Origin of the sequence: Massilicoli timonensis, assembly GCF_900199515.1 — a bacterium.
Classification (GTDB): Bacteria; Bacillota_I; Bacilli_A; order Erysipelotrichales; family Erysipelotrichaceae; genus Massilicoli; species Massilicoli timonensis.
Genome location: NZ_LT963434.1, coordinates 312,413 through 370,083, shown reverse-complemented (window position 1 = coordinate 370,083; position 57,671 = coordinate 312,413). Strand labels below are relative to the sequence as shown.

Genomic DNA, 57,671 nt, shown 5'->3' with positions numbered 1-57,671 from the left:
CAGCAGCTCGTTGATTTCCTGATTCAGCTCGCTGCGTTCCGGCAGACGTACATAAGTACCTTTTTTCGCATCCTTATCAACGGTTACGAAAGCCGGTGTATTCAATGTTGCTTCTAATGCTTCATTGATGGCGGTCATGTTCTTTGACTTTTCTTTCACTTCGATCACAGAACCTAATTTGATCTGTGCGGAAGGGATGTCCACCTTCTTGCCGTTTACCAGAATATGTCCGTGATTGACCAGCTGACGAGCAGCGCGGCGTGTGCGGGCAAATCCCATGCGGTAAACTAAGTTATCCAAACGAGATTCCAGCATGAATAAGAAATTGTGGCCGGTAACACCTTCCTTTTTAGATGCTTTCTTGAAAGTGTTGTAGAACTGGCGTTCATTTACCTGGTACATGTTGCGGATTCTCTGTTTTTCACGTAACTGTAAACCATAGTTTGTTAATTTTACACGTTTTGTAGGTCCGTGCTGACCTGGTGCGTACTGGCGTCTTTGCAGTTCTTCACCGGTTTCCAAGATCGAGAATCCCAGACGGCGAGAAACTTTCCAGACAGGTCCGTTCATTCTTGACATAATGTGTCCTCCTTATTGTTTATTTTGACGATAAACAATAACAGGTGTAAATCATCCATGCAGGGTGTTGCTCCATACGACATCCTCGCTCTTACAGCAAAGTTACCCGATGCCCCACAAATCACTGTGTGAACAACGCGAAACTGCACGACTTTACATGCTGCTATCATTTGACGCTTCATTATCTTAACAAATGCCTGACGGAAAGTCAAATAAAATATCGATGAAATGCAGAAAAAAACAGGCAAAGACAGCGCATCTTTGGATCGTTTTGAGAAAAATGTAGTCCTTTTGACAGTGCAGGCGTAAAGCATTCTGGAAAGAACGCCGTGCATTGTCGTCTTTCCTGTGGTATAATCAGTAACAAAAGACGAGGAAGTGATGAAGTGAAAATCGGTGAATTTGAGGAAGAGGCAGTTTTGATCAGTGCCCGGCAGCAGTTTCCTGATCAGGTGCCGGTCTATGTCAAAAGCGATCTATATTTGCATGGAGTGGAAAGCGGCGCTTATAAAAGCGATCTGTACGATGATACGATCTATGTGAGTACGGAATACGGCTATCATCACGTCATGGTGCAGGGCAATTTGACAAGCGTTAAGATCGGCATTGCCTGTATTTTGCTGAAGGATGAGGAATACCAGGTCATCTATGACAGCAAGGATCGCTATTATGTGGCAGTAGCGGAAAAAGACGGCTATCAGTTTATCGAATATGACGCTTTTTTGAAACAGGTGGTTGCCACGCTGAAAAAATTAACGGAAAACGGCGATGAGTAGTAGTGCAGGCGCCGTTTTTATGGTACAATTAGAACAGTGAGGTGTCGTTATGAACAGTTTTATCGGGAAAGTAAAGCAGCTGGTATCAGCAGATGCGTTTTTATATATCGGGATCGGTTTGGCAGCGATCATTGTCATTACTTTGATCATGATGATGATTCGCAGCAAAAAAGCGAAGCGGCAGCTGGAAGAACTGGAACAGCGTTATCATACGTTAAAAGGCGTGCCGTTGGCTTTTAAGGTGAATAAAGCGGTGGCTTTGTCAAGAGTGAATACGATGATGGCGGAACGGGTGGACGCCTGTAAGAATGATTTTGACGAAGTACAGGAGCAGTTAAAGCAGTGTTCGATCGCTCTAGCGGAAAGCGATGACTTTTTATACGTGCGCAAGATCAAGGCGGCAAGCAGACGCATGGAAGAGTTGAGCGCGCTGTTAGATGGCTGTGAAATCAATGTGCAGCGGGTCAATGAATTGCTGGACGGCGTCTTGGAGCAGGAAAATGCGCAGCGTGAACAGATCAATGTGCTGAAGGAGCAGTTTCGCAATCTGAAAAAGGTCATTACGGAAAACCACGGCGCTTTCCATCAAAGCAGCGAGTACATGGAAAATGAAGTGCTGTCGATCGAAAAGATGTTCTCTTTGTTTGAGGAATGGATGTTCGCTTCTGAATTTACCAAAGCAGGCGAGCAGCAGGAAGAGATCGCAAAATCCATCGCGCACTTGGAAGCGCTGAAGAATCAGCTGCCGAAGCTCTATGAAATCGCTAAGGGCGTATTGCCAAGAGCGATCGATGAAGTAAACTATAATTATGCCCAAGCAAAAAATCAGGGCGTTTATCTGGAACATTTGGAAGTGAAGAAAAACCTGGAGATCGTTACCGATATGCTGAAGGATGATCTGAATCAGCTTCGCTGCGGCAATTTAGAAAGCGTACAGGAGCATCTGAATGAAAGCCAGCGGCGGCTGGTGCAGATCCAAGAGCAGATCACCAAAGAAGCAAATGCGTATCGGCAGGTGCAAAGCGACAAACAGATGTTATTCGAGGAAATTCGTGAGGTCAATCGCGATATCGAAACGATCGATCAGCTGTATGAGCGGGTATCTTCGCGCTTTGGCTTTGAGAACTGGGCGCAGCGTTTAGAAGAAATCAAGGAGAAACTGACGGAGATCAATCGTACCAGAGGAAAACTGGAGGAAGTGCTGGAAGAAGCGGGCGTTCCTTATACGACGATCCTGCTCTCATTACAGGAATTAGATACGAGCGTACACGCTTTTCATGAAGAGGTCGCTTCCTTAAAAGGAAAGCTGGAGAATGCGTGCAGCGATGAAGAACGGGCGAAGAAACAGCTGATCAAGATGCAGTTGATCCTGAATGAGATCCAAGTCAAGATGACGCGGCACCGCTTACCGGTCGTGGATGCACAGTTTGATCAGAATCTGGCGAAGGCAAAGCGAATGATGAACGATGTACGCTGTATTTTGGATTCTATCCCGCTTGATGTGAAAAATCTTAACGTGCAGCTGCGTTCGACCATTGATTTCGTCTATACCCTTTACAACAGTGTGAATAAACTGGTAGGGATGGCGAAGATGGTGGAAAATGCAATCGTTTTCGGCAATAAATATCGTTCTACGTATCCGGAGATCGACTCGGAATTAACCAGAGCGGAATTATGCTTTAGAAACGGCGAATATACGAAAGCATTGAAAATCAGCATTCAGGCGATCGAAAAGATCCATCCGGGTGCTTATGAAAAACTGATAAACCGTCAAAGTGAAACGCCAGTCACATTAGAGGAATAGAAAAGGTGATGAAAGATGATTTATCTGGATTATGCTGCAACAACGCCTCTGCATGAAGAAGTGTTAGAGGGTTATTACAAAGTTTTGAAGCAGTATTATGGGAACAGCGATTCCCTGCATGAGATCGGCAGAAAAGCCGATCGGTTAATGAAGCAAAGCCGCATGCAAGTGGCTTCTTCTTTATGTGTAAAGGAAACCGAGATCTTTTTTACTTCGTGTGCCAGTGAATCGAATAATATGGCGATCAAAGGCTATGCGTTTGCCAATGCACATAAAGGAAAACATTTGATCACGACGGCGGTGGAGCATTCCAGCGTACTGGAAACGATGAAACAGCTGGAAGAAGTGTTTGGATTTTCGATCACTTATCTGCCGGTCAGCGAGGATGGAGTGGTACGGTTAAGTGATTTAGCAGCGGCGGTAAGGGAAGATACGATACTGGTTTCCTGCATGTATATCAACAATGAAACCGGTGCGATCAATCCGATCAAGGAACTGGCTGCCTACGTTCATACGCATACGAAGGCGGTGTTTCATTGTGATTGTGTGCAGGCATTGGGAAAATATGAGTTGCCGTTGCAGGATGTCGATATGGCGACGATGTCCGCCCATAAGATTTACGGATTAAAAGGGTGCGGCCTGCTTTATAAACGTGAGCATCTGCCGATCATCGCTTTGATCAGCGCCGGGCAGCAGGAACAGCATTTGCGCGGCGGTACCAGCAATGCACCGGCTTATACGATGTGGGCCAAGACGATTCGTTTGGCGCTGGATCATCAGCGGGAGCATTTCGCCTATGTGAAAACGCTGCATGAGATGCTTTATGAGGCATTTTCAAATATGGAGGGCTTTGTCATCAACTCACCGCAAAACGGATCAGTTTATATCTTAAATGTATCCTGTGAACAGATCGGCAGTGAGATCATGTTGAATGCGCTCAATGCGCGCGGCTTTGCGGTATCGGCGCAAAGCACCTGTGCCTCAAAAGGGAAGCCGCATTCTTATGTGCTGGCGGCGATGGGACTTGGCGAGCTGCGTGCAACCCATGCGATCCGCATCTCGCTGTCGCATTTGACGACAATAGCGGAAATCGAACAGTTTTTGCAAGTGATAAAGGAGATCTATCATGAATACAGAACTTAATAAACCGGTTTATGACCATATCTTGGTTCGTTATGGAGAATTGACGACCAAAGGCAAAAACCGCAAGGATTTTATCAATCGGCTCGTGCACAATATGCGCAATGCACTGTGGGAGTTTGATCGGCTGGAATATGAGAAAACACATGATCGTTTGTATATCCATCTGCATGAAAGTGATCATGAGGCGGTATGTGAGCGGATCCGCCATGTTTTCGGTATCCGTTCCTTTTCGTTGGCAATGAAGGTGCCGAGTACGATTGAGGATATTCGTGCCGCATGCCTGCAGATCGCCAATGCCAGCGACAAGGAAACCTTCAAAGTAGCGGCGCGGCGCAGCGATAAGCAGTTTTCTTATATTTCCGATGAGATCAACCGCATCGTGGCAGGCGATATCTTAAAAACCGATCGCTGGAAGGTCGATGTCAAAAATCCACAGCTGAAAATCACGATCGAAGTGCATCAAGGCTTTGCCTGCATCATGACCGATGTGATGCTTGGAGCAGGCGGCTATCCGGTTGGGATCGGTGGGAAAGCGATGGTCATGCTCAGCGGCGGCATCGATTCACCGGTCGCAGCCTATCTGACGATGAAAAGAGGCATTGCGATCGAGTGCATTCACTATGCTTCACCGCCTTATACCTCTCAAAGGGCACAGGAAAAGGTGGAAGAACTGGCAAGACTGCTTGCGCATTATCAGGGACATATCACCTTGCATATCGTTCCATTTACCGATCTGCAATTGGCGATTTATGAGCACGGTGATGAAAGCTATGCGATCACGCTGATGCGGCGCATGATGTATCGTATCGCTGCTAAGCTTGCGCAAAAGCAGCACGCTTTGGCAATCGTCAATGGGGAAAGCATCGGGCAGGTCGCTTCGCAGACGTTAGAGAGCATGAATGTGATCAATTCCGTGGTAACGATGCCGGTGATCCGTCCGGTAGCGGCACTGGATAAATTAGAGATCATTGAGATCGCAAAGCAGATCGATACCTATGAAACAAGTATCCAGCCTTTTGAGGACTGCTGTACGATCTTTACGCCGAAAAATCCGGTAACGAAGCCGACCGCCGTTAAATGTGAAAAGCTGGAAAGCCGTTTCGATTGGGAAAAACTGGTCGATGCGTGTGTCGAAAACACCAAAGTCGTACAGATCTATCCGGCTAAACAGCTGGAAGAAGCGGATTTATTTTAGTGAGGCACCTTTGTGCCTTTTCTTTTGTATAAGAAGATGCTTTCTGCTCATATTAAGAGCAGAGGTGATAAACAGATGAAAAAAACAAATGGACAAAACCGGCAAACACATAATCCGCTCTATCAGGAAAAACAGATTCAGGAAAACCTGTTTCAGTATGAGATGGGCATTGAATTGGGGGCGGATCTGGAAGCGGATAAGATCAAGCATCGCAAGATCTATGAAGAAAAACGGCGACAGATCGATCATCATAAGCCGAACCAGTAACCTAGTGAAGCAGCTATGAGAAAAGGCTTTGGACGCATAAGGGCAGATTATTTGCTTTTATCCGGCGGAAGAAGCTTTTTTTCTGTCAATGCAAAGAAATCTATGATAAGATAGGCAAAGAGCAGGGAGGCGATGAAGATGCTGCTATGTCCGATCTGTCAAACAGAGCTGAGAAGAACAGAGAAACAAATGAAATGTGAAAACGGGCACAGTTTTGATCTGGCAAGGCAAGGCTATGTCAATTTAATGATCAATGGAAAAAAGAGCAGTGGAGATGATCGGGATATGGTCAAAAGCCGGCACTTGTTTTTGGAAGAAGGCTTTTATGCCCCGCTGCGCGATCATGTAAGCAATTTGATCGCTTCCCGAAAACCGCAGGTACTGGTGGACGCGGGATGTGGTGAAGGCTATTATACCAAGGTATGTGCGCAGCATGCGAGGGAAGCGTATGGATTTGATTTATCCAAGGCTGCTTTGAAGCTCGCTGCCGCAAACGATGCGAAAACGCATTATGCGATCGCTTCATTGGCGCATTTGCCTTTGGCGGATGAAAGCGTCGATGTCTTGCTCAGCGTATTTGCCCCTTTTGATGAAGCGGAGTTTCAGCGGGTGCTGAAAGCAGATGGTCTGCTCATTCAGGTGCAGCCGGGACCATATCATTTATATGAATTAAAACAGATCTTATATGAGCGCGTACAGCTGCATGAGCCGACTGTTCATAGCCGATCATTTGATGTTGTAAAAGCAGAAACGCTGACTTATCCGATGGAGATCCATGATCCACAGCATTTGCAGGCGCTGTTTCAAATGACGCCTTACTATTGGAAATCACCGAAAGAAAGCCGATCGCGTTTACAAGCGCAGAGCGTGCTGCAGGTGCGCGCTTCCTTTCATATCGTCTGTTATCGAAAGCAGGTGAAAAAATGAAACGAGTATTGGTCATCAACAGCATGGTCGCTCATTCGCATGTCGGCATTACGGCACAGCTTCCGGTATTTACACAGGCAGGCATTGAAGCGACCGTTTTGCCATGCGGCCTTTTTTCCGCCAATCTCGCTTTTCCACAAACCGCCGTGTCAGATGCTTCCCAGTGGTTGATTGCCGCGCTGAAACAGTATGAAAGGATGGCGGTTTCATTTGATGGGATCTGTATCGGGATGCTGGGAAAAAAAGAAGTCATTTTCTCACTGCTTCCTTATCTGCACTTACATGCTTCTGCCATAAAAGTCATTGATCCGGTCTTTGCCGACCACGGTGTTTACTATCGCGGATTTGATGAAACATATGTGCAGGCGCTCTCGCAGCTCATTCCTTATTTTGACGTCATGACCCCGAATATGAGCGAGGCCTGCTTCTTAATGGGAGAAAACCCGAAGGAGCTTTTTGCATGGCAGACATTGTTAAAGAAAATGGCAGGGCGTTTTCAAATACAAGTTGTCATTACCGGCGTGCAGCTTGATGAGGATCAAAGCCATCTTTATATCTTATACGGTGATGAGAAACAGGCACAGACGATCAAGATCCCAAAAGAACAGGATTATTGCGGCGCCGGCGATGTGTTCAGCGCGCTGCTCTGCAGGGAACTAATAGAAGGGAAAAGGATGGGGGAAGCCGTTGCTTCCGCTGTTTTCACACTGCAAGGCTTATTTGCGGACGCTTTGAAAAAGCATCGTGACCCGCTCATGGGTTTGCCTTTATATGAAAAAGCCCCCTTTCCCGATGAGGGGTGAATTTCCAAACAAATTGTTTCCAGTACTGCGATAATTTGTTATAATCTTAATAGTTGCATAAAGGAAAGAGTAGGAAGGTGAAGAATATGCCGTTTGAATCATTAACAGGACGCTTAAATCAGGCGTTTAAGAATATTACCGGCAGAGGGAAACTGACAGAAAAAAATATGAACGATATGCTGAAAGAAGTGCGTATGTCGCTTTTGGAAGCAGATGTCAATTACAATGTCGTAAAGGATTTTATCAGCAACATTAAAGTAAAGGCGCTGGGTACAGAGGTCATGAATTCTTTGAATCCGGGGCAGATGGTCGTGAAGATCGTACATGATGAGATCGTTGCTTTACTAGGAACAAGCGAAGAAGCGATCCGCTATCGTGAGCATGGCATTACCACTGTGATGATGGTCGGTTTGCAGGGTACCGGTAAAACGACGGCGGCGGCTAAGATCGCCAATGTCATGGTAAAAAAACAAAACCGTAAACCGCTGTTAGTGGCATGTGATGTCGTACGTCCGGCAGCCATCGAACAGTTAAAGACGCTGGGAGATTCCATCGGCGTAGAAGTCTTTACGCTCGGCGTAGAAACAAAAGCGCTGGAAACCGCACAAAAAGGTTATGCATATGCACTGGAAAACGGCTATGATACGGTGCTGTTTGATACGGCGGGCCGTTTGCATATCGATGATGAACTGATGCAGGAATTAGCTGATATCAAAGCGGCGATCCATCCGGATGAGATCTTATTGACGGTGGATGCGATGACCGGTCAGGATATCGTAAACGTCGCACAGAGCTTTCATGAACTGCTCGATGTGAGCGGTCTGGTATTAACGAAACTGGATGGCGATGCCAGAGGCGGCGGCATCTTATCCGTACGTGCGATCACACAGGTACCGGTAAAATTTGTCGGTCTTGGAGAGAAAATCGATGATCTCGATATCTTCTATCCGCAGCGCATGGCCGATCGTATTTTAGGCATGGGCGATATCATGACACTGGTGGAACAGGCCCAGGAAAAGATGGATCTGGAAGCCGGTGAGAAAAGCGCCAAGCGCATGATGAGCGGACAGTTTACTTTAGAAGATATGCTGGAACAATTCCGTCAGATCAAGCGCATGGGTTCTTTAGGCGGCATGATGAAACTGATTCCGGGCATGGGACAGATCGCCAGTCAGATGAATGAAGCAAAGACCGAAAATGAGATGAAGCATATGGAAGCGATCATTTTGAGCATGACGCTGGAAGAACGCCGTGATCCGAGCATTTTAAGAGCATCGCGTAAGAACCGTATTGCCAAGGGAGCCGGTGTTAAAGTCGTAGAAGTCAATCAGATGTTAAATAAATATGAAAAGATGAAGCAGATGATGAAGCAGGTATCGGCAATGGCCAAAGGCGGTAAAATGCCGAATATGGGCGCGCTCAAAGGCGGCAGTAAGTTCAAAGGATTCGGCCGGGGCAGACGTGGATTTTAAGAGCAGATGAAAGTCTGTTCTTTTTTCGCAGATGATCGCTTTCATCTCATCTTTATAAAAAGAAAAAGTGTTAAGTAAAAATACTTGACACGATAGAAGTTTGTGTTATAATGAGCGCTGTACGTATGGTACTAATATTGAAATCAGGAGGTAAAATAGATGGCAGTAAAATTAAGATTAAAAAGAATGGGCTCGAAAGGGAAGCCTTATTATCGTGTAGTGGCGGCGGATTCTCGTTCTCCTCGCGATGGCCGTATCATTGAAACAGTGGGAAACTATAACCCGACCAAAAATCCGGCAGAAGTGCATATCGATGCGGAACTGGCAATGAAATGGCTGAGAAACGGCGCACAGCCGACGGATACGGTTCGCAGCATTCTTTCTAAAGAGGGAATCATGAAGAGATTCCATGAAGAAAAAACAGCGAAGTAATTAGGTATGAATTACGAAAAAATCGTTTTGGATTTAGTAACGCCGATCGTAGACGATAAGCAAAGTGTGTCGGTGAAGCTGATGCCGACGCTGGACGAACGGGAAGTTTTGCTTTATATTTATGCAAATAGTGAAGATGTTGCCAGACTGATCGGGCGCAAGGGAATCATGGCAAATGCACTGCGTCAAATGATGTCCGTTGCATCCCGTAAAGAAGATAAACGAATCACGATCAAGTTTGAATCGTACTAAGAGTGCAGCAGCACTCTTTTTTAACCGAGAAATGAGGGAAAGACATGCAATATATCAAAGTAGGTGTGATCTGCGCAACCCATGGCTTAAAGGGAGAATTGTCGATCAAAGAATTAACGGCATTCGGCGAGGAACGCTTTAAGAAAGGCGCGAAGCTGTATATAAGAACCAATCGGGAATATGTGCCGCTACAAGTTGCTTCCATGCGCCGTCATAAAGGGCGTCTGCTTGTTTCCTTTGCGGGATATGCGGATATCAATCTGGTAGAGGGATGGAAAAAAGCGCTCCTTTATATCAAAGAAGAGGATGTTGCACCGTTATCGGAAGATGAAGCGTACTACTGGCAGCTCAAGGAATGCAAGGTCTATGATGAAGCGGGCGCAGTCGGGGAAGTCAAAGAACTGATCGAAACCGGCGCACAGGTCGTATTGCGTATCCGCTTTGAGGAGGAAGAACTGCTGGTGCCTTTTGTAAAAGTCTTTTTTCCGAAAATCGATATTCCATCACGCAAGCTGTATTTGAAACGGATGGAGGGACTGTCATGAAGATTACGATCCTGACATTGTTCCCGGAATTCTTTGATTCTTTTCAAACCACCTCGATCATCAAACGGGCACTGGAACAAGAACTGGTAGAGATCGAATGTGTCAATTTTCGCGATTATACGCTGGATAAGCATCGCAAGGTCGATGATACGCCATGTGGCGGCGGACAGGGCATGGTGCTTTCTCCGCAGCCGATCGTAGACGCGCTGCGTGCGATCAAGGGCGATCACAGTCATGTGGTGCTGCTTTCTCCACAGGGACAAACCTTTCAACAGCCGATCGCGCATCGTTTTGCATCATTAGAACATCTGGTTTTGATCTGCGGTCATTATGAGGGATTTGATGAGCGGATCCGTGATTATGTCGATGAAGAAATTTCCCTCGGCGACTTTGTGCTGACCGGTGGAGAAGGCGCGGCCTTGGTCATTGCCGATGCGGTGATCAGATTGCTGGATGATGTCATCCGTCAAGATTCTCATGAAGATGATTCCTTTGAAAACGGGTTGTTGGAGTATCCGCAATATACCAGACCGATCGAATTTGACGGCAAGCGCGTTCCTGAAGTGTTATTGTCGGGTCATCATGAAAATATCCGCAAATGGCGATTGTATCAGTCTTTGAAGCGCACCTATCTAAAACGCCCCGATCTGTTAGAGGGACGTGTGTGCAACGATGAAGAGGAGATGCTGCTTAGGAAGATCAAAACGGATGAGATTGATGAATAAGACGAAGTTTCTTGTGGCGATCGAGAATAAAGACTTTGTGATAACAGTTTGAAAAAAGCATGGTTTCAGGAAGAAATCGAATAAAAGGATTGACATTGCAAGACAGAAGTGCTAACATATAAAAGCCTATTGGCACGCAGGTTCCGCTGGCCTACGCGGTTAAGAGCCGAAAGCGTATAGACTAGAAGAAAAGGAGAACGTCATTATGAATTTGAACTTAGTAAATGAAATAACAAAATCACAGTTGAAGCAAGACGTACCTGCAATCCGTCCGGGCGACACAGTAAAGGTACATGTAAAGATCAAGGAAGGGGATAAGTCCCGTATTCAGGTATTCGAAGGCTTGGTCATCGTAAAACAGGGCGGTGGAATCAATGAATCCATCATCGTGCGTAAGATTTCCAATCAGATCGGTGTAGAACGTACTTTCCCGATTCATTCACCGATCATCGATAAGATCGAAGTGATCCGCCACGGTAAGGTAAGAAGAAACAAACTGTTCTATCTGCGCAACCGTTCGGGGAAAGCAGCGCGTATCAAAGAAATTCGCAAATAAGAAGCCGGGATATTCCGGCTTTTTATCTTATGGAGGGAAGAACATGGAAAGAAAAGATCAGGAAATAAATGCACGGAAACAGGATGCGATCACTGATTCAAAAACAGAACCAAAAACAGCACCAAAAACAGCACTGCGTGATGTATCTTCAAAGCGTTTCTATAACGAAGTGATCGGCTGGGGGAAGATCATCATCTGCGCGCTCGCCCTTGCTTTTCTATGCAGCCATTTTATTATTTTGCCGATTCAGGTGGATGGCAACAGTATGTATCCGACGCTGGAGGACGGTGAGTTTGGATTGTCTTATGTATTCAAACGGCGTTTTTTGGAAGTGGAGCGCGGTGATATCGTCGTAGTCAAATATGCGCCGGATGATGAATACTGGGTCAAACGGGTGATCGGTTTGCCGAATGAAACGATTTCCTGCAAAGACGATACGATCTATATTGATGGAAAAGCGCTGGATGAACCATATCTGGATGCGGACTATGTGGCACGCATAAGAGCTGCGCAAGGTTATTTTACCGATGATTTTGAAGAAGTTGCACTTGGTGAAGATGAATACTTTTTGATGGGTGATAACCGCAGCGCTTCTTTTGATTCTCGTATGGTGGATGAGATGTTTACATTGGAGGACATTCGTTCCGCAAGCGGTTTCATTTTATTTCCGTTTGACAAAATGAAATCTATGGAGTAATTTTATATCAAAATCATGTATAATGAAATCAGAAAGAAGCAAGGGAGTGAACGAGCATGCGCAAGATGAAAAAAGAAGATCTGCTGTTAGAAGTGCTTTCTTATATGCGTTTGATCATCGTTTGTCTGATCGTGGCTTTTTTATTGAAGACCCTTGTACTGAAACCGGTGCATGTAAAAGGCGATTCTATGTATCCGACCTTGCAGGATGATGATATCGGCTTGTCAAATGTATTTTCGATGTTGAGCGGCGGTATTCAGCGCTTTGATGTCGTTGTGGTAAAGGATCACACGACCGGCAACCTGATCGTAAAGCGCGTGATCGGCTTGCCTAATGAACGAGTGGAATATCGCGAAGGAAAACTGTATATCGATGATCAGTATGTGGAAGAGCCGTTTTTGGATGAAGCCTATATGAAAGAGGCAACGAAGGAACAGCCGTATTTTACTGCGGATGTGGCGCCGGTCGTATTGGGCGATGATGAATATTTTGTCGTCGGGGATAATCGCGTCAATTCTTTGGATTCGCGGGCAACCGGGCCTTACAAGGAAAGTGAAATCGTCAGTAAGGATGTGTACGTGCTGTATCCGTTCTCACGTTTTCATCTGGTCATGAACGGCAGTTAAAGACAGATAAAGTCCTATGGCGCCATTTGGTTGAGCAGTAGGACTTTTATTGTTTGATTTATTGTTAGAAGAAAGTAAAGAAAGAAAAAACGATGCATGCTTGTAAAATAGAGGGAGAAATGGTGATTATCAATTATGAACAATGTATAAATTCAGTTCAATGAAAAAACAGGTTCTCATTGTAATAAAAGAATTGTAAACAGTGTCATGCAAGACATTGCTGTAGTAAAGGAAGTGATTGATAAATGAGCAGTGATAAAAGTTTTACATCTTCTGTGATAAATTGGTTTCCCGGTCATATGACAAAAGCCAAGCGGGCGATGGAGGAAAAGCTGAAGGTCGTGGATATGGTAATTGAACTGCGGGATGCCAGAGTTCCCCATGCATCTGCCAATCCGCTTCTTTCCGCTCTGATCGGCAATAAGCCGCGTCTGGTGATCTTATCAAAAGCGGATAAGGCCGATCCTGCTGCTACGAAGCAGTGGGTACAAAAATTGAGTAGTGAAAATGTCCGGGTATTGGCATTTCACTTACAGCAGGATGCGTTAATGAAACCGATCGTGTCCGCATGCAAAGAATTGATGAAAGATAAGATCGAACGACAGATCCGCAGAGGGATCAAGCCGCGGGCGATTCGGGTCATGGTTGCAGGCATTCCCAATGTCGGCAAGTCTACTTTGATCAATCGACTGGCAAACAAGAAGATTGCACAGACCGGAGATCGGCCGGGCGTTACCAAAGCGCTGCAATGGGTAAAAGTCGGAAAAGAGCTGGAATTGTTAGATACGCCGGGGGTATTATGGCCGAAGTTTGAAGATGCGCAGGTCGGCTTTGTCTTAGGCATTACCGGAGCGATCAATGACAATGTACTGCCGATGGAAGAATTAGCGGTTTATGCGCTCCGCTATTTGAAGCAGCATTATCCACATCTTTTGCAGGAACGCTATGGAATCGGTGAAGAACTGGATGATCCGTATCAGATGCTTATCGTGATTGCAAAGCAGCGGGGCTTTTTATTGAAAAATGAGGAAATGGATGAAAAGCGCACTGTAGAAACATTGATGCGGGAAATTCGTGATGAAAAGATCGGCATGATCAGTTGGGAGAGCAGCGATGGAAACAGCGAATCAGTATGAGAAGACATGGTGGGGAAATGGAAAAAGGCGCATCGTCGGCATTGATGAAGCGGGACGAGGACCGATTGCAGGACCGCTTGTGGTAGCCGGGGTCATTTTTCCGGTCGGTTATCATCATGAAGCGATCTATGATTCTAAAAAAGTAAGTGAGAAGAAACGGGAGGCGCTTTATGAAGTGATCTTGCACGATGCGCTTGCCTATCATATCGAAATCGTCGATCCGGAAACGATCGATCGCAAGAATATTTATCGGGCGACACAGGATGCGATGCAGCACATTACAGAGATACTTGCCTGTGATGGGGTATTGACTGATGCGATGCCGTTGCCGGCTTGTGAAAAAGATGTTTTGGCAATCGTGAAAGGTGATCAGCAAAGTGTCAGCATCGCCGCTGCCAGCATTTTAGCCAAAGTAACAAGAGATCGCATCATGTATGCTTATGATGAGCAGTATCCTCAATATGGCTTTGCGAAGCATAAAGGATATCCGACCAAAGCGCATCTGGAAGCACTTCGGCAATACGGTGTACTTGACTTTTACCGGCATAGCTATGGACCGGTTGCCAAAATGGATCAGCTGCAGATGGATCTTGCTTTTGATGATTAGGATTTTAGCAGCAGATTGCGTAAAGGAATGCCAGGGTGATGTAAATGGCATTAAGAGAACAGTTGATTGCCTATGCGATGAAATACCAAGGCGAATATGGGAAGATTCAAAAAGCGATCGAACGGGAGGAACGATGGGAGAAGTGTGAGGTGGACTGTGATGTGATTACGATCTTGGATGATGCCTATCCACGTCAATTACATCGGCTGACGGATCCGCCTTTTGTTTTATTCTATATCGGTGATCCGCACCTGCTGAAAGAGCGTTCCGCTGCCATCGTAGGCAGCAGGAAGGCATGTGATTATGGCGTGAAATGTACGGAAATGATCGTTTCCGCATTAAAGGAGCGTTATGTGATCGTATCCGGGATGGCGATGGGAATTGATCGCATTGCCCATCTTCATGCGACGCATACGATTGCGGTCTTGGGTTGTGGGACTGCTTATTGTTACCCGTTGGTAAATCGTGATCTGTATGCACATTTGAAAAAACAGCAGCTGGTAATCAGTGAATATCCGCCTTTTACCAAGCCGCTGGCGCATCATTTTCCAAGGCGCAATCGCATCATCGCCGCTTTAAGCGATTGCTTGATCGTTACCCAGGCAACAATGAAAAGCGGTACGATGCATACGGTCAATGTGGCATTGGATCTGGGGATGTCGGTTTATTGTGTGCCTTATCCGTTTGCATCTGAGGCAGGCGCCGGCTGTAATTGGCTGATCTTGCAGGGAGCGACACCGCTGATCACGCCGGAAGAAGTGAAAAAACTATAAATTCATTTGACAAAGTCAGAAAAATGATAATAATAAGGAATGGTACATGAGCAAGTGAGGAGGAACTGCCATGAGCAAATTAGTAATCGTAGAATCACCGTCTAAATCGAAGACGATCGAAAAATATTTGGGGAGCGATTATCAGGTAATGTCCAGCAAAGGACATATTCGCGATCTGGCGACCAGTGGAAAAGGCGGATTGGGAATTGATATCGAGCATGAATTTACACCGAATTATAAAGTGAGTCCCGATAAAAAAGAAGTTGTAAAAGAATTGAAGAAATATGCGAAGAAAGCAGATCAGGTTTATCTGGCAAGCGACCCGGACCGCGAAGGAGAAGCGATTGCTTGGCATTTGGCCAGCGAGTTGGGGTTGGACATGGAGGATGACAACCGCATCGTATTTCATGAAATTACGAAACCGGCGATCTTAGAGGCGTTGCGGCATCCAAGAAAAGTCGATCAGGATCTGGTAAAATCACAGGAAGCGCGCCGCATGGTCGATCGTATCATCGGTTTTAAGCTTTCTAAATTGTTGCAAAGCAAGATCCGCTCAAAATCGGCAGGACGTGTGCAGTCGGTGGCGCTGCGCTTGATCGTGGAGCGGGAAAATGAGATCCGCGCCTTCAAAAGCGAAGAATACTGGACGCTGCATGCAAATGTGCAGAAAGCGGAAGGAGCTTTTTCGGCAACCTTAGCCAAAGTGGATGGTAAAAAGGCGAAACTGCCTGATGAAGCCGCATGCAATGCTATTATCGAGCGCTGCCATGAGGCATTTGTCGTTGCTTCGTTAGAAAGCAAGATCAGAAAAAAGGAAGCGAAAATGCCGTTTATCACTTCTACTTTACAGCAGGAGGCCAGCACCAAGCTGGGATTTGGGGCCAAGAAGACGATGACGATCGCGCAGAAGCTGTACGAGGGAATTGCTTTGGGAGGAACAAGCGAAGGTTTGATCACCTATATGCGTAGTGATTCGACTCGTTTGAGCGAAGGCTTTGTGAAAGATAGTTTTGCTTATATCGAGCATACGTTTGGCAAATCTTATGTCGGCAGACTGCGTCAGAAAAACAACAGCAATGCACAGGATGCGCATGAGGCGATCCGTCCGACCGATATTACGCGGCATCCGGATACGATCAAACAATATTTGACAAGTGACGAGTATAAGCTGTATCGTCTGATCTATCTTCGCACCCTTGCTTCCTTGATGGCGGCTGCACAGGTAAATGTCATCAGTGCAACGATCAGCAACAACGGCTGTGATTTCAACGCCAGTGGATCGACGATCGTTTTCGATGGTTATCTGAAGACCTATCGGGAATATGAGCAGATCAAAGATGAAGTGCTGCCGCCGCTTTGCGAACAGGAAGTGCTGGAACAGGTGAAGCTGGAAGGCAAGCAGCATTTTACCGAACCGCCTTTGCGTTATTCCGAAGCCCGCTTGATCAAAGAACTGGAAGAAAAAGGGATCGGCCGTCCTTCGACTTATGCCTCGATCATCGACACGCTGCAGGCACGTAACTATGCGACGCTGGAAAAAAGCAGCGAGGGCAGTCGTACAAAAGTATTTGTGCCGACCGAGCAGGGCGAATTGACCGATGCAAAGCTGCAGGAGTTTTTCAGTTCCATTATCAATGTGATGTATACGGCCAATATGGAAAGCGAGCTGGATGAGATAGCCAGCGGGGAAGTGGATCGATTGGCGGTATTACAAAAATTCTATGATGCCTTTATGCCGCTTTTAGATCGTGCATATGAGCAGATGGAAAAGAAAGAGCTGGAGCGTACCGGAGAATTATGTCCGGAGTGCGGAGGCGAGTTGGTTTATCGCGAAGGGCGTTATGGTAAATTCGTATCTTGTATCAATTTTCCGACCTGCCGCTATACCAAAAGCGAACAGGAGCAAAGCGAAGAGATCTGTCCGAACTGCGGTGCACCGATGGTAATGAAAAAGGGGCGTTACGGCAGCTTTTTGGCTTGCAGCAACTATCCGGAATGTAAGACGATCAAAAGCACCAAAAGCAAAGCCGCGCCGAAGCCGATCGGTGAAATGTGTCCGGAGTGCGGCAGCGCTTTGGTAGAACGCACCTCCCGCTATGGCACAAAATTTATCGGCTGTAGCAACTACCCGAAATGCCGTTACATCAAAAAAGATGAAAAAGTGAAAACAGGAAGATCGAGAAAGGCAGGGAAGCAGGATGCAAAGCGTTAATGTGATCGGTGCCGGCTTAGCTGGCAGCGAAGCGGCTTGGCAGTTAGCCAAACGCGGGATCCATGTCAATTTATATGAAATGCGTCCGGTCAAGATGACGCCCGCACATAAAAGCGAACACTTTGCGGAATTGGTTTGTTCCAACAGCCTGCGCTCCAACGCTTTAAGCAATGCGGTCGGTGTTTTGAAAGAGGAAATGCGGCGATTGGATTCGCTGATCATGAAAATGGCGGATACGCATCAGGTGCCGGCGGGCAGTGCACTAGCCGTAGATCGGGTGAGCTTTTCGCAAAGTGTCAGCGATGTCCTGCGCAATCATCCCAATATTACCGTCATTCATGAAGAAGTCAAAACGATCTTAGAAGGACCGACGATCATTGCGAGCGGACCGCTTACCAGCGATGCCCTTTCTTCATCTATTCAAGAATTGTTGAAAGAGGATACGTTTTATTTCTATGATGCGGCGGCGCCGATCATTGAAAAAGACAGCATCGATTTTACCAAAGCCTATTATAAATCCCGCTATGACAAAGGCGAAGCGAGCTATATCAACTGTCCGATGAATGAAGAAGAATTTCACGCATTCTATGATAAGCTCATTCATGCGGAGGTGGTGTCGCTCAAGCATTTTGAAGATGAAAAGTATTTTGAGGGCTGTATGCCTTTTGAAGAAATGGCACGGCGAGGGAAGAAGACGCTGTTATTTGGTCCGATGAAGCCGGTCGGTTTGGAAAAACCGGATGGCACCCGTCCTTATGCGGTGGTACAGCTGCGCCAGGATGATGCGGCTGCCTCCTTATATAATATCGTTGGTTTTCAAACCCATCTTACTTGGCCTGCCCAGCGGGAAGTGCTGCGGATGATCCCCGGGCTGGAACAGTGCAATATCGTTCGATACGGGGTCATGCATCGCAATACATATATTTGTTCGCCGCTTGTATTGAAGCCGACTTATCAGTTCAAGGGACGTGAGGATCTATTCTTCTGCGGACAGATGTGCGGAGTGGAAGGATATGTGGAGAGTGCCGCCAGCGGTCTTTATGCGGCGATCAATATGGCGCAGATCTTACAGGGGAAAGAACCCTTTGTTTTACCGCCGACCTGCATGATGGGAGCAATGGCGCATTATATCACCTCTGCTCATCCGAAATATTTTCAGCCGATGAATGCGAATTTCGGGATCATGCGTTTGGAAAAAGAAGTGAAGAAGAAAGAGCGCAAGGAAGCCTATGCAATGCAGGCGCTTGCCGTGATCGAGCAGTTTAAGGATGAATGCGAAAGCAACTGATGCGATGGAGCGCTTCTTAAAGCACTGCTACCAAGCCAATACCGGTTCTTCCCACACGCTTGACGCTTATCGGCGAGATCTGTCATCCTATTTCCGCTTTTTGGAAAAAGAGGGCTATCACGATCTGCATGAACCTGACCGCAATACGGTCATGGAGTATATTGCCTATTTGCGAGATCGTCCCGAAACTGGAAAAGAAATCAAAGCGACGACCATTGCCCGCCATCTTTCCGCACTTCGTTCTTTTTATCGCTATTTGAATGAATATGGCGAAGTTTCCGTCAATCCGTTTCTTTATCTGAAAGCGCCTAAGAAAGCAAAACGGATCCCTGAATTTCTGTTTTTAGATGAAATGGAATTGTTTTTAGACAGCTTTGATGAACAAAAGGATGCGGATATTCGCAATCGTGCCATGTTTGAACTCATGTACGCATGCGGTTTGCGGGTCAGCGAAGTGATCTCTTTGCGGCTCGATGCGATCGATTTCGATCATCAGCTGGTACGGATAACCGGTAAAGGCGACAAGCAGCGCATCGTTCCGTTTTATGATCTGGCAAAGACAAAACTGCTTCGCTATCTGCATGAGGTGCGGGTGAAGTGGATGGGCGCCGATACGCATGAGATCGTCTTTATCAATCAGCGTGGCAAACCATTGACCAGCCGCGGCGTACAATATCTCATGGATGCGCATGCACGCAAGATCGGCATGAATATGCATTTGCATCCGCATATGTTTCGCCACAGCTTTGCGACACATCTTTTAGACAATGGCGCTGATTTGCGCGTCGTTCAGGAATTGCTCGGGCACAGCTCGCTTTCCACGACACAAATTTATGTCCACGTATCTGCCGGACGTTTACAATCCACTTATGAAAGCGCCCATCCGCGCGCGAAGCAATAAACCTGCTTTAGAATAGCTATCTTTCGAAAACAGGAATGATTGGGTCCTGTTGAAAGATGAAATTCGATCAGCAGGTTTTTTATGGCATGTGCCGCACAAGCTTACTGTGCTATAATAAGAAAAAAAGGAATATTCGTATGAGGCGATGAGAAAGGGAGGCGGCTATCAATGAGGACACTGTATGTATCGGATCTAGACGGTACGCTTTTACATAATGATGAAACGCTGTCAGATGATACCAAGGCTCTGCTGCATGCTTTGCAAGAAAATGGTGGTGTGTTTGCCTATGCGACGGCGCGCTCTTATCATACGGCACAAAAAGTTACCGCCGGTTTGTCATGTACGTTTGCGATCGTGTATAACGGCGCTTTTGTGATCGACTGCCGAAGCGGGAAGCGAGTGATCGAACATTTTTTCAGTGAAGATGCTTGTGCGGATCTGAAAAGACTATTGACGCAGTATCGGATAGAACCGATTTGTTATGCCTGCCATGGCGACCAAGAGTTCTATTCTTATCATCCCGCTCTTATCAATGACGCAACTAGGTCATTTCTCGATACGCGAAAAGGCGATGTGCGCGATCATCCGGTTGCATCTTCGCAAGATCTTTTCAGCGGTTCACTGTTTTATGTGACGATGATCGGCGATGATAGACTGGCAGATCTATATGAGCGCTTAAAAGCGGATCCACGTTTCCATGTCGTTTATCAAAAGGATCATTACAGCGATGCGATGTGGCTGGAGGTGATGAGCGCCCAAGCGGGGAAAGGGGAAGCGATCAAGGCATGCCGCAAGCTGATGGGGATTACCGAAGTCATTTGCTTTGGCGACAGTCTAAATGATCTTTCTTTGTTTGCGGCAAGTGATTATGCCTGTGCCATGGGCAATGCCTTGGAGGCGGTAAAAAAGCAGGCAGATGAGGTCATCCTCAGCAATGAGGAAGATGGGGTGGCGAAATGGATCATGGTGCATATGCAGCGGCAGAAGGACTGGTTTACGGTGCGGCAGTTAGAGAAAAATACGTGGTGTATCAGTGAACCGAAGCATTATGAAAATCCACACAGTTATCTGCTGGTTGGAGAAAAACGGGCGCTGCTCATCGACTGCGGACTTGGGGTCGGCGAATTATCGCAGGTAGTTTCTAAGCTTTGCGATGTGCCGATCGTCGTTACTTTGACCCATGCGCACTGGGATCATATGGGTGCTTACGGCGACTTTGATGAACGACTGCTCTATCATGACGAAGCGTCGTGGCTCAAGCATTATCCACTTTCATCAGAAGCGATCAAAGAGCAGCTGACTAAAGAACCATGTGATTATCCCGCCGCGTTTCATTTAGAAAACTATGCGATCTATCAGGGAGAAGCAGATCATTTGTTGCAAGATGGTGAAATCATCGATTTAGGCAATCGCCGTATTCAGGTCATCCATACACCGGGTCATTCGCCGGGACATGTCTGTTATTATGAGGCGACGCGCCAAACGCTTTACAGCGGCGATCTGATCTATCTTGGAAAGCTGGATATGTTTTATCCGACAACGGATCCGCATGCGTTTGCTTCATCGATCAAAAAACTTGCTGCATTCGATGTCAAGACCATTCGTCCCGGTCATAATACATTGCGTATATCCCCGGATGTGATTGGAAAGATCGACGCTGCTTTCGAACAGTTAAAAGCGAGAGGTGTTTGCGTACAAGGCAGCGGCATCTATGATTTCGGCGACTTTCAGCTGCATTTATAAGCGAACTCTTGTTTTCAAAGAAGTTTCCTATGTTTTTTGAAGTCTTGACAAAACAGGATCAAACACATCGCTCCCACAGCGACAAATCCATCAAAAAAGCCCAAAACATCTGATTTTATCATTGTAATTGCCGTTTTTTTGTGATATTATCTTATACGGTGCAAAAGCACACTTCACACACCATGGATTCATCGGCCCGTGCTTCAAATTATTTGAGGTTGCTGATGTCAGAAGTGGTGGAGGTACAACGGAAATGGAGGAAATTATAAAATGACAGTTGTTTCAATGAAGAAATTATTAGAAGCAGGTGTTCATTTCGGACACCAGACACGTCGCTGGAATCCGAAGATGAAACCGAACATTTATGCTTCAAGAAATGGTGTTTACATCATTAACCTGGAAAAGACACAGGAACAGATCGAAGTAGCGTACAACGCGATGAAGACGATCGCAGAAAACGGCGGAAAAGTATTGTTTGTCGGTACGAAAAAACAGGCACAGGGCGTTGTCGTGGAAGAAGCGCTGCGTTCCGGATCTTTCTATGTAAATCAAAGATGGCTGGGCGGTCTGCTTACGAACTACCGCACGATCCAGAAACGGGTGCGCCGTCTGATCGAAATCGAAGAGATGGAAGCAAACGGTACGCTGGAAATTTATCCGAAGAAAGAAATCGCACAGATCCGCAAGCAGAAAGCACGCTTGGAAAACTTCTTAGGCGGTATCAAAGAAATGAAGAAACTGCCGGATGCGGTATTTGTCGTAGATCCAAAAGAAGAACACAACGCGGTAGCGGAAGCGAAGAAATTGGGTATTCCGGTATTTGCGATGGTAGATACAAACTGTGATCCGGAAGTAGTAGATTATCCGATCGCATCTAACGATGATGCGTTACGTTCGGTAAAACTGATCATCACGCTGATGGCGGATGCCATCGTTGAGGCAAAAGGCGGCTTGCTGAGCGTTGCGCACGACATCGATGAAAATGAAGCAGATGTAACGATGAAAGACGTTATCATCAATGTGGAAGAACAGATTGCGGAAAATGAAAGACGTCGTCGTCAGCGCAATGAAGAACGCCGCAACCGTCGTCCTTATGACAAGAACCGCCGTCCGAAAGCGCCGTTTACGAAACGAGAAAACAACGCTGAAGCGGTGAAGAGCGAAGCGACGGAAACAGCCGAAGAAGTAAAAGAAACGGCAGAAACTGCTGAATAATCAGGAGGAAATAACGATGATTACTGCAAGCTTAGTAAAAGAATTACGTGAAAAAACCGGTGCAGGCATGATGGACTGCAAAAAAGCATTGACCGAAACAGATGGCGATCTTGAAAAAGCGGTAGACTGGCTGCGTGAAAAAGGGATTGCCAAGGCAGCGAAGAAAGCGGGCAGAATCGCAGCGGAAGGCTTGAGCCGCGTAGCGGTGGAAGGCAATACCGCAGTGATCTTCGAAGTGAACTCGGAAACGGACTTCGTAGCGAAGAACGACCAGTTCTTAGATCTGCTGGAAACACTGAAAAATGCGTTCTTACAGGCAAAACCGGCTACTTTGGAAGAAGCGCTGCAAGTATCGGTAAACGGTGCGAGCGTAGAGTCGCTGATTACTGATGCAACGGCGACGATCGGTGAGAAGATCACGCTGCGTCGTATTGAAACGGTAACAAAAGCCGATGATGAAGTATTTGGCGCTTATATGCACATGGGCGGTAAGATCTCCGCATTATCCGTATTAAAAGGCGGCAATGAAGAGGTTGCCAAAGACGTTGCGATGCAGATCGCTTCCATGGCACCGAAATACATTTCTCAAAGCGATGTACCGCAGGCAGATATGGATCATGAACGCGAAGTGCAGATGGAAATCATGAAAAATGATCCGAAAATGGCCGGCAAACCGGAAAAAGTGCTGGAAAACATCTTAAACGGTAAGATCACCAAGACGTTCAAGGATTACTGTTTGAATGACCAGGAATTCTTTAAGAATCCGGATCTGAAAGTGTCTCAGTATGTAAAAGAGAACAAAGCAAGCGTTGTTTCATTTGTACGCTTTGCCGTAGGAGAAGGAATCGAAAAGAAAGAAGATAACTTTATCGAAGAAGTAATGAGCCAGGCATTCGGCAAATAGTCGAAAAAATGAAAAAAGAGTACCGCTGGATCCATGTACTCTTTTTTTTAGGGAATTGCGCAAAAAGTGAGAAGTAATAGTTTTGGTATCATCTAAAATCTGTTATAATGTCTAGTAGAGAAAACAAAGGAGAACAATATGTATAAACGTGTGCTATTGAAATTAAGCGGTGAAGCGCTGTCTTCGCCGGGGAATCCATTTGATCCGAAGGTGCTGCGTAATTTAGCGGCGGAACTGAAGGAATGTGCCGCACTTGGCATTGAGATCGCGATTGTGGTCGGCGGCGGTAATTTCATTCGCGGGAAGATGGCAGAGCAGATCGGTATTGAACGGGTGCAGGCTGATTATATGGGCATGTTGGCGACGGTCATCAATGCACTGGCGGTACAAAGCGCATTAGAGCAGGAAGGTGTGCCGACCCGGGTGCAGACCGCAGTGGAAATGCAGAAAGTGGCGGAGCCTTTTATCGTAAGGCGGGCATTGCGTCATTTGGAAAAGGGACGGATCGTGATCTTCGGTGCCGGTACCGGCAATCCTTATTTTTCTACTGATACGACGGCGGCGCTGCGTGCCAGTGAAATCCGTGCTGATGTGATCTTAATGGCGAAAAACGGTGTAGATGGTGTCTATAATGATGATCCTCGCACCAATCCCAATGCCACCAAATATGATCGTTTGACGTATATGGATCTGATTCAGCAGGGACTGACGGTCATGGATACGACTGCTACTTCGATGTGTATGGATAATGATATTGACTTGGTCGTATTTAACATGAATGAACGCGGTAATATATTAAAGGCAGTGCGCGGTGAGATCGCAGGCACTGTTATTTCAAAAGAATAGGAGAATAAGATATGGAAATGATTTTATTGAGTGCAGAAGAAAAGATGGAAAAGGCAGTTGCTTCCTTAGAAGGCGCACTGAAGACCATTCGTACCGGTCGTGCCAATCCGGCGATTTTGGATCGGGTCAGCGTATCCTATTATGGCAGTGAAATGCCATTGAACCAGTTGGCGGGCATTTCCGTAGTAGAAGGACGCCAGTTAGTGGTAAAACCATACGACAAAAGTGTTCTGAAAGAAATGGAACGCGCGATTTCCATGTGTGATCTGGGAGTGGCGCCGCAAAACGACGGTGATGTGATCCGCATCAATATTCCGCCATTGACCGAAGAACGCCGTAAAGAATTTGCGAAGGATGCGCATAAATTCGGTGAAGAAGCAAAAGTGGCGATTCGTATGGCAAGACGCGACGCCAACGATGCGATCAAGAAAAATAAAGAGTTTACGGAAGATGAAGCGAAACAGGGACAGGAAGAGGTACAGAAATTAACGGATCGCTACATCAAGAAGATCGATGAGGTCGTAGAAGCAAAAGCCAAGGAAATCTTATCTATCTAGGAAATAAAGATCGCTGATGCGGTCTTTTCTCTTGAAGCAAGGCAAATGGGAAAAGAAAGTTTTTTATGTAAAAACATCCGCAAATGCGTGTGAAATAACTGGCGCACAGTGATAAACAGTTGCCATCGGACGTAAATTGAATTATACTTAAGATGTTATTTTTAGGAGTGATGGTATGGAACAGGCGAAGATGCCAAGACATCTTGCAATCATAATGGATGGTAATGGCAGATGGGCGAAAAGCAAGGGATTGCCGCGGACTGCCGGACATAAGCAGGGAGCAGAGAATATTCGTAAAATTGCGATCGCATGCAATGAACGAGGCATTGAAGCTTTGACCCTTTATGCGTTTTCCACCGAAAACTGGAAACGGCCTGAACAGGAAGTTGATTATTTATGTAAATTGCCGCGCTTTTTCTTTGAGCGGTATTTGAAGGAATTGATTGAGAATAATATACAGGTGCGCTATTTGGGAGAAGTCGAGCGATTTCCTGCCGATACCCAGAACGTCATTTTATCAGCGGTGGAAAAAACCAAGCACAATACAGGATTAAAACTGTGTCTGGCTGTCAATTACGGGTCAAGACGGGAAATCTTATTAGGTGTGAAACAGTATGCGAAGGAAGTGCTGGAAGCCAAAACGATGCTTCCTTTAGAGGAAAGCGACTTTGCTCGTTATCTGATGACCAATGATCTGCCGGAACTGGATTTATTGATCCGTACCAGCGGAGAATACAGGATCAGTAATTTTTTACTGTGGCAGTTAGCTTATGCGGAATTGATCTTTACGCCGGTTTCCTGGCCGCAGTTTGATGAAGCGTGTTTGGATGAGGCGCTTGCGGAATTTAGAAAGCGTAACCGCAGATTTGGAGGATTGCAGGATGAGTAGTATAAAGGTAAGAGTGATTACTTCGTTTGCGATTATCGCCATAGTGATTCCCCCTTTAGTCTTAGGCGGGATCTGGTTAGATTTATTAGCGGCGTTTATCGTTTTAAGCGGCGGATATGAACTGCTGGGCTTGTCTGAAAATGTCAGGAAGTGGCCGAAATGGCTCATTCCCATGGAAATTTTATTTGTCTGGGCATTATTGTTTGGCGTATCAGAGAAACTGGCCTTTCCTTTGCTCGGCGTCATGGTGCTGCTTGCGATGAGCATGCCGGTCATTTCGAAAGCGGTCGATGGGCGTGATGTATTTTTGCTCAGTGTTTATTTATGTATCTTTTATTTATTCGGAATGAGCTTTTTGAAACTATATGCCAAAGATCCGCTGTATTTTTGGTTTATGGCGATTGCGACCTATCTGTGTGATACGGCAGCTTTCTTCTGCGGCTCCTTGTTTGGCAAGCATAAGCTGTGTCCGCGCATTTCTCCGAAAAAAACGCTGGAGGGAGCGATCGGCGGGTGGCTTGTGGCTTGCATCGGCGCCTTTCTGTTCGCATGCTGTGTGGATTTAGGCGGTTTTCCGCTGTGGGCGCGTTTGCTTGCTTCGATGATCTTGCCATTCAGCGCACAGATCGGTGATCTGGCTTTTTCGGCAATCAAGCGCTCCTATGGCATCAAAGACTTTTCTTCACTGCTGCCGGGACATGGCGGCGTATTGGATCGCATTGATTCGCTCGTCTTTAATTTTGTGGTCTTTTATGCGTTATTGGTGGTGATGGGCGTATGAAACGGGTCGTGATATTAGGTGTCAGCGGTTCGATCGGCATGCAGACGGTCGATGTGATCGAGCAGCACCGTGATCAGTTTACGATCGTCGCATACAGCGTCGGTCATAATATAGAGAGGCTTCATGAATTATTGAAGCGCTGGCCGATCAAAGAAGTTGCCGTTGCGAAAGAAAGTGATGCGATGGACTTGGCGCTGCGCTATCCCGATGTCAATTTCTATTATGGAAACGAAGGTCTTTGTCATTTGGCAACGCTTGCGCAGGCGGATATCGTCGTCAATGCCTTGGTGGGGTTTCGTGGGCTAAAGCCAACCCTGGCGGCAATCAAAGCGAATAAACATCTGGCTTTGGCGAATAAAGAATCGCTGGTGGCAGGAGGCGAACTGGTAAAGGAAGCCTTGCGTGCGTCCAAAGGTATCCTGTATCCGATCGATTCTGAGCACAGTGCGATCTTTCAGTGCCTGCAGGGCAATCAGACAAGTGAAGTGGAACGCTTGATCATTACGGCAAGCGGCGGCAGTTTTCGTGATCGAACGCGGGAGCAGTTACAAAATGTCAGCGTGGAGGAAGCGCTGGCGCACCCAAACTGGAAAATGGGCGGCCGCATCACAATAGATTCAGCTACGATGATGAACAAAGGCTTTGAAGTGATCGAAGCACATTATCTTTTTGATCTGCCTTATGAAAAAATCGATACGATCATTCATCCGCAAAGCATTGTCCACTCTTTTGTGGAGTATCGCGATCATGCCATTATGGCACAGCTGGGAACGGCAGATATGCGTATTCCGATTCAGTATGCACTAACGTATCCGCATCGTGAAACGATGAAACAGGACAATCGTTTGGATCTTGCGGCATTAAAGGAACTGACGTTTCGGGAAATGGATTTTAAGCGTTTTCCGCTGCTGGCGCTTGCTTATGAGGTGGGAAAACGAAAAGGAAACATGGGCGCGGTATTAAACGGTGCCGATGAAGAAGCCGTACGGCTTTTTCTTAATCATGAGATTACTTTTTTAGAGATCGAAGCAGCGGTAAAGAAGGCAGTTGATGAAGTGCCTTATATCGCTTCGCCGACGCTTGCGCAGTTAGAGCAAAGCGATGCTTTGGCGCGCGCGATCGTTCGTGCGTACAAGAAAGGAGCAAACGTATGAATGCGATCATAGCAGTACTTTCTTTTATCATCGTTTTGAGCATTATCGTCATCGTGCATGAATTCGGACATTTTGTCACCGCTAAAAAATTCGGCGTCTACTGCACGGAATTTTCCATCGGTATGGGACCGGCGATCTATCAGCGAAAAGGCAAAGAAACGACATTTTCGATCCGCGCTTTGCCGATCGGCGGTTATGTGCAGATGGCAGGTGAAGAAGGCGTAGATGTGGAAAATATCCCGGCTGAACGTACGATCAAGGGCATTCAGGTATGGAAGCAGGTCATCGTAATGGCGGCCGGTGCGATCATGAACGTGATCTTGGCTTATGCAGTATTTGTCGGAATTACGATGTATCAGGGAGCGATCGCTTTACCGGCGGATCCGATCATCGCGCAAGTGGAGGATGGTTCTGCAGCGGATAAAGCCGGTTTTGAAGTAGGCGATCATATTTTAGAAATGAAGCTGTCAAACGGTGAAACTTTCGTTCCGGAAACTTTTGATGAAATAACGGAACAGATGCAATACCATCATGGCAAAACGACTTTTTTGGTCGCGCGCAATGACAAAGAGATCACTTTGACGATGACCCCGACTTATCTAAAGGATAAGCAGATGTATTATATGGGCCTTGGAGCGGTGCAGAATATTCAAAAGATCAATGCATTTGAGGCGTTTTATTATGGTGGGGAAAAGCTGGTGGATTCCACCTCTGCGATCTTTACCGCATTGTCCAATATCGTAAAAGGCGTTGGCTTGGAAACATTAAGCGGACCGGTCGGTATTTTTCAGGTAACGGCACAGAGCGCGCAAAGCGGGTTATTGTCGCTATTGGCGCTGCTTGGCTTACTTTCCCTCAATATCGGGATCTTTAATTTATTGCCGCTGCCGGTATTGGACGGCGGGCGCATCGTTTTAGCGCTTTGTGAAAAGATCGCCGGACGAAAAATGAGTGAAAAGTTTGAGACGGGACTCATGATGGCAAGCATTTTCGTCTTGCTTGGCATTGTCGCATTTGCCACTTGGAATGATATTCTAAAAGTATTTGTATAGAAAAAGGATCGGTTGATTCTTTTTTTATGTGCGGAAATGACTCCGCACTGGATCAAAGCAAATGAAAAAAGGATCTGCCTGCCGAAGGCGATCCTTGCTTGTACGCTTTGTTATAGAAAGAAGATGATGGCGATAAAATGAGCGATGCTGGCGAAATTGATAAACAGATGCCAGACCATGTGGGTATAAGGTGTTTTCTTGGCATAGAAATAAACGCCGATCGAATACAGAACACCGCCTAAAACGATAAAGAACAAGAACAGCGACGACGCATTTTCTAAAAGAGTAGGCAGGAAGAATAACGCTGACCAGCCCATGATCAGATAAATCGCAACGGAGAAGATCGCATTGTCTTTGACCGGCAGCGATTTATACAAGATTCCCGCTAAAGTCATCGCCCATTGGATCACCAAGACCAAATAGCCTTGCCAACCGCCGATCAGACATAAGGCAACCGGTGTGTAAGTGCCGGCGATCGCCACATAGATAAAAATGTGATCACAGATGCGGGTAACAAATTTATGGCTGGTGTCAAAGGGCATCGTGTGGTAGAGCGCGCTGCCCAAAAACATCAGAAACAGAGAAATCAAAAATACCGAGACGCCGATGCTGCGCAAAGTCCCATCGATCTCATAAGCATAGACCGCACAGATCGGCAAGGCGATCAAGGTCAAGACTGCCATGACCAAATGCGTAACCGCATTTCCGACCTCTTCACCAAACGATAGTCGCTTCAGATTTTTTAATCCGCTCTTTCGCATGCTTCATCACCAGAATCCTTTTGAAATTAGTATAATCATAGCACAATTTATTCCAAATACAAAGGGAAATATGCTATACTATATTATGAGTTTTTATAAATGAGAATTAGGAGGGTACCTATGTTTCTGAAAAGAATCGAGCTGCAGGGCTTTAAGTCGTTTGCGGACAAAACGATACTGACATTTGATTCCGATGTGATCGGAATCGTCGGGCCCAATGGCTGCGGCAAGAGCAACATCAACGATGCGATTCGCTGGGTACTGGGAGAACAAAGCGTCAAGAGCTTGCGTGGAAACAGTATGAGCGATGTCATCTTTAACGGCAGCACGCAAAGAAAACCGGTACAGATGGCGGAAGTAACGCTCGTATTTGATAATTCGCGGCATTTGTTGAATATTGATTATGAGGAAGTGGAAGTCACGCGCCGTATTCACAGAGCCAGTGGGGAGGGCGAGTATTTTATCAATAAGACGCCTTGCCGTTTGAAGGATATCTTGAATCTGGTCATGGACACCGGATTAGGCAAGGATTCTTTGTCGATCATCACGCAGGGCAATATTTCCGCTTTTGCTGATGCGAAGCCGGAGGATCGCAGGGCGCTGTTTGAGGAAGCCGCCGGTGTGGCAAAATACAAGAAACGTAAAAACGATTCGTTAAATAAATTAAACCGCACACAGGAGAATCTGCTTCGTTTGGAGGATATCATTGCGGAGCTGGAGCGCCAGGTCAATCCATTAAAGCGTCAGGCGCAGAAAGCAGCAGTTTATTTGGAGAAGAAAGAAAAACTGGAAGCGATCGAGATCAGCGTGATCTGTGATGAGATCGAAACTTTACAGGCGAAACTGGAAGTGGCGAAACAGAAAGCCTTCGATCTGGATGGCCAGAAAGCGGTTCATGAAACGACAATTTCCGTACATGATGTAAAAAATGAAGAACTGCGTCGGGAAATGAGTGAGATCGATCATGAAGTGAACCATTTGCAAAATCAGTTTGTGAATATTCTCAATGAGATCAATACGCTGGAGGCCAGAAAGACCGAGCTGGATGAAAAACGCAAATATGCGCTGGAATCAGCGGGCAATCAGGAAAAGGCCAAAGAGCTGAAACGGATGCTGGAAGAGGCACGCTATGAATATGAGGATCGCCGCAAACGCATGCAGGATATGCGTACCGATCTGGAATTGATGCGCAAGAAACAGGAACAGGCAGAAAGTGAGATCGCAGCGTGTGAGGAAGAAACACAGCAGGCCTCCTTGCTGTTTCATCGCTTAAGCAATCGCCGGGATATTTTAGAAAACATCATTAAGCAGCCCTTTACCCATCAGATGGGGGTAAAGGCCGTTATGCAGGCGCAGACAACGCTGCATGGGGTAATGGGCGTCGTGTCGCAGATCTTTAAGCCGATGATGAATTATGAATCGGCAATCGGTTCGGCGCTTGGCGGTGCGCTTTATCATATCGTAACCGAAGATGAAACAAGTGCGCGTCATGCGATCACGTTCTTGAAGAAAAATCAGTCGGGAAGGGCGACCTTTCTGCCGATGAATGTATTAAAACCGCGTTATATCGGCAGGGATCATCGCATGCTCTGTGAGAACAGCGTCGGTTTTTTGGGAAGTGCGGCGGAATTTGTCGAAAATGAGCCGATCTTTGATCCGGTGCGCGATGCGTTATTGGGCAATGTGATCGTATGCGATAATCTAATGAATGCCAATGAATTGGCAAAACGATTGAAATACGGGTATAAGATCATCACTTTGGATGGAGATATCGTTCATCGCGGCGGCAGCATGACAGGCGGAAAACAGAAGGATAACCATTCGCCGATGCAGGTGCAAAAGGAATACAACCAGATCTTACAGCAGCTGCAGGGGCAGCAGATGAAGGTGGATCAGCTGCAAAATCAGTTGACTGCACTCGTTTCTCATAAGCGGCAGTTAGATGAGCAGATCGTGCAGGCACAGATCGCCTTGGCTAAGCTGCAGCCGATCGTCGATGCCAAACGGGCGAAATACGAGCGTTTACAGATCGATTATGAACAGGTGGCGCCTAAGGATGACACGGCTGAAGAAGCATTGATGCAGGATGATCTTGTGATTCGTCTAAGCGATGCGTACTCTATGAAAGATGAGATCGAACAGAAGATGAAGCAGAAGCGGGAACGCCGGATGAAGGCGGGCAGTGAAGCGGAACGCAATGATGCGATCATCAGAGAAAAGCGGCGTGAATTGAACCGGTTTCAAAACGAACAGCGCGAGGTGGAAGTGTCGATCGCTAAGCTGGAGACCAATTTGGAAAATGCGCTGATGCGGCTGAGCACGACTTATGAAATGACTTATGAGCATGCGGCGACATTAAAGCAGGATCTGGATATGGAAGCGGCGCGTAAAGAGGTCATGAGACTGCGCAGTGAGATCGCCGCACTGGGCAATGTGAATTTAGATGCACCGCAGGAGTATGAAGAAGTAAATAATCGCTATACATTCTATACGGCGCAAAAAGAAGAACTGGAAGAGGCAAGACGCAAGATCTTAAGTGCGATCGATGAAATGGATGAAGCGATGATCGTTCAGTTCAAAACGATGTTCGACAAGATCAATCAGGAGCTCAACGATGTGTTTACCGCGCTGTTTGGCGGCGGCAGAGCACGGCTGATCTTAGTGGATCCGGAAGATATCTTGCATACGGGCATCGACATTGACGTACAGCCGCCGGGTAAAAGCGTACAGAATATTCGCTTGTTCTCCGGTGGAGAGAAGTCATTGATCGCGATCTGTGTACTGTTTTCGATCTTGAAGGCGCGTACGATCCCGCTTTGTATTTTTGATGAAGTGGAAGCGGCGCTGGATCAGGCCAATGTCGAGCGTTTTGCGAAGTATATCGCACAATTCCGCGAAGAAAGCCAGTTTATCGTCGTTACGCATCGTCCCGGCACCATGGCGCAGTGTGATGCCTTATACGGTGTTACGATGCAGCAAAACGGCGTATCACAGTTGTTGAAGGTGCATTTGAAAGATGCGATAGAATTAGTGGATCACGGAAAGGAGTAGGCGCATGGGTATTTTTTCAAAACTGAAACAGGTCTTTTCCGCCAAAGAAGATGCAGATATTTATTTAAGCGGTCTGAATCGTTCTAAAAAGAGCTTTTCTCAGCGAATTCGTTCGCTTGCTTTGAATTTCAAAGGCATTGATGAGGAGTTTTTAGAGGAATTGATGGTGGTGCTGCTGGAAGCGGATATCGGCATCAAAACAGCGCAGAAGATCGTAGACCGCGTGGAAAATGAAGCGATGGATCGCAATCTCAAATCATTTGGGGAAATCAGTGAATGTCTGATCGAGCAGATGGCACAAATGTATGAAGAAAAGGGCGATGAAGCGATCAAGCGCAATGAAGCAGGACCGACAGTCATCTTGATGGTCGGGGTGAACGGCAGCGGCAAGACGACGACAACGGCGAAATTGACCAAGCGTTTACAAGAAGAAGGAAAATCGGTCGTGTTGGCGGCAGCGGACACGTTTCGCGCCGGAGCGATCGATCAGCTCGCAATGTGGGCAGAGCGCTTACAGGTTCCTTGTATCAAAGGGAAAGAGGGCGGCGATCCAAGTGCGACTTTAGTAGATGCCTGCCGTTATGCCAAGGAGCATGACTTGGATTATCTGATCGGTGATACGGCGGGACGCTTGCAGAATAAAGCCAATCTGATGAAGGAACTGGAGAAGATGCATCGGGTGATCGCACGCGAAATTCCCGGCGCACCGCATGAGGTATGGCTGGTCATTGATGCGACGACCGGACAAAACGGCATTGCCCAGGCACAGGTATTCTTAGATGCCTGTCATGTCAGCGGCATCATCTTGACGAAGATGGACGGCACTGCCAAAGGCGGCATCGTCTTTGCGATTCGCGATCTGCTGGGGTTGCCGGTACGCTACATCGGACTGGGCGAAACAGCGGATGATCTGCGGCCGTTTGATCTGGAAGCATACTTATACGGCATGTGCGAAGGACTTTTTGAAGAATGAAACAGTTGGAACAGATGAATGAACTGCTTGATGCCTATGGCGCATTGCTTACCCCTAGACAAAGAGAAGTGATGAGCTGCTGCTTTGAGGAAGATTTTTCTTTCAGTGAGATTGCGGAAAATTTTCAAATATCCAAAGCGGCAGTCAGCGATATGATCAAGCGCTGTGAACAGATCTTATATCATTATGAAGAATTGTTGCATCTTGTTGAAAAAAGTAAACAGCGGATGGAACTTTATGATAAAATAAAAAAGGACGCCGATGCAGGACTTTTGTCCTGTATCGAGCAGTTAGAAGCATTAGAGCGCGAATAAGCGCAGGAGGAAAAAAACGTGACGAAAATCATTAGTGTGAACGCCGGCAGTTCCAGTTTGAAATTTCAGTTGTTTGAAATGCCGGAAGAAACAGTGCTGACAAGCGGTTTAGTTGAACGAATCGGTTTTGAAGATGCGGTATTTACGATCAAGGTAAATGGAGAAAAGGTTTCTAAGACATTACCGATCTTAGATCATGAAAAAGCCGTATCGCTGCTTTTGGAAGCTTTGGTAGAACATAAAATTGTCACATCGCTTGATGAGATCAAGGGCGTAGGACATCGTGCGGTGCATGGCGGAGAAGCATTTGCGTCTTCTACGGTCGTAACGGAAGAAGTCGTTTCGATCTTTGAAGGCTTATCGGAGCTGGCGCCTTTGCATAATCCGGCTGGTTTGGTCGGCTATCGCGCTTTCCGTAAGAATTTGCCAAAGGCAGGACATGTCTTTGTATTTGATACGGCATTCCATCAGACGATGCAGCCATCTACCTACATGTACGCGCTTCCGATGGAATATTATCGCAACTATAAGATCCGTAAGTACGGTTTCCACGGCACCAGTCATATGTATGTATCAAGACGCTGTGCGGAACTGATGAACCGCGATCCGAAGGAATTAAAGATCGTAACCTGCCATTTAGGCAACGGAGCGAGCATTACGGCGGTAGACGGCGGCGTTTCGGTCAATACTTCAATGGGCTTTACACCGCTTGCAGGTATCATGATGGGAACAAGAAGCGGTGATATCGATCCGGCCGTAGTGACGTATCTGATGCGCAAGACGGGAATGGATGCCGATGAAGTGGAAAATGTGCTGAACAAGAAATCAGGCATGCTTGGCGTATCGGAATTATCCAGTGATGCACGCGATATCGAAGCCGGTGTGAATGCCGGCAATGAACAGGCGATCTTGACCCAAAAGCTTTATATCAACCGCGTCATCAATACGGTCGGCGGCTATATTGCGCAGATGGGCGGTGTCGATGCGATCGTCTTTACGGGGGGGATCGGAGAAAATGACAGTAAGATCCGCTTAGGCATTGCCAATGCATTAAATGGTGCCTTCGGGGTAAAGATCGATGCGGATAAAAATCAGGTGCGCGGAGAAGAAACGCTGCTTTCCACACCGGACAGCCGTGTTGCCCTGTGGCTGATCCCAACCAATGAGGAACTGATGATCGCCCGTGATGCTTATCGCTTATTGGACTTTTCATGATAAACTTTGAAACACTTTGCAAAGAGATCGAGCAGGCATCGCAGATCACCATTTTCCGCCATGTCCATCCGGATTGGGATGCGATCGGCGCACAGCTGGGATTAAAGACATGGATCAAAGAACACTATCCTGACAAGGCGGTGTATGCGCTGGGGGATCCTGGAACTTTTGTGCAGTATGAAGCGTATTTTGATCAAGTGGATGATGAAGCGATTGCTTCTTCTTTGGCGATCGTAGTCGATTGCGGCAATGCGGAACGGGTCGATGACGCCCGCTTTCAACAGGCCAAACAGATCATCAAGATCGATCATCATCCGCAGGTAGAGCATTATGGAACATTGGAGCTGGTCAATGAAAAGGCGGGGGCGACCTGTGAGATCATCGCCAATCTGTTTCGCTGTGCCGATATTGCTTTGTCACAAACCTGTGCTTCTTTCCTGTATCAGGGCTTATTGATGGATACCGCGCGCTTTTCCATCGCGACAACGACAAAAGACAGTTTTCTGGCAGCCGCTTATTTATGCGAAGCCGGCATCGATCTGCCTAAGATCAGTGAAGCATGCATTGCTTTGAAGCTTAATACTTATGCCTATGTTTCCTATCTTCGTTCTTGTATGCGTGTTTATAAAGATAAGATCGCCTATGCGATCATGGAACAGGAAGATTATGAAAAAATGGGTCTGAGCTTTGCACAGGCGAAGGAATTTGTCTATGTGTTTGCCCATATTGAGGAATTGTCAGTATGGACCTTGTTTACCAAAGAGCCGAATAGCGATTATTATAAAGGATCGCTGCGCTCCCGCAGTATGCAAATCAATGATATTGCATCCTGCTATCATGGCGGCGGCCATGCGTTGGCTTGCGGAGTATCGCAATTGACCAAGGATTCGATCATGGAACTGTTGGAAACCTTATATATACGCCTGATGAATGAGGCATAAGAATCACATTTCATTTTAAGAGGATTGCGGGAAAGGCGATCCTTTTGCTTTTGATCGGAAGACTTTTTATTATTAAGTCATCAGCAAGGAGGAAAGACATGCACCCTTATCAGATCGCTTTTTTTGATATTGACGGAACGCTGGTCGATATCGAGACGAAGCAAATATCGGAAAAGACCAAGCAGGCGCTGGTGCAGCTGCAAAAGCAAGGCGTGCTGCTGTATCTTGCGACCGGCAGACCATTTCAAAGCATACCGCACTTTGACTGGATCCGATTTGACGGCTGTCTGTGCTTTAACGGTTCTTATTGTGTCAGCGGGGATCAGGTCATTTATCAACGAAGCATTGCACATGAGGATGTGCTGCGCATCGTTGAGAATGCGAAAGCGATCCATCGTCCGGTTTCATTAGCCGGCGATAAAAGGATCAGCGCCAATGGAGTGGATCAAGATCTGTCTGATTATTTCGCTTTGTCTAAACAAAGGATTGCGCCAAGCGATGATTTTGAAGAAGCTTTGCAGGAAACGATCTATCAGATCATGATGGGCGCTGTACCGGCACAATTCGATGCGATCTTACAAGGAGTAGAATCAGCAGAAATCGTTGCTTGGTGGGATCGAGCGATCGACATCATACCCGCAAAGAGCGGGAAAGGAAACGCGGTACGGGCCATCCTGGCACACCATCAGATCGATGCGAGCAAAGCGATCGCATTTGGCGACGGTGAAAATGATATCGAGATGTTAAAAGCGGTAGGATGCGGCGTCGCGATGGGGAATGCCAATGCAAATGTGAAAGCGGCTGCGGATGATGTATGCAAAAGGGTCGATGAGGAAGGGATCTATACGTATTTGACGGCGCATCGTATCATTGATTGCTCTAAATAAATCCTATATGCTTCTCATCAGATACTTGTAAAAAACTTCCCGCTCACATGCCGGGAAGCTTTTTTCATATCGTTATCGTTTTACATCGTAACGGTCTTGATCGACAAAATACATCGTAAAGGTTGCCTGGGCGATCAGGATCTCTTTCTCATTGGTGATCCGCACGCCGATGACCGCTGTATGTCCGCCTTTAGAAATCACTTCGGCATGCGCCAAAAGCTTAACGCCGCTGCCGGCCTTGATGTAATTGATAGAGCCATTCAAAGTGACGACTGAATGGCCTCCATAGCAGCATGCCGCTCCCGCTGCCAGATCGGCAACGGAATAGATCGCTCCGCCATGCGCATAACCGTGCGGATTGAGAATGTTATCATCTATTATGATAGAAGCGATTGCTTCTTTTTCCTGCATCATTTCCACTTGCAGATGATTTTCCTTCAGGTAAGGACTGCTGTTAATGCGTTCCATGATTTGTTCTGTATTCATACCATCCCTCTTTTCAGGTAGCGATTATATCATAATTCTCATGTGAAATACAAGAAAATGTGATAGAATAAATAAAAATCAAAGGAGGTATCGGTATGAAGAAAATTGCGATTGCTTGCGATGGTGATGCAGTATCTTCTCATTTCGGGCACTGTGAGCAGTTTCAGATCTATGCGATCGAAGGAGAAACGATACAGTTGGCAGAAACGATCAGAAATGAGGGATTGGAACATGGAAGCATCCCGGCTTTGTTAGCAGCACATGGAGCAGAGGCGATCATTGCGGGAAGAATGGGACAAGGCGCTTATCAGCGTTTCATGGACAGTCATATGATCGTCAAAACCGGGGTCAGCGGCAAAGCGCTGTCAGCAGCGCAGGCTTATGCGAACGATACACTGGAAAGTGAACTTGTTTTCTGTACGCATCGCTATGATGAAACGCATCACTGTCACCATCAGTAAGATCATATCGAGAGCGATATGATTTTTTCTTGCCATTGATTGATAGAATATCGTCATCATGGTAAAATAAGAACAAGAAAGAAGGGAATCATGACAACGCATTTACATGTAAGAAGCGCCTTTTCGCTTTTATCCAGCACTCTTCGCGTGGAAGACATCGTATCGCTTTGTAAAGCGCATCACTATACGCAGGTTGCCTTGTGTGACAAAGAAGTGATGCATGTTGCGATGGCTTTTTATCATGCTTGCAAAAAGGCGGATATCAAACCGATCTTTGCGATGGAAATGCGCTGTGTAATCAATGATACTGTGTATTGGCTCTCTCTTTATGCAAAAAATATGAAAGGGTATGAAGCGCTGTTATCACTGTCTACGCATTTGCAGTGCCAAGAGGAAATGATGACGCTTGAGGAAGTCAGCGCTTATGCGAGCGATTTGATCGTGATGACCAATGGTGATGATCCGAATTTGGAAACTTGGATCATTCATGAAAATGCGAATCAGTTAGGCAGCGTTCTGGAACAGATGAAAGCGGCTTTTCGGCAGTTCTATGTGGCGATTGCCAAAAATGACAGCGATCTGTTTTATCTGCGCAACCGCTTTTTGAAAAAGGTAGCACATGATTTAGGAATCGCAACCGTAGCGCTTTCTCGCATCTATTACGGAGATGCGAAGGATGAGGCGTGTTATCAGGTGCTTTGTGCGATCAGACAGGGGGTTACGGCGAGCGATAAAACGCTCGACTTTCAGGCGAAGCGCTATTTTAGAAGTCAAGAGGAAATGAGCCGCCTTTATGAGGAAGAAGATCTGCGGATGAGCGATGTCATCGCCGATCAATGCAATGTGGAATTACAGATACATAAGGCAAAACTGCCGACCTTTGAAAATCCGTTTGGGGTCGACAGTGCCCGGTATTTGAAGCAGCTTTGCTTGAAGGGCTTAGAAAAACGCATGGGTACGACGAAGGTGCCGCGGGTCTATGTTGAGCGCTTAAAGCATGAACTAGATGTCATCATCCGCATGCACTATGAAGATTATTTTCTGATCGTGTGGGATTTTATCCGTTTTGCGAAAAGCCGTTCGATTTATGTAGGACCGGGTAGAGGCAGTGCGGCGGGATCGCTGGTATCCTATTGTTTGGGCATTACCCATGTCGATCCGATTCGCTATCATCTTTTGTTTGAGCGTTTTTTGAATCCGGAGCGGGTTTCGATGCCGGATATCGATACTGATTTTCCCGATAATCGGCGGGATGAAGTGATCCATTATGTCAAGGAACGCTATGGAAGCGAACATGTCGCGCATATCATCGCGTTTAATACACTGGCAGCAAAAGCGGTCATTCGCGATGTCGGCAAAGCGCTTGGCGTGAAACCGAGTCAGATCGATATCCTCGCGAAGATGGTGCCGAATTTTACGAAAGTTACCTTGATGGGTACTTATGACAATGTTCCGAAATTCAAACAGGCGATCCAGTCCTCTAAAGAATTACAAAAGCTCTTTGACATCGCTTTGAAGCTGGAAGGATTACCGAGACATGCTTCGCTGCATGCGGCGGGCATCGTTTTGGCGAAAGAGCCGATCACACAGGTATGTCCTTTGATTTCCTTGGACGCTGATTTATTGGCGACCCAGTTTACCATGGAATATTTGGAAGAACTTGGACTGATCAAGATGGATTTTCTGGGACTGCGCAATCTGACGATCATTGATGAGATCGTAAGCAATGTGAATGCCTCGGGGATCCCGCTTGATATTATGAAGATCCCTTTGGACGATGCCAAAACCTATCAGGTCATGCGCGATGTCGATACGGTCGGCATTTTCCAGCTGGAAAGTGAAGGCATGAAGAATCTGATTCGCCGTATTCAGCCGCGCTGCTTTGAGGATATCGTCGTCAGCATCGCTTTGTTTCGCCCCGGCCCAATGGAGAACATCCCGTTGTATTTACAGTCTAAGGCGCATCCTGAAAAGATCGTCTATCCGCATCCTTCCTTAAAGCCGATCCTGGAATCGACTTACGGTGTTATGATCTATCAGGAACAGATCATGCAGATTGCACAGAAGATGGCCGGATTTACCTTAGGCAAGGCAGATAATTTGCGTAAAGCGATCTCTAAGAAAAAAGAATCGGAATTAGCCAAGCTGGAACAGGATTTCTTAAACGGCGCCCTGCAAAACGGCTATGACAAGAAAACGGCGGAAAAGACATATGAACAGATCATGAAGTTTGCCAACTATGGATTCAACCGTTCGCACAGCGTCGCCTATGGTTTGCTTGCTTATCAGCTCACTTATCTGAAAGCGAATTATCCGCAGTTTTTCTTCCAGTCGCTTTTGAACAGTGTGATCGGAGCGGAGCGAAAGAGCGGCGAGTATATCTTTGAAGCGAAGAAACGAGGCTTAAAGGTGCTTTTACCATGTGTAAACGCCTCTGATGCACATTATGTGATCGAAGGAAACGCACTGCGCTTTCCGCTAAACGGCATCAAGGGAATCGGTAACACCGTCTGTCAGCAGCTGGTGGCGGAGCGTAAGAAAAACGGCGCGTTCCTGGATTATTTTGATTTCGTGGCGCGGGTCATGACATGTCGGATCAACCGCAAACTGATCGAAACACTGATCCATGCCGGTGCGCTTGACTGTTTTCACCACAGTCGTGCCAGTATGCTTTTGACGCTGGATGACGCGCTGCGCTATGGGGATCTGGTACGCATTGAAGATGAAAAGCAGATCCTGCTTGATTTTGAGATCGTCAGCAAACCGGCGATGATCCTTGCCAAAGATCAGCCGCAGCAGCGCAGCGATCAGGAATTTCAAGCATTGGGCTTTTATCTGAGCGAGCATCCGATTGCCAAGCTGCGCATGTCGATCGATCCAAGTTTAAGAAGTATTTTATTATTACAAAATCACCGCGGCAATGTCCGCCTTCTGGCAGTGATCGAACGAGTGAAACTGCACCGTACCAAGCATGGCGATCTGATGGTGTTTGCCGTCGGTGCCGATGAAAGTGCGAAGATCGATCTTGTATGCATGCCGAATGTTTATCGGCAGTATGAAGCGCTGCTTGTAAAAGGTACTTATGTGCTGGCAGAAGGAAAAATCGAAAAAGAAAACAGTTGTCTTGTCAGAAAATTAAGCAAGATCGAGCCCTAGACAATGTGTAAAAGCATTGTCTATTTCTTAGTCAGAAAACTTGCGAGAACTGTAAAAAACTGGTAAAGTTATGAAATGAAAGAAAGTATGGTGTAAGAATGGAATCACTTGGAATCAGTGAATTAACAGCAGATGATATTGCTTTGGTACAGCCTTATTTAGATCGATCGGGCTATGAATTATGTAACTATAATCTAGTTACTTTGTTGGTTTGGGGCGGCATGTGGCCGGTGTGGAAATATGTGGAAGATCATTTTATTTTATTATTGAGCGTACATGAAGGCGGATGGTTTCTCTATATGCCGCTTTGTGAAGAACGCTATTTTGAAGAAGCGCTGCGCAGGGCGCAGGAATTGTTTGATCAGATGGGAGAACCGCTATTATTAGATGGCTTTTCGTATCAGGGAATGGAAAAGGCGAAGCGAGTATTCCCTAATTGTGAAGTGCGTAATTTCCGCAGTACATATGATTATGTATATCTTTGTGAATCACTGCGTACCTTTGCGGGCAAGAAATTACAGAAGAAGCGCAATCATCTAAACGCCTTTTATAAACAATATGAAGGACGCTACGTATATGAAGCGATCGACAAAGACAACATGGCGGAGTGTTTGGCGTTTTTAGATGAATGGCGCAGTGATGAAATGAATGAAGAAATGGCAGCGGAAAAAGCAGGTATTCATAAAATGTTTGAACGCTATGAGGAATATGGGATCGTCGGCGGATTGCTGCGCGTGGATGGGGCGGTCAAGGCATTTGCCTTAGGTACGCGCTTAAACAAGGAAATGTGCGATATGAATGTGGAAAAGGCGGATCCTTCGATTCGCGGAATTTATCAGGCGATTGCCAAAGAGTATTTGTCACATGCTTTTTTAGATTGCAAGTATGTGAATCGGGAGGATGACATGGGAGAAGAAAAACTGCGGAAAGCCAAACAGGCTTATCATCCGATCTTTTTGCTGATGAAATATCAGATCCTGGTGAAGCGATGATCCGCAAAGGCAAAGCAAGCGATCAAAAGGCAGTTTATCGCTTATGGAAAGAATTATTTGCCTTTGATGACGGGGGATACAGCGATTATTATTTTGACGCACTGTATGATGAAAAGGATCTGTTGGTAAAAGAGGCAGCAGGTGAAGTGGCGGCGTGTTTACAGCGGCGCAGACATCAAATGGTGATAAACGGACGCACGATCGATACTTCGATCATCGTCGGCGTCATGACCCATCCCGCGTATCGTCATCGCGGCTATATGCGGGAACTGATGGAGCAGACACTGAAAGATGCGGCAAAGCAAGAACTGCTTACGGTCATACAGGCATATGATATGAATTTATACACGCCTTTTGGATTTAGAGCGGTAAATGGAAAAGCTGAGCATGTTTATGCGAAAAGCGGCGATACTTTTCAGATTGATTTGCAGGAAGGCTATGATGCGAAAAGCATGGCAGCGTGTTTTTGGGAAAGCATGGCTTCTTACAGCGGTTATTTTGTGAGAGATGAGGCATATTTTCTCCGCTATGAGCAGGAAATGAAAGCGCAGGGACTCAAGTGTGTGCGCTATATGGAAAACAAGCGCTGTATGGCTTATGCGATCTATGAAAGAGGAACAGATGGGATCGTGTGCAGTGAATGGATGGCAGTGGATGCCATGGCGCATGAGAAACTGTTAAAGGCACTGCGAACGCGGGATCAGGTAACGCTCATTTTGCCGATCGAGTATTGTGAAGGTGGAGACCCTTGCGATAATACGCTGATCCTTGTGCATGATGAAGCGGGTCTTTGCGCACGGTGTGCGATCAGTATGGAAGAAGTAAGCGAGTGGAAATGCAATGGAAAAACATGGTATTTGCCTGAATGGGCCTGAGCGCGGTATTTTTGATCTGACGCATGCCAAGGCGGAGATGATGAAGTTTATGGACCGCTTTGATCAGCAGGACCCCGCCATTGCTTTACGGCGAACCCATACGTTAAGAGTAGTAGAAGAAGCGCGGTTTTTAGGCAACCGTCTGCATATGAGCAAAAGCGAGATAGAGGTAGCGGAGCTGATCGCTCTGCTGCATGATTATGGACGTTTTTTGCCGGAAGGGAAGAGTATGGATCATGGCAGCCTTGCGGCCGAACGCCTGTTTCACAAAGGCGAGATCAGAAGATTTACGGAGGAAAGCACATATGATGGCGTGATCGAAGCGGCGATCTATTATCACAATAAAGCCGCAGTCGATGCCCATCTATATGAAACGGCTCATTTTTTCGCTGATTTTATCCGCGACTGTGATAAATTGGATATTTTAGCGGTGCGTTTATCACAACAAGCGCAGTACGAAAGGGAAGCGCAGGAATGCCTTTTTGTAAGTCAGGCGGTCATGTGCTGCTTTCAAAGACAGCGTTATGTAAAAAATGAGCTGCGTAAAACGAAACTGGATGAATATGTTGCGGCATTGGCGTTTGTCTTTGATATGCGTTTTATCGTAACCTTGCAGGAAGTAAGAAAACGCTCGCTCATCGAAAAACTATTGCAGATCAAAGTGCCTGCTTCCGCCCAAAAGCAGCTGTACTTGATCGAAGAGCAGCTCAATGCCTATTTAGCAGTGAAGTTAGAAGGCTATGGGTTTGATGAAACATGAAAAAAAGCGGTGTCTGCCGCTTTTTTGATTCCTTTTTACAGCGAATGTTCCATCGGATCGATCATGGATATCTTGATCTTTCGATACAGAAAGAGGGCGATTACCATGGCAAATGCTTCAGCGATCAAAAACGCATACCAGATGCTGTCAAGCTCAGAAAAACGAGCCAACAGGTAGGCGCATGGCAAAACGATGAGCAGCTGCCGACATAAAGAGATCATCAACGAACTGATGCCTTTGCCAAGTGCCTGAAATAATGCGGAAAGCTCAATGGAAACCCCGGCAAACAAAAATGACAGGGAGATGATGCGCAGTGCCGGAACACCGATCTTCAGCATTGCCGCATCTGCGTTAAACAGCTGTAACAGCGCTTGTGGAAATAATTGAAAGATCAGGGTACCGATCAGCATGATCAAGACCGCCATTTGGATCGCGAAGCGAATGGAAGAAAGAATGCGCTCTTTCTGTCTTGCCCCGAAGTTGTAGCCGATGATGGCGACCAATGCGTTGTTCATGCCGAATACTGCCATAAAGACAAAATTCTGTAATTTGAAGTAAACGCTGAATACGGAAACCGCTGTTTCCGAAAAGCCTACTAAAATGGCATTCATGCCGATCGTGAGTACCGTAACGATCGACTGCATGATGATCGAAGGGAAGCCGACCGCATACATCTGCGCAAAGATATGCTTTTTCAGATGAAAGCCGCGGAAACTGATGTGCAGTTCTTTTACATGGCGGCGCTGCAGGTAGATGCCTAATAGAACCGCTAAGATCTGACCGGTTACCGTCGCTAAGGCTGCTCCGGTTACCCCCATTGCCGGGAAGCCGAACCATCCGAAAATAAAGATCGGATCTAAGATGATGTTGATGAGCGCACCGGCCCCCTGCATATACATGTTATACATCGCATGCCCGGTTGCCTGAAACAATCGTTCATAAGCGATCTCGACCAATACCGCCGATGAACAAACGGTACAGATCAGTGTATAAGTCGTACCATCGGAAATGATCGTGCTGCGATCGGAAAAAGCAGAGATGAACGTCTGTGCGAAAAAGATGCCGAAGATCATAAACGGGATCCCGGATAAAAGGGCTGCCAGCACACCGTGATTGGCAACTTCATTCGCTTCCTTGAAATTCTGTTCACCCAGCTTGCGTGATAGTAGAGAATTCAAACCGGCAGCCGTACCGACCGAAACCGCCACGATCAGGGTCTGGATCGGAAAAGCCAGTGATACAGCAGCTAAGGCATCTTGTGAATATTGTGCCACAAACATACTGTCTACGATATTATAGAGCGCCTGAATCAGCATAGATACCATGATCGGCAGCGACATTGATAAAAGCAGTTTGCGAATCGGCATCTCTTTCATTTTATTGATAGATGTCATAAAAAGGCCTCCTTTCAGCCGACTACTTATTGTAGCGGAAAAAAAGATAAATTTCAAATAAAAAATAGTATTATACTTTTTAACGGTACAAAGAAAAAAACGTCTTAAACGCGCATAAGTGCTTAATTTTTTGATAAATACAAGCGTGACTTCAAACGCCTAAAATAGCGTTTTGACGCTTTTTTGCCGTCCTAACTCAATAAGACAATATAAATTGATACGGTCAGATATAAGAAAAACCATCCTATGCGAGAGCGAAAGCACTCATTGTTTTCGTTCTCTTGGTTGCCATATAAGCAGGGACAGACGCACTTGCGGGCTGCGGCGAAGCCCGTTCATCTCGACCGTTGACAAGGAAGATTGGAACTGCTATTTCACACAGAGCAGACTTATAGTAGAATAATTCATATATGGGTGCTATAATATTGGGAAATAAATTGATAAACTGATATTTGAAGGAGAATGGTAAATGGTTGACGTAAAGTTTTATGATGAAATTGATGACAGATTATTAAAATTTGCCGTCATTATTGCAAAAACAGACAATAAATGGGTGTTTTGTAAACATAGAGAGCGAGAAACATTCGAGATTCCGGGCGGTCACAGAGAAAATGGTGAGCATATTTTAGACACTGCAAAACGAGAGTTATATGAAGAAACGGGCGCACTTGAATACAGCATAAAACCTATTTGTGTATATTCAGTCACTTCACCAGATAATTTTGAAGGTAATGAGAGTTATGGAATGCTTTACTTTGCTAATATTCTGTCTTTTGAAAATGAATTACATAGTGAAATTGAAAGGATTTTGATTACGGAGCGGCTTGTGGAAAATTGGACATATCCATTGATTCAACCGAAACTGATAGAAGAAGCAGGGCTTAGGGGATATTTATAACTTAAAATTTGCTTGTTGGAATATTTCCAACAAGCAAAAATTTATCTTACAAAGAGTGATTTTTACGGAAAGGGTACCCCTTTCCTATGCTTGCTATGGAACTTTTTACAAAAGAGAGGAATGAAAAGGATAATCTAAACAGATAGCATCTCGCTTTGAAATATTACGCAGTTAAAGGACATTTATGATGGGATCTGCAAAACCTTTGCTTGCAAAGCCTAATAAAGCCCTAATGCGTAACATAGAGAGCAGAAAATATTATCTTTTGTATTTGACGCTTTTTTGCCGCCAGCGCTTATAAAACGAGTTTATGTGGAGATATGACAAAATACATAGAGATACGGGAAAACCCTTGTAAATCAAGGATTTGTCCTCACTTCTATAAACGCTTGCAAGAAGTTATAATACGACTTCCGTCTATAAAATCAATAAAAAATACACGATAGAAAAGAACAGTATGTGCTATAATACAAAATAGAAGAATGCTCAATCATTACGGTTGATCAAACAAGGAGTGTTTGATATGGATGAAAACAGAATGTTACAAAACCTGCTTTCTTTATGCCGGATCGGCAGTATCTCTGCAAGTGAAGCGGAGAAACAGATGCCGGCTTTATTAAAACAACTGCTGCTAAAGATTCCTTATTTTCAAAGACACCCAAACCAGATCATGATCCATCATATACGGGAGGAAGAAACGAAGTGCGGGTATGTCTTCGCTTTGATGAAGGCGTCAAAGCAAACCAAACGTACCATCGTCTTGCTATCTCATTTTGATGTCGTCGGAATTGATGAATATGGAATAGGGGCGCCATATGCGTTTGATCCGATCGCATATACGGACTTTTTGAAACAGGGAAACTTGCATTTAGATGAAGAAAGTCAAAATGATCTAGACAGCGGACATTATTTGTTTGGCCGCGGCATCTGTGATATGAAATGGGGCATTGCCGCCGATATCGAGCTGCTGCATGCTTACAGTGAAAAACGCGATGCGAATTTATTGTTTGTGAGCGTGCCGGATGAGGAACGAAACTCTGAAGGAATGCTGGATGCGATCAAGAAAATGGAAGTATTGGCAAAACAGGAGGACCTTTCCCTTGATTTCTGCATGGTGGGGGAGCCGGATATTTCATTTGAACAAAGTCTTGAAAGCCGCCGTTTATTTATCGGTGCTGCGGGCAAAGTCATGCCGTTTTTCTACTGTGTCGGAAAAGAAACGCACGTCGGTGATCCATATGGCGGCTTGAATCCGAATCTGCTGAGCGCGAAAATCGTGGAATATTTAGAGCATGCGCCTGCTTTCATCGATCAGGCAAACGGTTATTTTACCCCGGCGCCGACCTGTTTGAAACAGTCGGACTGTAAGACTTCATACAGTGTACAGACCCCTTATGACAGTTATGCGTACTTCAACCTGATGACCCTTTCCAAATCGATCGATACGATCAAAGAGCAGCTGCTTGCCTGTGCAAGGCAGGCCTTTGAAGAGGTGCTGCGGATGCGGGATGCGCGAATCTTGCAGGCAGAACAGCTCCTAAATCGCGCGTTGCCCCATGCGTCCATTTCCGTAAATGTGATGAGCTATGAAGAACTGTATGCAAGCTGTGTCGAGCAGCATGGATCTGCCTTTCAAAAGCATATGGAGACCTTTATCGAAGGATTGGAAGAAGCGGATATGCGGGAAATGACGCTTGCTGTGATAAAAGAAACGCACCGCTATGCGCCTGATCGATCGGCAAAGATCATTTTGGCGTTTGCACCGCCTTATTATCCGCATTCCGGTTTTCTTGAAGCAGATGCGCCATTGAGAAAGATCTGTGAACGGTTTGTGAAGAAAGCGCAGAAGCAGGGCGAGCGCTATGAACTGAATGCGTGCTTTAACGGCTTGACGGATATGTGTTATCTGGGCTTGCGCGATGCGGGTGCTGCTCTTTCACTTGCGGCGAATTTCCCACTGTGGGGAAAGCACTATGAAGTGCCTTTGGAAGTGATGCGGAAGTTACAGATCCCTTTTGTCAATTTCGGACCGGATGGCAAAGATCCGCATAAATACAGTGAAAGGATCGAATTAAACTATTCTTTGAAGCAGGCGCCAAGACTGCGCAAAATGCTGGTCGATGAAATGATGCGTGATTAGAAACGGTACTGGATGTATCGTTTCTTTTATTTTGTCAATAATAGTTGCAAGGAGGTATGTAGTATGGAAAAACGTTTACAGGAAACAGCGAAAAGGCATATGCCGAAAGATCAGCGGCTCGCTCATGCCATTGCGGCTTTTATAAGCGGTGGAGCGATCGGAGGAAGCGGCGAGGTCTTGCTTATGCTTTATCAGGAGAGCCTGCACATGCCTAAGCAGCAGGCATTGTCGCTGGTGATCGTAACCTTTATTGCCTTGGCGGCGATCTTGACCGGACTTGGTTTATTTGATCAGCTGGCACAGCGTTTTGGGGCCGGTGTATTTATTCCGATCACCGGATTTGCGAATGCGTTAGCATCAAGCGCACTGGAAGGGAAAAGCGAAGGCTTGATCTATGGCATCGGCATGAATATGTTTAAGCTGGCCGGCAGTGTCTTGACATATGGCATCGTATCTGCGTATTTTATCGGCATGCTGCGATATTTGTTTTTGGGAGGCGCGTCATGAAAACACTGCACTTTGCAAATGTATATGTAAAAGCATGGGGAAGTGCTGGCGGAAAGCTGGAAAGTGAGGGGCCAATCAAAGAACTGTTAGATCGAGCCTTTCATGATGCGTACTGTGGAACCAGCAGCTTTGAGCGGGCGGAGCGGGAACTGATCCGCAGTGCGGTAGACAGCGCCTTGCGCAAGGCAAAGCTGGAGCCAAATGATCTGGATGTGATCATTGCCGGAGATCTGATGAATCAGCTTTCTGCATCACATTATTTTGCCAAAGATCTGCATCGTCCTTTCATCGGCATGTATGCGGCCTGTGCTACTTCTTCGCTGATCCTCGCGCAAGCGGCGATCTTAGTGGAAAAGATGCACCAGCAAAGGGTGCTGGCCTTTACTTCCTCTCATACCGCGACCGCAGAGCGGCAATATCGTTTTCCTAATGAATATGGGATACAGAAAAAAGCAACGACGACATCGACTGCCAGCGGGGCCGGTGCGGCAATCATTACCGCTGAACCCGCGCAAGTACGCATCACGCATGCCTGTATCGGCGAGATCGTAGACTGGCATTTTTGTGATGCCAATGACATGGGCAGAGCAATGGTGCCGGCTGCCTATAAGACGATCAAACAGGTATTTGCGGATACCGGTACGGATTTCAGTGATTATGACGGCATTTACACCGGCGATCTGTCGGCGCTGGGCTTTTCCTTTCTCTGTGATCTGTTTATACAGGATGGATATGATTTGCACAATCATTTGAATGACTGTGGTCTGATGCTGTATGATCGTGATAAACAAGATGTCTTTTGCGGCGGGAGCGGGTGTGGGTGCAGTATGCTTTACACCTTTACGAAGTTGATGGATGATTTAACAAACGGCAAAGCAAACAAGATCATGGTCGTCGCGACCGGGGCGCTGCTTTCACCGGTAGCGGTGCAGCAAAAAGAAAGTATTCCCTGCATTGCCCATGCGGTCATATATGAAAGGGCAGGTGAGGCATGATGCACTATCTGATGGCTTTTGTTACCTGCGGCGGCATTTGTCTGATTGCACAGATCATCTATGACAATACCAAGCTTACGGCAGGACATATCACATCGATGTTTGTGGTAGCGGGTGCGGTGCTGGATGGCTTTGGTCTATATGATCGTCTATTAGAGATTGCCCAGGCCGGTGCGGCATTGCCGATTACCAGCTTTGGACATTCTTTGATCCACGGCGCTTTGGCAGCGGCGAAAGAGCAGGGGCTGATGGGGATCGCCTTAGGTTTGTTTGATTTGACGGCAGTCGGCATTACTGCGGCAGTAGTCTTTGCCTTTTTGGTGGCAGTGTTATGCAAAGCGAAAAACTGAGCGCTTATCAACAGCGCATCGCTGTGTGGAAGAAACAGCTTGCGGCGTCTTTTGACGTTGTTTTTCGGGAAATCGAGATCGAGGATCGCGCCTGCTGTTTGATCTTTTTGTCTTCGCTGAGCGATGGCGAATTGATTGCTGATGTTGTGGAAAGCATCGTGGATACCGTAAAGAACCGTTCTTTTATTTATTATCCCGGCAGTGTATCTGCGTGCATGGACGATCAACAGGCAATGACTTTTTTATTGAGCGGACAATGTGTGGTGATCGTCGATGGAGAAGCGCCTTATTATGTGATCGAAACACGTGCTTATCCATCACGCTCCACAGCAGAACCGAGCGTGGAAAAGTCGATTCGAGCAGCGCATGATGGCTTTGTGGAAAATATTATCATCAATGTGGGGTTACTTCGCCGCAGGATCCGCGATCCGCGCTTACGGGTCATCTTAAATAAAGAAGGGGTCAAAACGAAGACCGACATCGCCTATGTTTATATCGACGGTTTGGTCGATGTCGATCTGCTTGCGGACTTTCAAAATCGTTTGCAAAATCTGGACGAGATCGAAATTGTATCGGAGCGCATGCTTTGTGAAAGTCTGTATGGAAAGACGATCAATCCTTATCCGCATGTGCGATACAGCGAACGTCCGGATATTTGTGCCATTCATTTGTTGCAAGGGTATCTGGTGGTCATCGTAGACAATGCGCCTAGTGCAATGATCATACCGACGACCTTTTTTGAATTAAACAAGCAGATGGAAGAATACACCCAGACAGCGGTCATTGCCGTGTTTACCAGAACGCTGCGTTTGTTTGGGGTGCTGCTGTCGATCTATTTCATACCACTATGGATGGTTTTGATGAAAACACAGAATCATACCCTCTTAAATCTGCATTTGATGGAAGATGTCAATATTTATGGATTTGGTTTACAGGTACTGCTTGCGGATATTGCGGTGGAATGGATCAGACAGGCACTCATTCATACCCCGGATATGCTTTCCAGCATCATGGGGTTTATCGCTGTATTTTTATTAGGCGATATGGCAATCGGATTAGGCGCGTATACGGAAGAAATCTTATTGGTTGTGGCGCTTTGCAACATCGGCAATCTTTTGACGCCTAATTATGAATTGTCGCTTGCCAACAAGTTTTTCCGAATCGTGCTTGCTTTATTTGCCTTGGTGTTTGGACTGCCGGGCTTTTGCTTTGGTGTCGTGTTCCATGTGAGCGTGCTGCTATCGACCAAAACGATCAAGTTTCCTTATCTGTATCCGCTCTGTCCTTTCTCTTGGCGGGCATTAAAAAGAATTTGGCTGGGCGCGCCGATCCGTTTGCGTCAAGATAAGCAAAATGAAACAAGCAATGAGCATTAACAGGATCATGATTTCATAACGGAAGTCATGATTTTTTGTGCAGCAGGATAGGAATGCAGAGTAAAAACGATTTTGTTACAAGAAGACAGTATCATTTTCGATCCATAAATTGCATGCGGCAGCAGGAAAAGATAGTCAATCCTGCTTTTTTATTGTATAATATTGAAGTTTAGTAAGAGGTGATGACATGGCTTTTCAGATAACCATCGAACAGTTTGAAGGACCTTTGGATCTGATGCTGCATCTGATCAAGGAAAACAAACTGGATCTGTTTGATCTGGATATGAATGTATTGACAACGCAATATCTGGCTTATTTAGATGCGATGGAATCTTTGCATCTGGAAATTGCCAGTGAATATTTGAGCGAATTGGCAGGACTGATCGAGTATAAAAGCAAGAAACTGCTGCCGCGTGAGAAAGTGGAAATCAGTGAAGAATACGAAGAGGATCAGCGGGAAAAGCTGGTGCAGCGCTTATTGGAGTACCAGCGCTTTAAGGAAGTATCGGCCTTATTGAGCAGACAGTATGAGGATCGACAGATGCTCATGGGAAAGCCGCTTTCAGAAGAGACGAGCAAATGGATCGAAGCGAGCAGTGAATTGCCGTTAGCGGGCAATCCGTATGATCTGATCAAAGCGATGCAGAAGGTCATGCGCAGACAAGCGCTGTTGAAGCCATATGAAACGAGAATGACGATCAAAGAACTGTCATTAGATGAGCGGGTCGTGCAGATGCGCAAACGCTTAGACGGATGGAGCGGAAAGATGAGCTTTGAGGAGCTATGCAGCGACTGTACGTCTTTGCATATGGTGATCGTAACCTTTTTAGGAGTGCTGGATCTGATTAAGCTCAAGGCGATTACCTATACGATAGATGAAGACGATGTGATCTGGATTATCAAAGGGGATGAATATCATGGAAGTTAAGACGGTATTGGAAGGATTGTTATTTCTTTGCGGTGATGAAGGATTAACGATGGAACAGATGCAGGGAACACTGGAGACAAGCAGGGAAGAAGTGGAATCGGCACTGGTGCAGCTGAAAGAAGAATATGACAAGGAAACGCATGGCATAGAACTGACGCGCTTTGGCGGCATATACAAATTTGTTTCCAAAGCGACTGTCTATCCCTATGCGGAAAAACTGTTTGCTTCCACAAAAATGGCTTCGCTTTCTCAGGCGGCGATGGAAACACTGGCGATCATTGCTTACAAACAGCCGATCACCAGAGCGGAAATCGAGGAAATCAGGGGCGTTGGCTGTGATATGATGATCCGCAAGCTGATGGCACGCAGTCTGATCAAGGAAAGCGGCCGCAGCGATGCGCCGGGCAAGCCATTTCTATATGAGATCACACCGGAATTTATGGATGCTTTTAAGCTGGAGAGCTTAAAAGAATTGCCGGAGCTGCCAAAAGAAGAAGAACAAGGCGAAGAAGAACTTTTTGATGAAGTATAAAAAAATAGGAACCGTATGACCATGAGATCATAGGGGTTCCTGTTTTTATGTGGTTATGCGTCCTTTTCCAGTACCTTGACGATCTTGCCGACATAAAGGGTGTGATAGTCGTTTTGCGGATAATGCTTCTTACATTCCGCATCAAGAAAACCATCCGGCGATAAATCCTGATGATACAGCTTCTGACAGATCAAAACGCGTTGCGCTTCCTCAAAATAAGGCGCTGCTTCCTCATGGCACACATGGTAGCCGACATCTTTGATCTTATCTGTATCCTTTCCCGATACCGTTCCCAAATAAGAAAGCTGCTTGCGCTGCGTTTCATCGAAGAAGGTAAGGGAGAAATGACTTGCGGCTTCTAAAAAAGCTTTCGTATGACGCTGTGGTCTTACAAAGATATAGGCAACCGGCTGATTCCAAAGGATCCCAAAGCCGCCCCAAGAAGCGGTCATCGTATTGGTGACACCGTCCTTTTCTGCGCTGATCAGCATCCACCTTTCACCGATTTCGGTAAAAACATTGTCATGCAGATCGGTTACGCTGATTTCATGAAATACTTTCATCTGATTCCTCCTTCTCTTTATTAGCATATGTCAGATCACTTTTATTATAGCACTTTTTTGTTTGATGCAGGATCAAAAGAACAGTTTACATTCGCTTTGAGATGTAGTACAGTAAAGCAAAGGAGAAAGATAAGATGTGGAAACTATGTACGATTGGGGAAGCGCTGATCGACTTTGTACCGATGGAAGCAGGCAAGCGCTTAAAAGATGTCGTTTGCTTTCGGCGAGTTGCGGGCGGTGCGCCGGCTAATGTGGCTTATGCCTATGCACATTTGGGGGGAAGGGCCAAGCTGATCACCAAGCTGGGGCGTGATGCGTTTGGCGATCATATCGTGGATACGCTGCAAAAAGGGCATGTCGATGTATCTTCGATCGTGCGTACCTCGCACTATGATACTGCCCTGGCATTTGTATCGCTCAGCGCTGATGGCAGCCGTGATTTTCAGTTTTATCGTCGGACAAGCGCTGATTTACAGTTGGGTTATGAGGAATTAGATGAAACGGCTAAAGATTTTGACGTCCTTCATTTTTGCAGCGTCGCCTTGCAGAAAGACCCCATGCGGGAATGTCACCGCAAACTGATCGAAGCAGCGCGCCGCAAGCAGAAATTGATTTGCTTTGATCCCAATCTGCGTTTCTCGCTATGGGAAGAAGAACAGGCGCTGAAAGAACAAGTACGAGCCTTTTTGCCTTATGCGGATATCGTGAAAATTGCCGATGATGAATTGAGTTTTATCAGTGGGCGGGAAACGATCGAAGCAGCCCTGCCGTTTTTCTTTGCTTTCCCGCATTGTCAAATGGTACTTTACACCAAAGGGGGAAAGGGAGCGGAACTGTTTACCCGTACGCGCCATGTCAAAGTGGATGGCTGTGCGGTCGATGTCTTAGATACGACCGGTGCCGGAGATGGTTTTGTGGCAGCCTTTCTTTACCGATTGGGCGAAAAAACGAAACCCCTCGATGCACTCGATGAAAGGGATCTGGAAGATGCACTGCGTTTTGCGAATACTTTTGCGGCGCTTTCCGCCCGGCATTTAGGCGCGATGGACGCTTATCCGAGCTTAGCGGAGGTAGAAGCCTATTCCATGAAGCGATCAGCATCGAATCTTTGAGATGTTACAAATTTGTTATTGTTTAAATATCACTTTTCCTTTATAATGTAGAAGATGAAAGCGCTTTACCAAAAAGGGGAGGGATAGCTTGGAGACCTACACATTAACAAAAATTGATTTTCAGCATGCGGTCATGCTTTTATTTGACGGTACTCCTTGGGAAAGCAATGAAGGATGCTGTCTGTTTCTGGAGAAAGATCGGATCTGCTATGCGTATCTTGTCAAAGCAAACGGTTTGTATTACATTACGCCGCTGGAGATCTTTCCGCTGCATGAGATCGCCAATGTGCATATCAATTTTCGCTGTGAGCCTTATCACACCAGTGCGATCACTGATCTGCGCGGCTATCAGAAAGTCCCGTTAAAAGAGTATTTTGTGCAAATGTCATATTTGGGCATCATGTTTGAATTGAACGATCGGATTTGTCGTTTTAAGGTGCGTGATGTGCGCAAGAGCTTTCCGAAACTGAAAAACTATTTTTATGAGTATGGGATTTTGGTGAAGTCGAATATGAACATTGAAAAAGAACTGCTGCTGAATGATGAACAGCTCTATGAGAAATACATCAAATAAAAAAGTCGATCCTATAAAGATCGACGTTTTTATAACGGCAGGATCATTTATGCAGATAATGATCGCGGATCGCCTGAAATGACTCGGCAGAAAGGATGTGTTCCATGCGGCAGGCATCCGCTTGCGCGATCTGTTCCTCTACCCCTAGGGAAACAAGCCATTCACTTAATAAATTATGCCGTTCATAAACGGCGGAAGCAATCCGTTTTCCGCTTTCCGTCAAAGTGATGGAGCCGCTGTCATCTACATGGATATAGTTCTTCTGCTTAAAATTCTTCATGGCCACGCTGACGCTTGGTTTGGAGAAGCCCAGCAGATTGGCAATATCAATGGCGCGTACCCGCTCCTGTTTTTCCGAAAGCATCAAGATCGCTTCCAAATAGTTTTCTAGTGATTCCTGTACCTTCAAAGCCATCACGTCCTTTTCATTGCTTTAAGCATAGCATTTTTTCAAATGAAATTCAATGAAGAAGCATGCTTCTTGTTGGGAAAACAAAGGAGAAGTATGCTATAATCAACATATTGTAATAAAAATAGGATGAAAGCAGAAAAGAGGAAGTAACATGAAACTGGTTTTAAGCGATATGGACGGGACGTTATTGAATGAGCGTAAAGAATTGCCGCATGATTTCTTTGAAGTGGTCAAGGCGCTGCAACAGCGTGATGTATTATTTGCAATCGCCAGCGGCAGACAGTATTATACGCTTCTGGAGCAGTTTCCTAATTTGGAAAAAGAAATGCTTTTTATTTGTGAAAACGGTACGATCGTATTTGAAAAAGGAACCTGCATTTATGTGAATGAGATCGAGCGTTCCAAGCTATATCAGGTACTGGATATCGTTAGAAATATCGAAGGCGTCTATCCGATCTTCTGTGGCGTTAACAGCGCTTATATCGAAGATGATCATCCGCTGCTGGTAAAAAATGCCGGGATGTATTATCATCGCTTAAAGCGAGTAGCCCGTTTAGAAGAGGTGATCGGTGTCGATCGCATCTGTAAGGTAGCACTTTATGATACGATCGGCGCAGCGCAGAATGCTTATCCGAAATGTAAGAAACTGTCAGGTTTTTTCAGTATCGTTACCTCCGGAAAAGAGTGGGTGGATATTGCCAATCCCCTTGTTTCCAAGGGCAAGGTCGTCCATTATCTGAAAGAGCGCTATGGCTTATCTCCACAGGACTGCTATGCGTTTGGTGATTATCATAATGACATTGAGATGCTGCAGGAGGTATATCATTCTGTTGCGGTTGCCAACGCGCATGAAGATGTGGCTGCCGTTTGCCGCTTTCACACCCTGAGCAATGAGGAAGAAGGGGTCATGCACTATCTGAAGCAGGCATTTCATCTGAAAATGTGAGTTTCGCTGCATAAGCGTGTGTTCCTTGGGCAATACTGAGAGTAATGACAAGGAGGTTGTTTATGAGAAAACGACAAATGTTTGTTTCCGCACTTTGTACGCTGTTATTATTGAGCGGTTGTTCGATGTTGAAGGATGATGCGGAGGATGTGAAAAAAGGTGCTGATGAAGTCGGCGATAACGTAAAAGAGGGCGTGGACAAGGCGGAAGAGAAAGCAGAGACGACGATTTCTGATTTTAAGAATTATTTAGATGAAAACAAGATCGCATACAGCGATATGAAAGAAGTAGAAGCGGTGGATTTCGCGGCGAAAGAGGGCGCGATGTTTACGTATGAAGATCAGCCGATCTATTTATATCGGTTAAATGAAGATGATGAAACGATGCAGGCGCTGTTGAAGGAAGCGAAAGAAAAGGAAAAGGTAACGGTCAATATCGAAGGCGAAAAAAAGGAAATGCAGGCAAGCGTGAACGGTGCGTATTTGATGCTGTATGAGGATCAGGAAACAATTTATGATCTGCGCAATGCTTTTTCTAAGTTCAATATGCCAAGCAATGCCCGTTTACAAAATCAGTCTTAACGAAAAAGAAGAAACAGTTGTGAAAACGATTGTTTTTTCTTTTTTTATATTGTAACATAAATAATGTAACAATATGGTGTATGATGGTATCAAAGAAAAGGAAAGGAATTGATACTATGAAGAGAAAACCATCACCATTGGCAAAAAAACTGTTGAATGCAGTATGGAACAAAGAGGTAGAGAAGGCAAGAGAAGCGATCTTGGAGGGCGCGGATCCAAACTGGATCATCAATGGCTATCCGGTATTATTCCATGCAGTTTATATGCGTGATGTAGAAATGGTCATGATGTTGATCGACAACGGCGCCATTTTGATCGGTGAAGCGCTTGGATTCGCATTAGATCGCGGCATTGGGGAATTGGTCATTCCGCTCATGATGCGCGGGGCGACGCCGAAGATCGAAGAACCGACGGCGCTTTATGGACCTTATCCAAATCGCTATGCCCCTTTGGATGCACCTTATGTATTCCGGTAGAAAGCTAACTATATAAAAATCAAGTAAATTGTATGAAAAAGTCTGAAAATAAAAATTTATTGAAGTTAGTTAGCTGAAGTTGTCTCGATCTTTGAAATAGTGAATAAAAAGGCATGACAAAAAGAACTTAGTAGAGGATCTAAGAATTTAGTAATGAC

60 protein-coding genes (1 of these 60 cut by a window edge) are annotated in these 57,671 nt (G+C 46.0%); 54 read left to right on the top strand and 6 right to left on the bottom strand.

The window, feature by feature from the left end:
* On the bottom strand, positions 1-579 hold the 5' portion of the coding sequence (gene rpsD, locus C1712_RS03820; protein WP_102266950.1) for a 30S ribosomal protein S4. It extends 24 nt beyond the left edge of the window; 579 of the gene's 603 nt are visible here — the first part of the coding sequence; the start codon lies at positions 577-579; the stop codon falls past the left edge of the window.
* Between the two features lie 386 nt (positions 580-965).
* Between rpsD and C1712_RS03810 the strand changes: the two genes are divergently transcribed.
* The 30 genes from C1712_RS03810 (at position 966) to rseP (ending at position 28,857) form a co-directional block, all read left to right on the top strand.
* A complete protein-coding gene (locus tag C1712_RS03810; RefSeq protein ID WP_102266946.1) occupies positions 966-1,355 on the top strand; it encodes a hypothetical protein in 390 nt (129 codons plus the stop codon).
* Between the two features lie 49 nt (positions 1,356-1,404).
* A complete protein-coding gene (locus tag C1712_RS03805; RefSeq protein ID WP_102266944.1) occupies positions 1,405-3,159 on the top strand; it encodes a septation ring formation regulator EzrA in 1,755 nt (584 codons plus the stop codon).
* A 15-nt stretch (positions 3,160-3,174) separates the two neighbouring features.
* Positions 3,175-4,302, top strand: coding sequence for a cysteine desulfurase family protein (locus C1712_RS03800; RefSeq protein ID WP_102266942.1), 1,128 nt, complete (start codon positions 3,175-3,177; stop codon positions 4,300-4,302).
* Positions 4,286-5,497 (top strand): tRNA uracil 4-sulfurtransferase ThiI, encoded by a 1,212-nt coding sequence (thiI, locus tag C1712_RS03795; protein ID WP_102266940.1) that lies wholly within the window; start codon positions 4,286-4,288, stop codon positions 5,495-5,497. The genes C1712_RS03800 and thiI overlap by 17 nt, the downstream gene beginning before the upstream one ends.
* Positions 5,498-5,572: 75 nt before the next feature.
* The gene (locus C1712_RS03790) at positions 5,573-5,764 is read left to right on the top strand and encodes a hypothetical protein (RefSeq protein WP_102266938.1); all 192 of its coding nucleotides are present in this window, start codon (positions 5,573-5,575) and stop codon (positions 5,762-5,764) included.
* A gap of 132 nt (positions 5,765-5,896) precedes the next feature.
* Entirely contained in the window at positions 5,897-6,691 is a 795-nt protein-coding gene (locus C1712_RS03785; RefSeq protein WP_102266936.1) for a putative RNA methyltransferase, read from the top strand.
* The gene (locus tag C1712_RS03780; protein ID WP_102266934.1) at positions 6,688-7,494 is read left to right on the top strand and encodes a PfkB family carbohydrate kinase; all 807 of its coding nucleotides are present in this window, start codon (positions 6,688-6,690) and stop codon (positions 7,492-7,494) included. The genes C1712_RS03785 and C1712_RS03780 overlap by 4 nt, the downstream gene beginning before the upstream one ends.
* Positions 7,495-7,580: 86 nt before the next feature.
* Entirely contained in the window at positions 7,581-8,966 is a 1,386-nt protein-coding gene (gene ffh / locus C1712_RS03775; RefSeq protein WP_102266932.1) for a signal recognition particle protein, read from the top strand.
* A 159-nt stretch (positions 8,967-9,125) separates the two neighbouring features.
* A complete protein-coding gene (gene rpsP, locus C1712_RS03770; RefSeq protein ID WP_102266930.1) occupies positions 9,126-9,398 on the top strand; it encodes a 30S ribosomal protein S16 in 273 nt (90 codons plus the stop codon).
* Between the two features lie 6 nt (positions 9,399-9,404).
* Entirely contained in the window at positions 9,405-9,650 is a 246-nt protein-coding gene (locus tag C1712_RS03765; protein WP_102266928.1) for a KH domain-containing protein, read from the top strand.
* A 44-nt stretch (positions 9,651-9,694) separates the two neighbouring features.
* Positions 9,695-10,195 carry a ribosome maturation factor RimM gene (gene rimM / locus C1712_RS03760; RefSeq protein ID WP_102266926.1) on the top strand — a complete coding sequence of 167 codons (501 nt, stop codon included), beginning with the start codon at positions 9,695-9,697 and terminating at the stop codon, positions 10,193-10,195.
* A complete protein-coding gene (trmD, locus tag C1712_RS03755) occupies positions 10,192-10,920 on the top strand; it encodes a tRNA (guanosine(37)-N1)-methyltransferase TrmD (RefSeq protein ID WP_102266924.1) in 729 nt (242 codons plus the stop codon). Before rimM ends, trmD begins: the two co-directional genes overlap by 4 nt.
* Positions 10,921-11,125: 205 nt before the next feature.
* Positions 11,126-11,476, top strand: coding sequence for a 50S ribosomal protein L19 (gene rplS / locus C1712_RS03750; protein WP_102266922.1), 351 nt, complete (start codon positions 11,126-11,128; stop codon positions 11,474-11,476).
* 43 nt (positions 11,477-11,519) lie between these two features.
* Complete coding sequence (gene lepB, locus C1712_RS03745; RefSeq protein WP_102266920.1) at positions 11,520-12,173, top strand: signal peptidase I; 654 nt, start codon at positions 11,520-11,522, stop codon at positions 12,171-12,173.
* 56 nt (positions 12,174-12,229) lie between these two features.
* Positions 12,230-12,799: a signal peptidase I gene (gene lepB, locus C1712_RS03740; RefSeq protein ID WP_102266918.1), complete on the top strand. Its 570-nt coding sequence runs from the start codon at positions 12,230-12,232 to the stop codon at positions 12,797-12,799.
* Positions 12,800-13,044: 245 nt separating this feature from the next.
* Positions 13,045-13,935 carry a ribosome biogenesis GTPase YlqF gene (ylqF, locus tag C1712_RS03735; protein ID WP_102266916.1) on the top strand — a complete coding sequence of 297 codons (891 nt, stop codon included), beginning with the start codon at positions 13,045-13,047 and terminating at the stop codon, positions 13,933-13,935.
* Entirely contained in the window at positions 13,913-14,542 is a 630-nt protein-coding gene (locus tag C1712_RS03730) for a ribonuclease HII (RefSeq protein ID WP_102266914.1), read from the top strand. The genes ylqF and C1712_RS03730 overlap by 23 nt, the downstream gene beginning before the upstream one ends.
* Positions 14,543-14,586: 44 nt before the next feature.
* Positions 14,587-15,315 (top strand): DNA-processing protein DprA, encoded by a 729-nt coding sequence (gene dprA / locus C1712_RS03725; RefSeq protein ID WP_102266912.1) that lies wholly within the window; start codon positions 14,587-14,589, stop codon positions 15,313-15,315.
* A 70-nt stretch (positions 15,316-15,385) separates the two neighbouring features.
* Positions 15,386-17,527: a type I DNA topoisomerase gene (gene topA / locus C1712_RS03720; protein WP_102266910.1), complete on the top strand. Its 2,142-nt coding sequence runs from the start codon at positions 15,386-15,388 to the stop codon at positions 17,525-17,527.
* On the top strand, positions 17,514-18,815 hold the full coding sequence (gene trmFO, locus C1712_RS03715) for a methylenetetrahydrofolate--tRNA-(uracil(54)-C(5))-methyltransferase (FADH(2)-oxidizing) TrmFO (RefSeq protein WP_102266908.1): 1,302 nt from the start codon (positions 17,514-17,516) through the stop codon (positions 18,813-18,815). Before topA ends, trmFO begins: the two co-directional genes overlap by 14 nt.
* Positions 18,796-19,716, top strand: a complete 921-nt coding sequence (xerC, locus tag C1712_RS03710; RefSeq protein ID WP_102266906.1) for a tyrosine recombinase XerC — start codon at positions 18,796-18,798, stop codon at positions 19,714-19,716. Before trmFO ends, xerC begins: the two co-directional genes overlap by 20 nt.
* A 168-nt stretch (positions 19,717-19,884) precedes the next feature.
* Entirely contained in the window at positions 19,885-21,459 is a 1,575-nt protein-coding gene (locus C1712_RS03705; protein WP_102266904.1) for an HAD-IIB family hydrolase, read from the top strand.
* A gap of 270 nt (positions 21,460-21,729) precedes the next feature.
* Positions 21,730-22,674: a 30S ribosomal protein S2 gene (gene rpsB / locus C1712_RS03700; protein WP_102266902.1), complete on the top strand. Its 945-nt coding sequence runs from the start codon at positions 21,730-21,732 to the stop codon at positions 22,672-22,674.
* 16 nt (positions 22,675-22,690) lie between these two features.
* Positions 22,691-23,578 (top strand): translation elongation factor Ts, encoded by an 888-nt coding sequence (tsf, locus tag C1712_RS03695; RefSeq protein WP_102266900.1) that lies wholly within the window; start codon positions 22,691-22,693, stop codon positions 23,576-23,578.
* Positions 23,579-23,716: 138 nt separating this feature from the next.
* On the top strand, positions 23,717-24,424 hold the full coding sequence (gene pyrH / locus C1712_RS03690; RefSeq protein ID WP_102266898.1) for a UMP kinase: 708 nt from the start codon (positions 23,717-23,719) through the stop codon (positions 24,422-24,424).
* Positions 24,425-24,435: 11 nt separating this feature from the next.
* Entirely contained in the window at positions 24,436-24,981 is a 546-nt protein-coding gene (frr, locus tag C1712_RS03685) for a ribosome recycling factor (RefSeq protein WP_102266896.1), read from the top strand.
* 175 nt (positions 24,982-25,156) lie between these two features.
* On the top strand, positions 25,157-25,870 hold the full coding sequence (locus C1712_RS03680; protein WP_102266894.1) for an undecaprenyl pyrophosphate synthase: 714 nt from the start codon (positions 25,157-25,159) through the stop codon (positions 25,868-25,870).
* Entirely contained in the window at positions 25,863-26,651 is a 789-nt protein-coding gene (locus C1712_RS03675) for a phosphatidate cytidylyltransferase (protein WP_245858052.1), read from the top strand. Before C1712_RS03680 ends, C1712_RS03675 begins: the two co-directional genes overlap by 8 nt.
* Positions 26,648-27,805 carry a 1-deoxy-D-xylulose-5-phosphate reductoisomerase gene (locus C1712_RS03670; RefSeq protein ID WP_102266892.1) on the top strand — a complete coding sequence of 386 codons (1,158 nt, stop codon included), beginning with the start codon at positions 26,648-26,650 and terminating at the stop codon, positions 27,803-27,805. Before C1712_RS03675 ends, C1712_RS03670 begins: the two co-directional genes overlap by 4 nt.
* On the top strand, positions 27,802-28,857 hold the full coding sequence (gene rseP, locus C1712_RS03665) for an RIP metalloprotease RseP (protein ID WP_102266890.1): 1,056 nt from the start codon (positions 27,802-27,804) through the stop codon (positions 28,855-28,857). Before C1712_RS03670 ends, rseP begins: the two co-directional genes overlap by 4 nt.
* Before the next feature lie 110 nt (positions 28,858-28,967).
* Here the strand turns inward: rseP and trhA are convergent, their stop codons facing one another.
* Complete coding sequence (trhA, locus tag C1712_RS03660; RefSeq protein ID WP_102266889.1) at positions 28,968-29,618, bottom strand: PAQR family membrane homeostasis protein TrhA; 651 nt, start codon at positions 29,616-29,618, stop codon at positions 28,968-28,970.
* 120 nt (positions 29,619-29,738) lie between these two features.
* Here trhA and C1712_RS03655 point away from each other — a divergent pair, with 120 nt between their 5' ends.
* From C1712_RS03655 to C1712_RS03630, 6 genes are all read left to right on the top strand, one after another.
* On the top strand, positions 29,739-32,669 hold the full coding sequence (locus tag C1712_RS03655) for a chromosome segregation protein SMC (RefSeq protein WP_102266887.1): 2,931 nt from the start codon (positions 29,739-29,741) through the stop codon (positions 32,667-32,669).
* 4 nt (positions 32,670-32,673) lie between these two features.
* Positions 32,674-33,642, top strand: coding sequence for a signal recognition particle-docking protein FtsY (ftsY, locus tag C1712_RS03650; RefSeq protein WP_102266885.1), 969 nt, complete (start codon positions 32,674-32,676; stop codon positions 33,640-33,642).
* Positions 33,639-33,956: a YlxM family DNA-binding protein gene (gene ylxM, locus C1712_RS03645; protein ID WP_102266883.1), complete on the top strand. Its 318-nt coding sequence runs from the start codon at positions 33,639-33,641 to the stop codon at positions 33,954-33,956. The genes ftsY and ylxM overlap by 4 nt, the downstream gene beginning before the upstream one ends.
* Positions 33,957-33,974: 18 nt before the next feature.
* Positions 33,975-35,171, top strand: a complete 1,197-nt coding sequence (locus tag C1712_RS03640; RefSeq protein WP_102266881.1) for an acetate/propionate family kinase — start codon at positions 33,975-33,977, stop codon at positions 35,169-35,171.
* Positions 35,168-36,112 (top strand): DHH family phosphoesterase, encoded by a 945-nt coding sequence (locus C1712_RS03635; RefSeq protein WP_102266879.1) that lies wholly within the window; start codon positions 35,168-35,170, stop codon positions 36,110-36,112. The genes C1712_RS03640 and C1712_RS03635 overlap by 4 nt, the downstream gene beginning before the upstream one ends.
* A 98-nt stretch (positions 36,113-36,210) precedes the next feature.
* The gene (locus C1712_RS03630) at positions 36,211-36,999 is read left to right on the top strand and encodes an HAD family hydrolase (RefSeq protein WP_102266877.1); all 789 of its coding nucleotides are present in this window, start codon (positions 36,211-36,213) and stop codon (positions 36,997-36,999) included.
* A 72-nt stretch (positions 37,000-37,071) separates the two neighbouring features.
* Here C1712_RS03630 and C1712_RS03625 read toward each other — a convergent pair whose 3' ends face one another.
* Entirely contained in the window at positions 37,072-37,485 is a 414-nt protein-coding gene (locus C1712_RS03625; RefSeq protein ID WP_102266875.1) for a PaaI family thioesterase, read from the bottom strand.
* A 95-nt stretch (positions 37,486-37,580) separates the two neighbouring features.
* Here C1712_RS03625 and C1712_RS03620 point away from each other — a divergent pair, with 95 nt between their 5' ends.
* The 5 genes from C1712_RS03620 to C1712_RS03600 all read left to right on the top strand — a co-directional run bounded on the left by C1712_RS03620 (position 37,581) and on the right by C1712_RS03600 (position 43,729).
* Complete coding sequence (locus C1712_RS03620) at positions 37,581-37,946, top strand: NifB/NifX family molybdenum-iron cluster-binding protein (RefSeq protein ID WP_102266873.1); 366 nt, start codon at positions 37,581-37,583, stop codon at positions 37,944-37,946.
* Between the two features lie 90 nt (positions 37,947-38,036).
* A complete protein-coding gene (dnaE, locus tag C1712_RS03615) occupies positions 38,037-41,102 on the top strand; it encodes a DNA polymerase III subunit alpha (protein WP_102266871.1) in 3,066 nt (1,021 codons plus the stop codon).
* A gap of 98 nt (positions 41,103-41,200) precedes the next feature.
* Complete coding sequence (locus C1712_RS03610) at positions 41,201-42,094, top strand: DUF2156 domain-containing protein (protein WP_102266869.1); 894 nt, start codon at positions 41,201-41,203, stop codon at positions 42,092-42,094.
* Complete coding sequence (locus C1712_RS03605; RefSeq protein ID WP_102266867.1) at positions 42,091-42,969, top strand: GNAT family N-acetyltransferase; 879 nt, start codon at positions 42,091-42,093, stop codon at positions 42,967-42,969. The genes C1712_RS03610 and C1712_RS03605 overlap by 4 nt, the downstream gene beginning before the upstream one ends.
* Positions 42,935-43,729 (top strand): HD domain-containing protein, encoded by a 795-nt coding sequence (locus tag C1712_RS03600; protein WP_102266865.1) that lies wholly within the window; start codon positions 42,935-42,937, stop codon positions 43,727-43,729. Before C1712_RS03605 ends, C1712_RS03600 begins: the two co-directional genes overlap by 35 nt.
* 35 nt (positions 43,730-43,764) lie before the next feature.
* On the opposite strand, the gene C1712_RS03595 is transcribed toward C1712_RS03600, so the two are convergent.
* Positions 43,765-45,123, bottom strand: a complete 1,359-nt coding sequence (locus C1712_RS03595) for an MATE family efflux transporter (protein WP_102266863.1) — start codon at positions 45,121-45,123, stop codon at positions 43,765-43,767.
* Between the two features lie 469 nt (positions 45,124-45,592).
* On the opposite strand from C1712_RS03595, the gene C1712_RS03590 reads away from it, so the two are divergent.
* The 8 genes from C1712_RS03590 to scpB all read left to right on the top strand — a co-directional run bounded on the left by C1712_RS03590 (position 45,593) and on the right by scpB (position 52,849).
* A complete protein-coding gene (locus tag C1712_RS03590) occupies positions 45,593-46,021 on the top strand; it encodes an NUDIX hydrolase (RefSeq protein WP_102266861.1) in 429 nt (142 codons plus the stop codon).
* 523 nt (positions 46,022-46,544) lie between these two features.
* Positions 46,545-48,161: a M20/M25/M40 family metallo-hydrolase gene (locus C1712_RS03585; protein ID WP_102266859.1), complete on the top strand. Its 1,617-nt coding sequence runs from the start codon at positions 46,545-46,547 to the stop codon at positions 48,159-48,161.
* A 63-nt stretch (positions 48,162-48,224) separates the two neighbouring features.
* Positions 48,225-48,668, top strand: a complete 444-nt coding sequence (locus C1712_RS03580) for a SpoVA/SpoVAEb family sporulation membrane protein (RefSeq protein WP_102266857.1) — start codon at positions 48,225-48,227, stop codon at positions 48,666-48,668.
* A complete protein-coding gene (locus C1712_RS03575) occupies positions 48,665-49,663 on the top strand; it encodes a stage V sporulation protein AD (protein ID WP_102266856.1) in 999 nt (332 codons plus the stop codon). Before C1712_RS03580 ends, C1712_RS03575 begins: the two co-directional genes overlap by 4 nt.
* A complete protein-coding gene (gene spoVAE / locus C1712_RS03570) occupies positions 49,663-50,013 on the top strand; it encodes a stage V sporulation protein AE (RefSeq protein WP_102266854.1) in 351 nt (116 codons plus the stop codon). The genes C1712_RS03575 and spoVAE overlap by 1 nt, the downstream gene beginning before the upstream one ends.
* The gene (locus tag C1712_RS03565; RefSeq protein ID WP_102266852.1) at positions 49,995-51,389 is read left to right on the top strand and encodes a spore germination protein; all 1,395 of its coding nucleotides are present in this window, start codon (positions 49,995-49,997) and stop codon (positions 51,387-51,389) included. Before spoVAE ends, C1712_RS03565 begins: the two co-directional genes overlap by 19 nt.
* 187 nt (positions 51,390-51,576) lie before the next feature.
* Positions 51,577-52,317, top strand: a complete 741-nt coding sequence (locus C1712_RS03560; RefSeq protein ID WP_102266850.1) for a segregation and condensation protein A — start codon at positions 51,577-51,579, stop codon at positions 52,315-52,317.
* A complete protein-coding gene (scpB, locus tag C1712_RS03555) occupies positions 52,307-52,849 on the top strand; it encodes an SMC-Scp complex subunit ScpB (RefSeq protein WP_418290417.1) in 543 nt (180 codons plus the stop codon). The genes C1712_RS03560 and scpB overlap by 11 nt, the downstream gene beginning before the upstream one ends.
* 53 nt (positions 52,850-52,902) lie before the next feature.
* Here the strand turns inward: scpB and C1712_RS03550 are convergent, their stop codons facing one another.
* Complete coding sequence (locus C1712_RS03550; protein ID WP_102266846.1) at positions 52,903-53,412, bottom strand: flavin reductase family protein; 510 nt, start codon at positions 53,410-53,412, stop codon at positions 52,903-52,905.
* 134 nt (positions 53,413-53,546) lie between these two features.
* Between C1712_RS03550 and C1712_RS03545 the strand changes: the two genes are divergently transcribed.
* A complete protein-coding gene (locus C1712_RS03545) occupies positions 53,547-54,524 on the top strand; it encodes a carbohydrate kinase family protein (protein ID WP_102266844.1) in 978 nt (325 codons plus the stop codon).
* An 88-nt stretch (positions 54,525-54,612) separates the two neighbouring features.
* The gene (locus tag C1712_RS03540) at positions 54,613-55,098 is read left to right on the top strand and encodes a hypothetical protein (RefSeq protein ID WP_102266843.1); all 486 of its coding nucleotides are present in this window, start codon (positions 54,613-54,615) and stop codon (positions 55,096-55,098) included.
* Positions 55,099-55,141: 43 nt separating this feature from the next.
* Here C1712_RS03540 and C1712_RS03535 read toward each other — a convergent pair whose 3' ends face one another.
* Positions 55,142-55,513, bottom strand: a complete 372-nt coding sequence (locus tag C1712_RS03535; protein ID WP_245858051.1) for a metal-dependent transcriptional regulator — start codon at positions 55,511-55,513, stop codon at positions 55,142-55,144.
* Positions 55,514-55,661: 148 nt separating this feature from the next.
* On the opposite strand from C1712_RS03535, the gene C1712_RS03530 reads away from it, so the two are divergent.
* The 3 genes from C1712_RS03530 (at position 55,662) to C1712_RS03520 (ending at position 57,513) form a co-directional block, all read left to right on the top strand.
* Positions 55,662-56,456: an HAD family hydrolase gene (locus C1712_RS03530; protein ID WP_102266841.1), complete on the top strand. Its 795-nt coding sequence runs from the start codon at positions 55,662-55,664 to the stop codon at positions 56,454-56,456.
* 62 nt (positions 56,457-56,518) lie between these two features.
* A complete protein-coding gene (locus tag C1712_RS03525; RefSeq protein WP_102266839.1) occupies positions 56,519-57,037 on the top strand; it encodes a hypothetical protein in 519 nt (172 codons plus the stop codon).
* A gap of 116 nt (positions 57,038-57,153) precedes the next feature.
* A complete protein-coding gene (locus tag C1712_RS03520; protein WP_102266837.1) occupies positions 57,154-57,513 on the top strand; it encodes an ankyrin repeat domain-containing protein in 360 nt (119 codons plus the stop codon).
* Positions 57,514-57,671: the final 158 nt, after the last annotated feature.

Coding starts and splice junctions, on each gene's coding strand:
- C1712_RS03525 (WP_102266839.1), top strand. CDS start 56,519: ATGAGAAAACGACAAATGTTTGTTTCCGCACTTTGTACGCTGTTATTA.
- C1712_RS03655 (WP_102266887.1), top strand. CDS start 29,739: ATGTTTCTGAAAAGAATCGAGCTGCAGGGCTTTAAGTCGTTTGCGGAC.
- dnaE (WP_102266871.1), top strand. CDS start 38,037: ATGACAACGCATTTACATGTAAGAAGCGCCTTTTCGCTTTTATCCAGC.
- C1712_RS03800 (WP_102266942.1), top strand. CDS start 3,175: ATGATTTATCTGGATTATGCTGCAACAACGCCTCTGCATGAAGAAGTG.
- rpsB (WP_102266902.1), top strand. CDS start 21,730: ATGACAGTTGTTTCAATGAAGAAATTATTAGAAGCAGGTGTTCATTTC.
- C1712_RS03565 (WP_102266852.1), top strand. CDS start 49,995: ATGCAAAGCGAAAAACTGAGCGCTTATCAACAGCGCATCGCTGTGTGG.
- C1712_RS03765 (WP_102266928.1), top strand. CDS start 9,405: ATGAATTACGAAAAAATCGTTTTGGATTTAGTAACGCCGATCGTAGAC.
- rimM (WP_102266926.1), top strand. CDS start 9,695: ATGCAATATATCAAAGTAGGTGTGATCTGCGCAACCCATGGCTTAAAG.
- C1712_RS03520 (WP_102266837.1), top strand. CDS start 57,154: ATGAAGAGAAAACCATCACCATTGGCAAAAAAACTGTTGAATGCAGTA.
- C1712_RS03610 (WP_102266869.1), top strand. CDS start 41,201: ATGGAATCACTTGGAATCAGTGAATTAACAGCAGATGATATTGCTTTG.
- trmD (WP_102266924.1), top strand. CDS start 10,192: ATGAAGATTACGATCCTGACATTGTTCCCGGAATTCTTTGATTCTTTT.
- C1712_RS03590 (WP_102266861.1), top strand. CDS start 45,593: ATGGTTGACGTAAAGTTTTATGATGAAATTGATGACAGATTATTAAAA.
- C1712_RS03585 (WP_102266859.1), top strand. CDS start 46,545: ATGGATGAAAACAGAATGTTACAAAACCTGCTTTCTTTATGCCGGATC.
- C1712_RS03575 (WP_102266856.1), top strand. CDS start 48,665: ATGAAAACACTGCACTTTGCAAATGTATATGTAAAAGCATGGGGAAGT.
- C1712_RS03780 (WP_102266934.1), top strand. CDS start 6,688: ATGAAACGAGTATTGGTCATCAACAGCATGGTCGCTCATTCGCATGTC.
- C1712_RS03805 (WP_102266944.1), top strand. CDS start 1,405: ATGAACAGTTTTATCGGGAAAGTAAAGCAGCTGGTATCAGCAGATGCG.
- trmFO (WP_102266908.1), top strand. CDS start 17,514: ATGCAAAGCGTTAATGTGATCGGTGCCGGCTTAGCTGGCAGCGAAGCG.
- C1712_RS03620 (WP_102266873.1), top strand. CDS start 37,581: ATGAAGAAAATTGCGATTGCTTGCGATGGTGATGCAGTATCTTCTCAT.
- C1712_RS03535 (WP_245858051.1), bottom strand. CDS start 55,513: ATGGCTTTGAAGGTACAGGAATCACTAGAAAACTATTTGGAAGCGATC.
- lepB (WP_102266920.1), top strand. CDS start 11,520: ATGGAAAGAAAAGATCAGGAAATAAATGCACGGAAACAGGATGCGATC.
- rplS (WP_102266922.1), top strand. CDS start 11,126: ATGAATTTGAACTTAGTAAATGAAATAACAAAATCACAGTTGAAGCAA.
- C1712_RS03580 (WP_102266857.1), top strand. CDS start 48,225: ATGGAAAAACGTTTACAGGAAACAGCGAAAAGGCATATGCCGAAAGAT.
- frr (WP_102266896.1), top strand. CDS start 24,436: ATGGAAATGATTTTATTGAGTGCAGAAGAAAAGATGGAAAAGGCAGTT.
- C1712_RS03545 (WP_102266844.1), top strand. CDS start 53,547: ATGTGGAAACTATGTACGATTGGGGAAGCGCTGATCGACTTTGTACCG.
- ylxM (WP_102266883.1), top strand. CDS start 33,639: ATGAAACAGTTGGAACAGATGAATGAACTGCTTGATGCCTATGGCGCA.
- C1712_RS03635 (WP_102266879.1), top strand. CDS start 35,168: ATGATAAACTTTGAAACACTTTGCAAAGAGATCGAGCAGGCATCGCAG.
- rseP (WP_102266890.1), top strand. CDS start 27,802: ATGAATGCGATCATAGCAGTACTTTCTTTTATCATCGTTTTGAGCATT.
- rpsP (WP_102266930.1), top strand. CDS start 9,126: ATGGCAGTAAAATTAAGATTAAAAAGAATGGGCTCGAAAGGGAAGCCT.
- dprA (WP_102266912.1), top strand. CDS start 14,587: ATGGCATTAAGAGAACAGTTGATTGCCTATGCGATGAAATACCAAGGC.
- trhA (WP_102266889.1), bottom strand. CDS start 29,618: ATGCGAAAGAGCGGATTAAAAAATCTGAAGCGACTATCGTTTGGTGAA.
- thiI (WP_102266940.1), top strand. CDS start 4,286: ATGAATACAGAACTTAATAAACCGGTTTATGACCATATCTTGGTTCGT.
- C1712_RS03605 (WP_102266867.1), top strand. CDS start 42,091: ATGATCCGCAAAGGCAAAGCAAGCGATCAAAAGGCAGTTTATCGCTTA.
- pyrH (WP_102266898.1), top strand. CDS start 23,717: ATGTATAAACGTGTGCTATTGAAATTAAGCGGTGAAGCGCTGTCTTCG.
- C1712_RS03625 (WP_102266875.1), bottom strand. CDS start 37,485: ATGAATACAGAACAAATCATGGAACGCATTAACAGCAGTCCTTACCTG.
- C1712_RS03670 (WP_102266892.1), top strand. CDS start 26,648: ATGAAACGGGTCGTGATATTAGGTGTCAGCGGTTCGATCGGCATGCAG.
- C1712_RS03600 (WP_102266865.1), top strand. CDS start 42,935: ATGGAAAAACATGGTATTTGCCTGAATGGGCCTGAGCGCGGTATTTTT.
- C1712_RS03560 (WP_102266850.1), top strand. CDS start 51,577: ATGGCTTTTCAGATAACCATCGAACAGTTTGAAGGACCTTTGGATCTG.
- C1712_RS03530 (WP_102266841.1), top strand. CDS start 55,662: ATGAAACTGGTTTTAAGCGATATGGACGGGACGTTATTGAATGAGCGT.
- C1712_RS03790 (WP_102266938.1), top strand. CDS start 5,573: ATGAAAAAAACAAATGGACAAAACCGGCAAACACATAATCCGCTCTAT.
- scpB (WP_418290417.1), top strand. CDS start 52,307: ATGGAAGTTAAGACGGTATTGGAAGGATTGTTATTTCTTTGCGGTGAT.
- C1712_RS03785 (WP_102266936.1), top strand. CDS start 5,897: ATGAAGATGCTGCTATGTCCGATCTGTCAAACAGAGCTGAGAAGAACA.
- C1712_RS03705 (WP_102266904.1), top strand. CDS start 19,885: ATGAGGACACTGTATGTATCGGATCTAGACGGTACGCTTTTACATAAT.
- topA (WP_102266910.1), top strand. CDS start 15,386: ATGAGCAAATTAGTAATCGTAGAATCACCGTCTAAATCGAAGACGATC.
- C1712_RS03680 (WP_102266894.1), top strand. CDS start 25,157: ATGGAACAGGCGAAGATGCCAAGACATCTTGCAATCATAATGGATGGT.
- C1712_RS03550 (WP_102266846.1), bottom strand. CDS start 53,412: ATGAAAGTATTTCATGAAATCAGCGTAACCGATCTGCATGACAATGTT.
- ftsY (WP_102266885.1), top strand. CDS start 32,674: ATGGGTATTTTTTCAAAACTGAAACAGGTCTTTTCCGCCAAAGAAGAT.
- C1712_RS03675 (WP_245858052.1), top strand. CDS start 25,863: ATGAGTAGTATAAAGGTAAGAGTGATTACTTCGTTTGCGATTATCGCC.
- spoVAE (WP_102266854.1), top strand. CDS start 49,663: ATGCACTATCTGATGGCTTTTGTTACCTGCGGCGGCATTTGTCTGATT.
- C1712_RS03630 (WP_102266877.1), top strand. CDS start 36,211: ATGCACCCTTATCAGATCGCTTTTTTTGATATTGACGGAACGCTGGTC.
- C1712_RS03595 (WP_102266863.1), bottom strand. CDS start 45,123: ATGACATCTATCAATAAAATGAAAGAGATGCCGATTCGCAAACTGCTT.
- lepB (WP_102266918.1), top strand. CDS start 12,230: ATGCGCAAGATGAAAAAAGAAGATCTGCTGTTAGAAGTGCTTTCTTAT.
- ylqF (WP_102266916.1), top strand. CDS start 13,045: ATGAGCAGTGATAAAAGTTTTACATCTTCTGTGATAAATTGGTTTCCC.
- tsf (WP_102266900.1), top strand. CDS start 22,691: ATGATTACTGCAAGCTTAGTAAAAGAATTACGTGAAAAAACCGGTGCA.
- ffh (WP_102266932.1), top strand. CDS start 7,581: ATGCCGTTTGAATCATTAACAGGACGCTTAAATCAGGCGTTTAAGAAT.
- xerC (WP_102266906.1), top strand. CDS start 18,796: ATGAATGCGAAAGCAACTGATGCGATGGAGCGCTTCTTAAAGCACTGC.
- C1712_RS03730 (WP_102266914.1), top strand. CDS start 13,913: ATGGAAACAGCGAATCAGTATGAGAAGACATGGTGGGGAAATGGAAAA.